Raw genomic sequence first — 56,857 nt, 5'->3', positions numbered from 1 at the left:
GCACCGAGGAGGTGGCGGTCGGCAGGAAGACCTTTCCCATGGTCACGGCGAGATAGCCGTAGACGCCGACGTCGTACCACTCCATGGTGTTGCCGACGATGGTGCCGCTGATCGCGCGACGCATCATCGACCGATCGACGACGTTCACGTCGCCGACGCGCAGCTTGCGCTGCCGGCGGGTGGGCTTGCCGCCGGCGGAGGCGCCGGCGGGCGCTTCTGACGACGGCGGCTGAGAATGGGCAGGACTGGCGGAACTCACGGTCGTTCTCCTCTTCGGCGGGCTCGTCATCGAGCGTCTGCCTGGTGTGGGCGTGCAGTGGTTGTTCGTCGTGCTGTGGTGCGGCGGTGCGGCGTCGGTCGTCTCTTCTCAGGGGAGGGTCGGGATGCGCGGCGAGGAAGAGACAAGAGACCCCACCGCGCACCCCGGGTCAGGTCAGCGCGCTCCGCTGTCGGCGGGCTCGCGCGTCGCGCGCTCGGCGTCGGCTTTGAGCCGAGCCTGGTGCGCCTCGTCGAGCTGCTCGAGGGGCATGGTGCTGAGGTCGAGGTAGGGGTTCTCGTCCTGGTGCTCGACCAGGTCGCGGGCCTCCTCCTCGGTCTCGACGGCGGGGAGGGCGCCCGGCAGCGGGCGCTTCGCCGACTCCTTCATGAGGATCGGCCCGATCGCGCCGACGACGCTGGCGCCCATCAGGAACCAGGCCGGGGCGAGGTCGTTCTTCGTGACCTCGATGAGGAACTGGATGATGAGCGGCGTCGTCCCGCCGAAGATCGCGATGGCGACGTTGAAGGCGATGCCCATCGCGCCGTAGCGCGCCGAGGTCGGGAACATGGCCGGCAAAGCGGACGCCTGGTTCGAGACCCACAGGGCGACCATGATCGCCAGCAGCGACAGGCCCGCGAGGGTCGTGGCGATGGTGCCGACGCCGATCAGCAGGAACGCCGGGATCGTCAGCACGATCGTGACGATCGCGCCGGTGAGCAGCACCGGGCGGCGGCCGACGCGATCCGAGATGCGGCCGACGAACGGCATGATCACCGCGAGGAAGATCAGCACCGGGATGGTCAGCAGCGTGCCGTGCAGCGGGTCGTAGCCGAGCGTGTCGGTCAGGTAGGTCGGCATGTAGCTGGTGAGCGCGTAGGCGACGATGTTCGACGCCGCCACGATCGCCATGGCCAGCAGCAGCGGGCGCCAGTGGCGCGCGATGAGCTGCCACACGCTGCGCGGGCGGCCCTGCAGGTCGGCGATCTCGCTGCTGGCCGACGCTGCGGCATCCTGAGTCGCCTGGAAGGCCGGCGACTCCTCGATGCGGAGTCGGAAGTAGATCGCGATCACGCCGACGGGTCCGGCGACGAGGAACGGGATGCGCCAGGCCCACTCGACCATGGCTTCCGAGCCGGCGAGCACCTGCAGCAGCGACACCACGGCGGCGCCGAGCGCGAAGCCGGTGTAGCTGCCCGCATCCAGGAAGCTGGCGAAGAAGCCGCGCTTGCGGTCGGGCGAGTACTCGCTGATGAAGGTCGTCGCGCCGGCGTACTCGCCGCCGGTCGAGAAGCCCTGCACGAGCTTGAGCAGCACGAGCAGGATCGGCCCGAGGGCGCCGACGAGGGCGTAGTCGGGCAGCACGCCGATGAGGAAGGTCGACGACGCCATCATGATGAGCGTCGTCGCGAGGATCTTCTGCCGACCCAGCTTGTCGCCGAGGCGGCCGAAGACGATGCCGCCGAGCGGGCGGGCGATGTAGGTCGCGGCGAAGACGCCGAGACTGAAGAGGATCTGGATGGTCGGGGCGGCCGTCGGCAGGAAGACCTTTCCCATGGTCACGGCCAGGTAGCCGTAGACGCCGACGTCGTACCACTCCATGGTGTTGCCGACGATGGTGCCGCTGATCGCGCGCCGCATCATCGACCGGTCGACGACGGTGATGTCGCCGACACGGAGCCGCCGTCCGCGGCGTCCGCGCGGAGCGCGTTCTGCCGAGGACGGCTGGGTATGACTGGGGTTGCTGGAGCTCACGTTCTTGTCTCTTTCCGGCGGTCCCTCGGGCTGTCGGATCGCCTTGGTGATGCCGGCGTCGGCGGGTTGTGCAGCCCGTCGACCCTCGACAAGCCAAGAACTGTACCCCCGGGGTACACGACGATTCACACGGCCTTGCCAGGGTTCGGCCTGCGGATTCCCTCGCTCGGACCGATGATTCGCAGTCGGATCCGGCATTTCTGCATCGCCTGCAGGCGCCGCGAATCCCCGTGTTCAGAGGGGCGTTCGGGGGACTCGGTACCATCGGGCCATGGCGAATGCGCGCACCGAGGTCGAGGCCTGGCTGACCGATATGGACGGCGTGCTCGTGCACGAGAATCATGCCCTGCCAGGCGCCCCCGAGCTCATCCAGCAGTGGCTCGACGCCGGCACCCCGTTCCTCGTGCTGACGAACAACTCGATCTTCACGCCGCGCGACCTCGCGGCCCGCCTGCGCTCGAGCGGACTCAACGTTCCCGAAGACCGCATCTGGACCAGCGCGCTCGCCACCGCCGACTTCTGCCGCTCGCAGATGCCGGGCGGCTCGGCATTCGTGATCGGCGAGGCCGGCATCACGACCGCGCTGCACGAGGCCGGCTTCGTGATGACCGAGACGAACCCCGACTACGTGGTCGTGGGCGAGACCCGCAACTACTCCTTCGAGGCGATCACCAAGGCCATCCGCCTCATCAACAACGGCGCCCGCTTCATCTCGACCAACCCGGATGCGACCGGCCCGAGCCAGGAGGGCGTGCTGCCCGCGACGGGCGCGATCTCGGCTCTCATCACGAAGGCGACCGGCCGCGAGCCCTACGTCGTCGGCAAGCCGAACCCGATGATGTTCCGCTCGGCGATGAACAAGATCGGCGCGCACAGCGAGAACACCGGCATGATCGGCGACCGCATGGACACCGACATCGTCGCCGGCATCGAGGCGGGGCTGCACACGGTGCTCGTGATGACCGGCATCAGCGACGAAGCGGAGATCGCGAAGTACCCCTTCCGCCCCGACGAGGTCATCGCGGGCGTGCACGAGCTGCTCGTCGGGCCGGCCGAGACCGAGCTCTGAGCTCTGAGCTCGCCGATCAGCCGTCGCTCTTCGGCGGTGCCGAGCTGACGGCCGCCTTCTGCGCGGCCCAGACGCCGGCCTGCGCGGCGCCCTGGAGGCTCTCGCCGATCGGCTTGCCGCTCGACCGGGTCACGAAGCAGAAGTAGTCGCGCGGGCCGCTCGACCACTGCGCCGAGGTCGCCGGGAAGGCGGCCGAGAGCTGCAGGTCGGTGTACTGCCCGGCGGCGGCGAGGTCGACGACGCCGGACGCCGCGCAGAGCTCGGTGAGCCGGCCCTGCAGGGCCTCGACGCCGGGGTAGCGCTTCGTCGCATCGGGCACGGGCGCGCGCAGCACGAGCTGGGCGTCGTGGTCGCGCGCGCAGCTGACCACCGTGAACGTCTCCGCCCACGGGTCGCTGAAGTCGGCCAGGCACTCGCCGCCGGCAAGAGCCGACCAGGGATGCGCGCCCGCCTTCACCGGTCCGCTCGGCACGGCGCTCGGGGCCGACTTCGCTCCCCCGCCGTCCGACTGCGCGGAGCCGCCCGAATCCGGGTCCGCTCCGGCGACCGGCAGGCGACTCCCGAGCAGGAAGAGCGACAGCAGTGCGAGCACGCTCACGACGGCGACAGCGACCGCGAGCAGGGAGCGCTGGGTGCGCGACATCGGGGCGTGGTCACCCGTGTCGAGGCCGGCGGGGGGGGCCGCTGGCGGCGCCGGACGCACCGGCCGCATGCCCCGGTTGACCCGTCCAGCCGAAGCGGGCGCCCCGCGCGAGCGCGCGCTCGTCGGCCTCCTGCGCCGCCGCGAGCGCGGCCTTCGTGCGCGCCCACGGGTCGTGCGCCGGCTGGGGTCCGGTCAGGCCCGAGGGGATGTGCCCCTGCGTCGGCGGGCCGGCGCGGTCAGGCGCGCGCGGGCTGGTGACGGCGCCGTCCTGCCACTCGACGAAGCGCTCGGGGGCGAAGAGCTCGTCGAGCAGCGCCGAGCTCTCGGCCTGCGGGACGGTTCCGGGCGGGCTCTCGAACGCGAGCGCCGACTGCAGGTGCAGCTCGGGCGGCAGCGTCGTGGGGTCGGTGTGCGCGAGGTCGGCGGCGGCGATCGGCGCGGTCCCGGGTAGCGCGCCGGTGTCGATCGAGGGCTCGGCGGCGGCGGCGGCGATCGGTTGGGTTCCGGGCAGGGCACCGGTATCGATGGGCAGCTCGGCGCGACGCCGACGCGGCTGCTCGACCGCGGCTATCGGCTCGGTGCCGGGCAACGCTCCGGTGTCGATCGACGGCTCGGCGGGATGCCGGGCCGGCTGCTCGACTGCGGCGATCGGCTCCGTGCCGGGCAGGGCACCCGTGTCGATCGGCGGCTCGGTGCGCCGCTCGATCGGCGGGGCCGCGGGAGCCGGCCGAGTGGGTCGAGCGGTCCGATCGGGTCGGGCGTCACCGGCGTCGGGCTCGACGAACTGCGGCGCGGCCCGCAGCGGCGGGGCCGGCGGCTCGACGAGGGGCGGCGGAACCGGTGGCGGCACGGGCCGCTCGACACCGTCGGGAGCGGCCGAGCCGGGCGACGGCGGCGGCGCGGCGCTCAGCCGCTTCCGCTGCTCATCGCTCAGCCCGCCGCCGGAGCTCACGGAGCCAGGCCCAGGTCTTCCAGGCCGATGGCCGAGTAGTAGGGGTAGCCGGCCGACTCGATGCGGGCCTTCGCCTCGGTCGCGCGGTCGACGACCACCGCGACGGCGGCGATCTCGGCGCCCACCTTCTCGAGCGCGGCGATGGCCTGCAGCGGCGAGCCGCCCGTGGTCGAGGTGTCTTCGAGCACGATCACGCGCTTGCCGGCGAGGTCGGGGCCCTCGACCTGACGGCCGCGGCCGTGGTCCTTGGGCTCCTTGCGCACGACGAACGCGTCATAGCTCAGACCGCGCGCGGCGCCCTGGTGCAGAACCGCGGCCGCGATCGGGTCGGCGCCCATGGTCAGGCCGCCCACCGCATCCACCTCGGGGATGTCGGCGATCAGGTCGACCATGACCTGGCCGATGAGCGGGGCGACGCGGTGGTCGAGGCTCACGCGACGCAGGTCGACGTAGTAGCTGGCCTTCTTGCCGCTGGTGAGCGTGAAGTCGCCGTGGAACACGGCGTCGGAGCGGATGTAGTCGATGAGCTGCTGGCGCGCGTCGGTCACGGCGGTCACTCTACTTTCTTCCACATGGCAGGGCGGTGCCATCATCCGAGTGGTACCGTTTCTGGTACAAGTGGAGGTCCACCCATGAGCATCACCGCCAGCGAAGCGCGCCGCGACCTGTTCGGCCTCATCGAGCGCGTCAACCTCGACCAGACCGAGGTCGTCGTCGTCTCCAAGCGCGGCAACGCCGTGATCCTGTCGCAGGACGAATACGACGCACTCGTGGAGACCAGCTACCTGCTCAAGTCGCCGGCCAACGCTCGCCGCCTGCTGTCGTCGCTCGAGCAGGCGCGAGCCGGTGATGCTCGCGAACGCGACCTGATCGACGAGTGACAGCCCGGCAGGTCAGCTTCACCGACGAGGCCTGGGAGGACTACCTCTACTGGCAGGGCCAGGACCGCAAGACCCTGAAGCGCATCAACAGCCTGATCCGGGATGTGCTCACCGACGACCCCTTCACCGGGATCGGCAAGCCGGAGGCGCTCAAGCACGCCCTCGCCGGGTGCTGGTCACGACGCATCGACGAGACCAACCGGCTCGTCTACCGGGTGACCGCGACCCACGTCGAGGTCCTGCAGGCGCGCTACCACTACGACGACTGAGCCCCACCGGTGGGCGGCGCCCGCGCCGCCCATCCGCCTCTGTCGCCCGCCGCCGCTAGCGTTGGGGCATGCGCATCGCCACCTGGAACGTCAACTCGGTCCGCGCGCGGGTCGGCCGCATCGTCGACTGGCTCGGCCGCGAAGAGGTCGACGTGCTGGCGATGCAGGAGATCAAGTGCAAAGACGCGCAGTTCCCGCACGCCGAGTTCGAGGCCGCCGGCTACGAGGTCGTGACGCACGGCCTCAACCAGTGGAACGGCGTCGCGATCGCGAGCCGCCTGGGGCTCGAGGATGTGGCGAACACCTTCGAGGGCATGCCCGGCTTCCTCAAGGGCAGCGAGGGTCCGGATCTGCCGCTCGAGCCGCGCGCGCTCGGCGCGACCGTGAACGGCGTGCGGGTGTGGAGCCTCTACGTTCCCAACGGCCGCGGCCTCACCGACCCGCACTACACCTACAAGCTCGAATGGCTCGAGGCGCTGCGCAGCTCGACCGCCGACTGGATGCGCGCCAACCCCGACGGCCCCATCGCCCTGACCGGCGACTTCAACATCGCCCCCACCGACGCCGACAACGGCGACCCGACGATCATCGAGGGCGTCTCGACGCACGTGTCGCCGCCGGAGCGCGCCGCCTTCCAGGCGCTGCTCGACAGCGGGCTGACGGATGTCGTGCGCCCGCTCGTGCCCGAGGGCTACACCTACTGGGACTACAAGCAGCTGCGCTTCCCGCGCAACGAGGGCCTGCGCATCGACTTCATCCTCGGCTCGAAGCCCTTCGCCGACCTGGTCGCGGGGGCGGGCATCCACCGGAACGAGCGCAAGGGCGACGCCCCGAGCGACCACGTGCCCGTCGTCGTCGACCTCGACCTGGGTGCCGACGACGAGGATGACGACGACCGCCCGATGATCTTCTGACGTCGGCGGCGGGAGGCGAACTGGTCTCGTCTTCGTGGAGTTCTTCCTGCCGACGATGTGGACCTACTACCCCGCCGAGCGAACTCTCGCCGGGCTGCCCGGCTACCGCTGGGCTCGCGATCCCCGCGACACCGCGATCTGGCTGATCACCGCGCTGCTCACCTTCGCCGTCGCAGCGCTGCTGGCGCTCGTGCCGAGCCTGCTCGGCGAGAACGCCGTCGTGGTGTGGCTGATCGTCGCACTGATCACGCTGTTCGGCATCGGCCGCGTCGTCATGGCGATCGTGCGCAGCAAGCGCATCGTGCGCTCGGCGACCGGCTCCCCGCTGCGACGTCGGCACTCGGTCGCCTACCCGGACGGCGGCTCCGCCGCCGTCGACGACGTCGTCGCGCGATTCCGCAGCGGCGACCCCGCGCAGCACGCGCCGATGCCCGACGGCCACCTCAATCGCGGGCAGCTGCGCGTGCAGATCTGGACCGCGGATGCCGACCGGCTCGGCCTGGTCGCGGTTCAGCGCGGCAACGAGGCTCCCGAGCTGATCGACGTCGACGGCCCCGCCTACGACCGGATGAGCGAGGCGCTCGAGCGCGGCATCGGCCGTTGGATCCGGGTGCGGTCGAACTCGACGGTCTGAACCTCCCACCCGGCGCGGCTCGGCAGCCGGCAGGGTTCGTCAGCCGGCGGGGTGCAGCAGCAGCGCGATCACGAGGATGACCGGCAGCGACGCGAGCGTCGAGAACAGCACCGCATCCCGCGCCAGCATCACGCCCTGGTTGTAGCGCACGGCGTAGGTGTTGATGTTCTGCGCCGCCGGCAGCGCGGCCACGACCGTCGCGGCGGCGACCTCGGCCGCGGGCAGGTGCAGCACGAGCGCGGCTATGACCCAGGTGATCGCGGGCATGGCGATCGTCTTGATCGCCGTGGCGACGAGCACCGCGCGCCGCGGCGAGCCGGCCGCGAACGGCCGTTGCCCGCGCAGCGACATGCCGAAGGCGATGAGCATCGCCGGGATCGCAAGGCCGCCGACGAGGTCGAACGGCGCCATCACGGGGTCGGGCAGCTCGACGCCGGTCGCCGCGACGATCACGCCGATGACGGAGGCGATGAGGATGGGATTGCGGATCGGCCCGAGCAGCACGCTCTTCAGCGAGACCGTGCCCCGCGCGGTCACATCGAGCAGCGTCAGCACGATCGGCGCGAACACCAGCAGCTGGAACAGCAGCACCGGGGCGACGTACTGGGTGCTGCCGATCACGTAGGTCGCGACCGGCAGGCCGATGTTGTTGGCGTTGACGTAGCCGGATGCCGCGGCGCCGACGACCGTGTCGCCGAAGCGCATCCGGAACAGCAGGCGCGACGCGAGCACGAACAGCAGCGCGGCGACGAGGGCGCCGACGAACGCGGCGACGAGGAACGGCGAGAACACCGTCGACAGGTCGGCGCGGGCGAGCACCGTGAACAGCAGCGCCGGGCTGCCGACGAAGAAGGCGGTGCGGTTGAGCACGAGCCCGGCGCCGTCGGGCAGCACCTCGAGCCGCGCGATGAGGTAGCCCACGGCGATGATGACCGCGATGATCGCGAATCCCGTCAGCGCCCCCAGCACAGGTCCAGTCTGGCATTGCTGAGCGCAAGGGATTGCTAGCTTTAGGCGTTTTTATCCAGATCGGCTAAAGCGCACTAAATCTCCTAAACTGAGCGCGTGGACGCCGTCGACAATCCCTACACGCCGAACGCAGGAGCTCGTCCCGAGATCCTGATCGGACGCGATGAGCAGACGCAGGCGTTCCGCACTCTGCTCCGCCGCCTCCGGCGTGGACGAACCGAGCAGTCGATGATCATCACCGGCCTCCGTGGCGTCGGCAAGACGGTGCTGCTCAACTCGTTCCGCACGATCGCGCAGGAAGAGGGGTGGGAGGTCATCGAGTTCGAAGCCGTCAAACACGGCGAGAACCGTTTCCGCCAGACCCTCGCCTCGCAGCTCAAGGCATCACTGCTCCGGATGTCGCCGCGGGCTCGATGGTCGGATCGAGCCCGTCGCGCCGCAGAGGCGCTCAGCGCTTTCTCCGCCTCGGTCGACTCGACCGGAACCTGGTCGATCGGATGGGACATCCCGCCAGCTGAGGGGATCGCCGACCATGGTGACCTCGCCATGGACCTGACCGACGTGCTGGTCGCCATCGGAGAGGCGGCGTCCGAACACGGACGAGGACTCGCGCTGCTCATCGACGAAGTGCAGTTCCTCGAGACTCCGCAGCTCGAATCGCTCATCCAGGCGATCCACAAGACCGTTCAGCGCAGCCTGCCCGTCACTTTCGTTGGGGCCGGCCTGCCGCAGATCGCCGAGCTCGCCGGCGATGCGAAGTCCTACGCCGAGCGGCTCTTCAAGTTCCCGAGCATCGGTTCGCTCGGCGACGAAGACGCCCGGCTGGCACTCGTCGAGCCGGCCGCCGCAGAGGGTGCGATCTACGAACCCGGCGCGGTCGAGGCAGCGATCGAGATCACTCACGGCTACCCGTACTTCATCCAGGAACTCGGCTATCAGGTCTGGACGGTCGCGGAGAACAACAGGATCTCGGCCGAGCACATCGAACTCGCGAAGGGGGCGTACGAAGCCAAGCTCGACGGCTCGTTCTTCCGCGTTCGACTCGATCGGGCTACGCCGCTGCAGACCGCGTACATGAGGGCGATGGCTGAACTCGGGTCGGCCCCGCAGAAGGCGTCGGATGTCGCCGCGTTGCTCGACCGAACATCGACCCAGCTCGGCCCCACGCGTGCCGAGCTCATCGAGATGGGACTCCTCTACACGCCCGAACACGGCTACGCCGCCTTCACGGTGCCCGACTTCGACGAATTCATGAAGCGGGCGGTGCCGATCCTGGAGGTCCCTCCGGTCGGACAGCGACGCCGCCGCCCCTGACCCGTCACTTCGTCTCGCGCGGCGCCGGACGCGACGGAGCCCCGGTGGGCGCATCCACCGGGGCTCCGTCGTTCTCGTCAGCGGATCAGCTGGCCGGGACGGCCTTCTCGATCAGCGGGACGAAGTTCTTCAGCAGGTAGTCCTGCGCGAGCGGGGTGCCGCTCGAGAACGCCGACTGGATGTCCTGGTCGGTGATCACGATGCTGTGGCCGGCCTCGACGGCGGCCACCTTGCTCCACAGCGGCTGCTCGGTGATCTTCGACGCCTCGATGAAGATCGGGAAGGCGACGACGAGGTCGGCGTTCAGCAGGTCCAGCTGCTCTGACGAGATCGACACCGAGAAGCTGTCGGCCTTCATCGCCGCGATCGTCGGGTTCTGCACGAAGCCGAGGCGCTGCAGGAAGGCGAGGCGGGCGTCGCCGTCGACGTAGGCGCCCCATCCCTCGCTCGTGTAGGCGGCGACGGTCGCGCTCTTGCCGGCCCACTCGGGGTGGGCGTCGGCGGCGGCCTTGGCGTTCTTCTCGACGGTGTCGAGCAGCTGCTTCGCCTTGTCGGGCTGGCCGAGGGCCTCGCCGATCATGGTCGTCTGCTGCTCGAGGGTCGTGAGGTAGTTCTCGCCGCCCTTCGGCACGCTGATCGTGGTGGCGATCGACTTGAGCTTGTTGTAGCGCTTCTCGTCGCCGAGACCGTGGGTGTCGAGGATGAGGTCGGGCTTGAGGTTCGCGATCTGCTCGTAGTCGGGCTCGAGCGTCTTGATGATCTCGGGCTTGACCGAGCCGTAGAGCTTCTCGGCCCAGGGGCCGACTCCCTTGCCGCCGAAGCCGAGCCAGTCGCTCGCGCCGACCGGCTTGACGCCGAAGCTCAGCGCGGTCTCGGCGTCGCCCCAGCCGAGCGCGACGACGCGCTTCGGCGCCTCCTTGACCTCGATGGTGCCGAACTTGGTGGCGACCTTCGCCGGGAACGAGCCGGCGGCGTCGGAGCCGGAGTCGGATCCGCCGGCCGAGCCGGAGCCGGTCGAGCAGGCGCTGAGCACGACCGCGATGACCGCGGCGGCGGCGAGCAGCAGAGGGGTTCTCTTCATGAGCGTGTGGTGTCTTCCGGGTATGACGAAGCGGCGTGAGCCGGGTGCAGGGGTGCGCGGCGGATGCTGTCGCGGCGCGGTGCGACGCCCTCAGCGGGCGGGGCGCGGACTTAGGTTAGCCTAAGCTCTCGTGACGTCAACCCGAGCCGTCGAGGAGACCGCCGAGCAGCGCCTCGCGGCTCGGCGCGCCCGGATGCGGCCCGCCACCGTGCGGCTGCTCGGGCTGCTCATCGGCATCGTCGCGCTGGCCGTCGCGATCGCACTGAGTCTCGCCGTCGGCTCGCGCGGCATCCCGCTCGACCACGTGCTCCAGGCGCTGCAGGACCTGTTCGACGGCAAGCCCCCGGCGGGAACCGAGGCGAGCGTCGTCGTCGAGTCGCGCCTGCCGCGCACCGCGATCGGCATCGCCGCCGGCATCGCGCTCGGGCTCTCCGGCGCCCTCGTGCAGGCGGTGACGCGCAACCCGCTCGCCGACCCCGGCATCCTCGGCGTCACCTACGGCTCGGGCTTCGCGATCGCGCTCGGCATCGCGGTGCTCGGCATCCAGGGCTCGGGCTCGTACGTCTGGTTCGCGCTCGGCGGCGCGCTGCTCACGACCGTCGCGGTGTACCTGATCGGCGCGGGCGGCCCCGGCGCGATCGATCCGGCCCGGCTGACGCTCGCCGGCGCGGCGCTCAGCGCGATCCTCATCGGCGTCATCACGGCGCTCTCGCTGCTCGACCCGAAGACATTCGACGTGCTGCGCGCCTGGAACGCCGGTTCGCTGCAGGACCGCGACTGGCCCGACCTGCTGCCCGTGCTGCCGTTCCTCGCGGTCGGCGCGATCCTCGCCCTCGCCCTCGGCGGCCCGCTCAACGCGGTCGCGCTCGGCGACGACCTCGCCCGCTCGCTCGGCGCCAACGTCGCCCTCGTGCGCGGCCTGTCGATCGCCGCCGTCACGCTGCTCGCCGGCGGCGCGACCGCGATCGCCGGGCCCATCGCCTTCGTCGGGCTCATGGTGCCGCACGCGGCGCGCTTCGTGACCGGCCCCGACCAGCGCTGGATCCTCGCCTACACGCTCGTGCTCGCCCCCGTGCTGCTGCTGGCGGCGGATGTTCTCGGCCGCGTCGCGCTCTACCCGGGCGAGCTGCCGGTCGGCATCGTCACCGCCGTCCTCGGCGCCCCCGTGCTCATCGGCATCGCCCGCTCGCGACGGATGAGCAGCCTGTGAGCGCGGCGACGACCGGTCGGCCCGGCCGCCCCACGACGCCGACCGCGCAGGAGCGCCCCGCTCGCCGCGCGGGAGCCCGCCTGCGCACGCGACGCCGCGCGATCATCCTCGTGCTCGCCGTCGTCGTGGTCGTCGGCTTCGTGCTCGCGATCTGCCTCGGCCGCTACCAGCTCACGCCGCTCGAGGTCATCCAGGCGTTCGGCGACCGCGAGAGCTTCGACCACCAGGTGGTCGTCGAGTGGAGGATGCCGCGCACGATCGCCGCGCTCGCGTTCGGGGCCGCGCTCGCGGTCTCGGGCGCGATCTTCCAGACCCTCAGCCGCAACCCGCTCGGCTCCCCCGACATCATCGGCTTCTCGACCGGCTCGTACACGGGTGCGCTGATCGTGACGATCGTGCTCGGCGGCCTCGTGCCGGTCGAGTTCGGCGCCCTCGCCGGCGGACTCGTCACCGCGCTCGTGGTCTACCTGCTGGCGTTCCGCCGCGGCATCGACGGCTTCCGGCTGATCATCGTCGGCATCGGCGTGACCGGAGTGCTCGCGGCGATCAACGTGTGGATCCGGCTGCGCGCGAAGGCCGAGGTCGCGATGGCCGCGTCGGTGTGGGGCGCCGGCTCGCTCTCGACCGTCGACTGGGCGCACCTCGTGCCGGCCGTCGTCATCCTCGCCCTGCTCGGCGTCGCCGTCGTCATGCTCGCGCCGCGCCTGCGCCAGCTCGAGCTCGGCGACGACTCGGCCCGCGCGCACGGCCTTCGCGTCGAGCCCTCCCGGCTCGCGCTCGTCGCGATCGGCGTCGCGCTCACCGCCGTCGCGACCGCCGTGACCGGCCCCATCGCCTTCATCTCCCTCGCCGCGCCGCAGATCGCCGCGCGTCTCACCCGCGGCCCCGGCATCCCCCTCGCCGCGAGCGCCCTGCTCGGCGCGGTGCTGCTGCTCGGCGCCGACCAGGTCGCACAGAACGCGCTGCCCGGGGTTCCGGTCGGCGTCGTCACGGTGTGCGTCGGCGGCGGGTACCTGATCTGGCTGCTCATCCGGGAGGCGCGACGCCGATGACCGACACCACCGCAACCTCCGCCGCCCGGCTGCAGGCGCGCGACGTGACCCTCGCCTACGACCGCCGCGTCATCGCCGAGAACCTGGCCGTCGACATCCCCGACCGCTCGTTCACCGTGATCGTCGGCCCGAACGCCTGCGGCAAGTCGACGCTGCTGCGCGCGCTGTCACGGCTGCTCACGCCGACCTCGGGCCAGGTCGTGCTCGACGGCAAGGCGATCGCGAGCTACGCGCCGAAGGAGGCCGCGCGCGTGGTCGGCCTGCTGCCGCAGAGCTCGACGGCGCCCGACGGCATCACCGTCAGCGACCTCGTGTCGCGCGGGCGCTACCCGCACCAGGGCCTGTTCCGGCAGTGGACGAGCGCCGACGAGCACGCCGTCGAGCAGGCGATGGTCGCGACCGAGGTGGATGCGCTCGCCGACCGGCAGGTCAGCGAGCTCTCCGGCGGTCAGCGGCAGCGCGTGTGGGCCGCGATGGCGCTCGCGCAGCAGACGCCGATCCTGCTGCTCGACGAGCCGACGACCTTCCTCGACATCGCGCACCAGGTCGAGCTGCTCGACCTGTTCGCGCGACTGCACCGCGACGGCACGACCGTGGTCGCCGTGCTGCACGAGCTCAACCAGGCGGCGCGCTACGCGACGCACCTCATCGCCATGAAGGACGGCCGGGTCGTCGCCGAGGGCGCCCCGCGCGAGATCGTGACGGCCGAGCTCGTCGAGGAGGTGTTCGGGCTGGCGTGCGTCGTCATCCCCGATCCCGAGACGGGCACGCCGCTCGTGATCCCGCGCGCCTCGCGCGACTGACCGGCAGGCTCGCGCGGCCGACATCGCGCGTGGGGGCGACTGGGGCGCGCTTTAACTGCGCCGGAGCCGAATCAGACGCAGGTTTTCAGCGCGCGACGCCCGACGCGATGGCGGCCTCTCTTCCTAGCCTGGAAGCGAGAGGAGGCGTCATCATGTCGATCGCCCATGCATCCACCCACAGCACCACTCCCGTCATCGGAGAGCCCGAGGTCGTCGAAGACGCCTCGATCGCCGAGACCTCCGCCGCCTGGCTCCAGCTCAAGGCCGCCGCCACCGAGCTGCAGCAGTGGCAGATCAAAGACGGCTCGATCCCCGAGGCCGGCGACCACCCCGCCGCCCGCGACGCCGTCGCCCGGCTGATCGCCGGCATCCGCGCACTCGCTCCCGCCTTCCCGCACGACGCCGCCTACCTCGACGCCGCGATCGTCGACTTCGAGCGCTGGGTCGACGGCGGTTTCGGCGTGCCCGACTTCCTGGATGCGCTGGTCGCCTTCCAGCCCGCCCAGCACCGCATCGACGGCCTGCGCCACCTCGTCGTGTTCCCGATGTATACGCAGAACGGCTCGAGCGAGCGCCACGTCGAGGCGCTGATCGTCGAGGTCATCTGGCCCGAGTTCATCGCGCGGCTCGAGCAGACGTACACGAACAAGCTGTTCCTGTCGCTGCGCCTGATCGACTTCACCGCCGGCTACGACACCAACTCGGCCGTGCTGTTCCCCGAGACCGTCGCGATGCGCGAGATCCCCGCGTTCACCTGGGGCGCGATCTTCCAGGACCGCGAGGCCGCCCGCTACCGCCGCGTCACTCGCGCCGCCGCCGACATCACCAAGCTCGAGCTCACCCCGCTCGACGCCGCGATGCTCGACGACCAGGCCGCGACCGAGAAGACCTTCGTCATGTGGGACCTCATCCACGATCGCTCGCACATGCGCGGCGACCTGCCGTTCGACCCGTTCATGATCAAGCAGCGCATGCCGTTCTTCCTCTACTCGCTCGAGGAGCTGCGCTGCGACCTGACCGCGTTCCGCGAGAGCGTGCGCCTCGGCGAGGCCGACGACGCCGAACTCGGTGAGGATGCCGCCGAGATCCGCGACCAGGCCGTGCGCGTGCAGCACGCGATCCTGTTCGACCGCATCTTCCGCTTCCCGCTGACCGGCTCGCGGGTGCGCAACTACGACGGACTCGGCGGGCAGCTGCTGTTCGCCTGGTTGCACCAGCGCGGCGTGCTGCACTGGACCGACACGCAGCTCGCGATCGACTGGGTCGCCCTGCCGGCCGCGGTCATCGCGCTGTCGGATGCGATCAACGAGCTCTACTGGCGCAGCATCGACCGCCCGAAGACGGTGCACTGGCTCGCCGCCTACGAGCTCGTGCGCGGCACGCTCACGCCGAACCCCGCATCCGCCTGGGCCCGCGGCCTGTCGGACGAGATCCTCGCCGGCGCGCCCAAGGGCTACACCGACGCCGTGCTCGACGACGAGTTCCCGCTCTCGATGTTCTACGAGGCGCTGAACAAGAAGATGACCGACGTGATCGAGTCGACCCGCGGCATCACGGCGACCACCGCCTGACGCGTCAGCCGGCCGCGCCCGTGGTGCGGCCGACGGCGTAGCGGTCGCGCGCGCGGTTGCCGCGCGGCGTGACCGCTACGTGCTCGGTCGCGGCGGGCAGCCCGGTCTTCGGCATGCCGACGTACATCGTCTCGGCGCGTTCCACGTGGAACGTCTCGTGCCAGATGCCGACCGCGGCCGGGGCCTTGCGCGCTTTCGCGTTGAAGGCGGTCCAGGCGGGGCGGTGCGCCGCATCCTGGTTCGAGGCGTAGGCGTAGAGCTTCTCGATGCTGCTCCAGTACTGCACGATGTAGGGCCCGTTGCGGCCGAACAGCGGCGTGAAGCCGAGCAGGCCCGAGTCGGGATCCTTCGACAGCTCGATCAGCATCGGCCCCATCGCGCGCAGCACGGGCAGCCAGAGGTCGGGGCGCCACAGCTTGTTGATGCGCATCCCGATGTGGAAGACGACGAGCTCGCCTTCGTGGTGGTGGGTCATGCGACCCGGGAAGATCTTCGGCATCTCGCGCCTCCTGGTCGAGCGATGACGGGTGGATGCGGCGAGTCACGCGGCGGTGCCTCGCGTGGCGTTGCGCAGTGTCGCGCGGTGCCGCGCGGCGCCGCATCCGATTGGATAGTTGAACTCTCCAATAATGGATAGTGCTACTCTCCAATGTCAAGACCCCCGGTTCCGTCCCGATCCCAGGAGCGTGGATGCGCATCTCGCAGCTCGCCGCCGCATCCGGCGTGCCCGTCGCGACCGTGAAGTACTACCTGCGCGAAGGGCTGCTGCACGAGGGCGAGCGCACGGCCGCGACGCAGGCGCTCTACGACGACAGTCACGTCGCACGGCTGCGGCTCGTGCGCGCGCTGCTCGGGGCGGGCGGCGTGAGCATCGCGCAGGCGCGCGCCATCCTCGCCGCCATCGACGAGCCGCCGGCCGCGATCGACCTGCTCGGAACGGCGCACAACGCGATCACTCCACCGCTGGATGCGTCCGCCGACGTCGACGAGGTGCGCGCGATCACGAGCGGATGGGGCTGGCACACCGAGAGCTGCGACCCGGCCGTGCTCGGCGCCGTCGCCGCGGGATTGCAAGGGCTGCGCGACGGCGGCTTCGACCTTGCACCGGGCGTGCTCGACGCCTACGGCCGCGCCGCCCGCGACATCGCGCAGGCGGAGATCGACGGCATCCCGACCGAATCGGCCGAGGCCGCCGTGCGCTACGTCGTGCTCGGCACCGTGCTGGTCGAGCCGCTGCTGCTCGCCCTGCGCCGCCTGGCCGAGCAGGTCGTCTCGGGCGAGCGCTTCGGCGAGACGGGGCCGCTGCGCGGCTGAGCGGTTGGGGGCTCAGGAGCTGAGCGGCTGAGGAGCTGAGCGGCTGAGGAGCTTCCGTGCTCGGGATGTGGGCCGGGCCCGGGAGACGGGAGACGGGAGCCCGGATTCGGGTGCAGGCAGTCGGGGCGCCGGATTCGGGCCCCGGCAGTCGGGGCGCCGGATTCGGCTGTGCGGGCGGTGCCGTCGTGGCCCCACTCACGCCGATGGCGGCTGTCGGGTGGCGCGGAGGTGGGCGTGCTGAGGATGGGGGATGCGCCACCACCGCTCCGCCCTTCTCGCCGCACCCGTGCTCGTTGCTCTGCTGGCGGGATGTGCGACGGCCGCGCCGGCGGATGCGACGCCGGCGGCGGACGCGAGTCGCGCATCCACGGCCGCCGCCGACTCGACGGGCTCGACCGAGCAGCACGGCCGCGCGACCGCACTCGACCTCGCGGCACTCGAGCAGCGGTACGGCGCCCGGCTCGGCGTGATCGCGACCGACACCGCCACCGGACGCTCCGTCACCTGGAACGCCGACGCCCGCTTCGCGCACGCCTCGACGCTCAAGGCGCTCGCGGCCGGACTCGTGCTGCGGCGCGAGGGTGTCGCGGCACTCGATGACCCGGTCGCGATCCCGTCCGCTCCGCTGATCGACTACTCCCCCGTCACCGAGCAGCACGCCGGCGGCACCATGACCCTCGGCGAGGTCGCGGCGGCGGCCGTCGAGCTGAGCGACAACACGGCCGGCAACCTGCTGTTCGAACGGCTCGGCGGAGTGGATGCGCTGCAGCGCGAGCTGCGGAAGCTCGGCGACCGCACGACGCGCGTCGACCGCACCGAGCCCGAGCTGAACACGGCGACGCCGGGAGATCCGCGCGACACGAGCACGCCGCGGGCGCTCGTGGCCGACCTGCGCGCGCTCACGCTCGGCGGACGCGGCGCCGCGCTGAAGCAGCCGGAGCGCGCGGCTCTGCTCGGCTGGCTCGACCGTTCGCAGACCGGATCGACGCTGATCCGCGCCGGGCTGCCGGCGGGATGGACGGCCGGCGACAAGTCCGGTGCCGCCGGCTACGGCACGCGCAACGACCTCGCGGTCGTGCATCCGCCGAACGGGGCCGCCCCGATCGTGATCGCGGTGCTCAGCTCGCGCGACGCGACCGGCGACCCCGACGCCGACTACGACGACGCGCTGATCGCCGCCGCGGCGAGCGCCGCCCTCGCGGCGCTGCGCACCTGACCGCCGTGCACACCCCCCGATCGATCGAGGCCCGGAATGCCACCGGCTCCGCCGCGAGAGGGAGGCGCCGCGCATCCGCCCTCCCTACCCTGGTGAGGTGAGCGACACTCCCGATCAGTCCGGCTGGCGGCGGCCCGCGCCGACACGCGCCGACCTGCGGATCGACGCCGCGGTCGCGCTGGGGCTGCTCGTCGCCTGCGCGCTCAGCGTCGGGCTCTACGCCGTCGCCGGCCTCTACCCCGAGCCCGCGCCCGGCTGGCTGTCGACGATCTGGATGGTCGTGGTGACGGTGCCGCTGGCGGCGCGGCGCAAGTGGCCCGTCCTCGTCGCGGTCGTGATCGCGGTCGCGTTCATCGGCGGGCAGCTGCTGCACGTGCCGGAGGCGCTGATCGGCAACATCGCGCTGTTCCTGGCGATCTGCTCGGTCGGCGCATGGTCGGCGAACCGGCGCGCGGCGATGCTGTCGCGGCTGGTGATCACGGCCGGGATGCTGATCTGGCTGGTCGTGTCGCTGTTCATCACGGCGACCGATCCGACGGCCCTGCCCGGCTTCTCACGGGTCGGCGCGCTGTCGCCGCTGGTGGCGTTCTCGCTGCTGCAGATCATCACGAACATCCTCTATTTCGGCGGCGCCTACCTCTTCGGCGAGCGCGCCTGGATCTCGGCCCGCGAGCGATCCGACCTCGAGCAGCGCACCGCCGAGCTGGAGCGCGAGCGCGAGCGCACGGCCGCGCAGGCGGTCGCGCTCGATCGGGTGCGCATCGCCCGCGAGCTGCACGACGTGGTGGCGCATCACGTGTCGGTCATGGGCATCCAGGCGGGGGCGGCGCGCGTGACGCTCGACGCCGATCCGACCGCGGCCCGCGCGGCGCTCGGCGTGGTCGAAGACACCTCGCGCACCGCGATCGACGAGCTGCGCAAGATGCTCACGACCCTGCGCGACAGCGACACCGGTCCGGTGGATGCGGTGGGCGGCGCGGTCGGCACCGCCCCCTCGGCGCTCGGCGTCGGCGGCATCCCCGCGCTCGTCGAGGAGTCGACGACGACCGGACTGCCGACCGTCTTCGAGGTCGTGGGCGCACCGCGGTCGCTGCCGGCGGTCGTGAGCCTGAACCTGTTCCGCATCGCGCAGGAGTCGCTGACGAACGTGCGCAAGCACGCCGGGCCCGAGGCGACCGCCGACGTGCGACTGCGCTACCTGCCCGAGACCATCGAGCTCGAGATCGGCAACACCGGCTCGGTCGCCGCTCGTCGGTCGACCGGCGGACTCGGCCAGATCGGGATGCGCGAGCGCGTCGCCGCGAGCGGCGGCTTCCTCGAGGCGGGGCCGCGGTCGCGCGGCGGGTATCTCGTGCGGGCGGTCGTGCCGGTCGCGAGCGGGGCGCCGGTCGTGGGAAGCCCTTCCGCCTCCCCGGTTGACGGCACCGCTCCATCCAGCGGCGAGGCCTCCGCCGCACCCACCGGGCCCAGCGCATCCACCCCCGAGCCGACGGAGAGCCGACCGTGAGCGACCCCGTGACCGCACCTGCCGCATCCACGCCGCCCGCCGCATCCGCCCCGCCCGCCTCGAGCGCCGTGCGCGTGCTGCTCGTCGATGATCAGGAGCTCGTGCGCACCGGATTCCGCGCGATCCTGTCGGCGCAGCCCGGCGTCGAGGTCATCGGCGAGGCCGGCGACGGGATCGCGGCCGTCAGCGCCGCCGCCGAGCTCGACCCCGACGTGATCTGCATGGACGTGCAGATGCCCGGAATCGACGGCCTCGAGGCGACCCGCCGCATCGTCGACGCCGGGTCGCGCGCCGCCATCCTCGTGCTCACGACCTTCGACAGCGACGACTACCTGTTCCGGGCCCTGGCCGCGGGCGCGAGCGGGTTCCTGCTCAAGACCGCGCGGCCCGAGCACCTGGCCGAGGCCGTGCGCGTGCTCGCGGCCGGGGATGCGCTGCTCTCGCCCGAGGTGACCCGGCGGGTGATCGAGCGCTTCGGCGCGGGCGTCCGCGCGGGCGGGGCGGATGCGGCGGGAGGTCGGTTCGGCGCCGGAGCGGCCGAGCTGGCCGGGTCGGGCGCGGCAGGGCCGGGCGCGGTAGGGCCGGACGCGGTCGCACCGGGCGACGGACGCGAGGCGACGCGGCCGAGCGCCGGACCCGACGCCGACGCCCACGCCGGCGCCGACGCGCCTCGCGCATCCACCGTCCTGCCGCCGGAGGCCGCCCTGCTCACCGAGCGCGAGGCGGAGGTGCTCGGGCACGTCGCCCGCGGACTCTCGAACGCCGAGATCGCGGCCGAGCTGGTGGTCGGCGAGGCGACCGTGAAGACGCACGTGTCGAACGTGCTGCTCAAGCTCCGCGTGCGCGACCGCGTGCAGGCTGTCGTCTGGGCCTACGACTCGGGCTTCGTCGCGCCGTCCGCCTGACCGCCCCCGCCCCGCGAGTCGCCTGACCAGCGTCCACCCTGACCCGCGAACATCTCCGACCTGGGTGGCCAGAAAGCACACGTGCGCCCGGCGTGTCGCGTGCACTTCGTGGCCACCCACGCCCGTCCCCGGCGCTGGGTGGCCAGAGAACACACGCCCGCCCGGCGTGTCGCGTGCACTTCATGGCCACCCACGCGATCGCCGCACTCATCCCCCACTCCCGCCCGCGCTCATCCCCACCCACCGGTGCCGGCGGCGGGGAGGCGCACCCGCGCGAACCGTGCCCCGCGCCTCCCCCCTGAGGGGGAGAGACCCCGGGGCGCGCTCGGGCGAGAGACCCGACCCAGGGCTGAGGCGCGAGGCACCCGACATCCGTAGCGTCGAAGCATGCTCGAAGTCAGAGGACTCCAGAAGAGGTACGGAAGCCGCACCGTGCTCGACGACGTCGGATTCGATGTGGTCGAGGGCCGCATGACCGGCTTCGTCGGCGGCAACGGCGCCGGCAAGACCACGACGATGCGCATCATCCTCGGTGTGCTGGATGCGGATGCCGGCACGGTCGCGCTCGACGGCGCCCGTCTCGGTGCGGGTGACCGCCGCCGCTTCGGCTACATGCCCGAAGAGCGCGGCCTCTACCCGAAGATGAAGCTCACCGAGCAGCTCGTCTACCTCGCACGGCTGCACGGCTTCGACCCCGCCGGCGCGAAGCACAACGCCGACGAGCTGATCGACCAGCTCGGGCTCGGCGAGCGCCGCGACGACGAGATCGAGAAGCTCAGCCTCGGCAACCAGCAGCGCGCGCAGATCGCCGCCGCGCTCGTGCACCGGCCCGAGGTGCTGATCCTCGACGAGCCGTTCTCGGGCCTCGACCCGCTCGCCGTCGACACCGTCGTGGGCGTGCTCAAGGATCGCGCGCAGGCCGGGGTTCCCGTGCTGTTCTCGAGCCACCAGCTCGACATCGTCGAGCGCCTCTGCGACGACCTGGTGATCATCGCCGGCGGCACGATCCGCGCCTCCGGCTCGACCGCCGAGCTGCGCCAGCAGCACTCCGGGCTGCGCTACGAGCTGCTCGGATCGGCCGACGCGGGCTGGCTGCGCGAGCAGCCCGGCATCCACGTCGTCGAGTTCGACGCCGGCTTCGCCGTGTTCGACGCCGACAGCGAGGCGGCCGTGCAGACCGTGCTGCGCGAGGCGGTCAGCCGCGGGGATGTCGTCACCTTCGCCCGCCAGCAGCGTTCCCTCGCGCAGATCTTCAAGGAGGTCATCCAGTGAGCACCGCCACCGCATCCCCCGCCCGCCCCGCAGCCGCCGGCCCCGGCCGGGCGCCCTCCTCCCCGAGCCTCGCGCAGGCCGCCGGCCTCGTCGCCGGCCGCGAGATCCGCGCCCGCCTGCGCAGCAAGGCGTTCCTGATCTCGACCGGCATCCTGCTGCTGCTCGTGCTCGGCGGCATCATCGCCAGCAACCTGATCGGCGCGAACGCCGGTCCGACCAAGGTCGCCGTCGTCGGCCAGGCGCAGCAGCTGCTCGACGGGCAGAAGGGCCTCGCCGTCACGGATGCCGCCGACCGCGCCGCCGCCGAGAAGCTCGTGGAGTCGGGCGAGGTGGATGCGGCGATCGTGCCTGACGCGACCTCGCCGACGAAACTGACCATCGTCGCGAACGACGAGGCGCCCGGCTCGCTCGTGCAGCAGCTCAGCGTGACGCCGAAGGTGACGCTGCTCGATCCCGATGCGAAGGACGGCAACCTGCGCTACCTCGTGGCGCTCGCCTTCGGCATCGTGTTCTTCTCCGCCGCGATGACCTTCGGGCAGACGATCGCCCAGTCGGTGGTCGAAGAGAAGTCGACGCGCGTGATCGAGATCCTCGTCGCCGCGGTGCCGGCTCGCGCCCTCATGGCGGGCAAGGTGCTCGGCTCGTCGGTGCTGGCCTTCGGGCAGATCGCGTTGATCGCCGCGGCGGGGGTGGTCGGGCTGACCGTGACGGGTCAGACCGAGATCCTGCAGCTGCTCGGCGCTCCGCTGGTGTGGTTCGTGGTGTTCTTCGTCTTCGGCTTCGTGCTGCTGGCATCCCTGTTCGCGGCGACCGGCGCGATGGTCTCCCGTCAGGAGGACATCGGCTCGACCACGACCCCGGTGACGATGCTCGTGATGCTGCCGTACTTCGCGATCGTCTTCTTCAACAGCAACGCGCTCGTCGTGAGCGTGATGTCGTACGTGCCGTTCTCGGCCGCGATCGGCATGCCGCTGCGGCTCTTCCTCGGCGACGCGCAGTGGTGGGAGCCGCTGATCGCCCTGGTCGTGCTGATCGCGTCGACGCTCGTGGTGCTCGCGATCGGATCGCGCATCTATGAGAACTCGCTGCTCAAGCTCGGCGCCCGCGTCGAGTGGAAGGACGCGCTGCGCAAGTAGGCGGTGTCCGTTCGTCGTGACGAACAGCGACGGAACATAGGCGGATGCGCGCTCGGCTTCGGGCGCGCATCCACCTATGTTCGTGGGGTGCCCGAATCCTCGCCGCTGCTGTCGCTCGCCTCGACCCCGTTCGTCGCGCTGACGACGTTCCGCAAGAACGGGGAGGGCGTGTCGACCCCGGTGTGGATCGCGCGCGACGAGGATGCGCTGGTCGTCATCACCCCGCTCGGCACCGGCAAGCTCAAGCGGCTGCGCAACGACGGCCGGGTGACGGTGCAGCCGTGCGGGCGCAGCGGCACGGTGAAGCCGGACGCCCCGCTGGTCGAGGCGCGCGCGACCGTCAGCTCGGAGCCGGGCGACGTCGAGCGAGCGACCGCCGCCGTGCGGGCGAAGTACGGCGCCGAATACCACGTCGTGATGTTCATCGAGCGGCTCTTCGCGCGCGGACTCGGCGCGAACAAGCCGCGCGCCGTCATCCGCATCACCGCCTGACCTCGCCGGCGAACCCGCCGCACCTGACCGCGCCGATCGGCCCGCCCACCTGACGCCGCCGACTGACCCCGTGCACGGAAGCGGCTCAGCGACCCCGCGAAGCGATATTGCGCCTCGACCCCCGCGCACAGCCGTTTCCGTGCACGCCGCACACGATGCCGCCGCGCCTCGCGATGCCAGGATGGATGCCGTGACCGAGCGCCTGCATGACCCCGACTACCGCGGATTCGCCAGCGACAACTACGCGGGCATCCACCCCGAGGTGCTGGTGGCCATCGCCGCCGCCAACGAGGGCCACCAGGTCGCCTACGGCGAAGACGTCTACACCGAGCGTCTCGGCGAGGTCATCCGCCGCGAGTTCGGCGACGACGCCGAGGTCTTCCCGGTGTTCAACGGCACCGGCGCGAACGTCGTGTCGCTGAAGTCGATCCTGCCGCCGTGGGGCGCCGTGATCGGCACCGCGAACGCGCACATCCACACCGACGAGGGCGGCGCGCCCGAGCGCATCGCCGGCGTGAAGATCTACCCGGTGCCGGTTCCGCACGGCAAGCTCACCCCCGAGCTCATCGCGACCGAGGCGTGGGGCTGGGGCGACGAGCACCGCGCGCAGCCGCTCGCCGTCAGCATCACCCAGTCGACCGAGCTCGGCACCGTCTACACGCCCGAGGAGGTGCGCGCGGTCGCCGACTACGCGCACGGCAACGGCATGGCCGTGCACATGGACGGCGCGCGGCTCTGGAACGCGGCCGCCGCCCTGGGCGTTCCGTTCCGCGAGTTCACGAGCGAGGCCGGCGTCGACATCCTCAGCCTCGGCGGCACCAAGAACGGACTGCTCGGCGTCGAGGCGATCGTGCTGATCGACCCGCAGGCCGGCACCGGCCTGAAGTACCTGCGCAAGCTGTCGATGCAGCTGAGCAGCAAGATGCGCTTCGCGAGCGCGCAGCTGCTGGCCCTGTTCGAGGATGCGGGCGACGGCTCGGGCGACTCGCTCGGCATCCGCTCGGCGAAGCACGCGAACGCGATGGCGGCGCTGCTGCGGTCGAAGCTGGATGCGGGCGTCGCCGACGGCTCGATCCGGGGCCTCGGCTTCAGCCAGGAGACGCAGGCGAACGCGGTGTTCGCCGAGCTCGCGCCGGAGTCGGCCGACCGCATCCGCGAGAAGGTGCGCTTCTACGACTGGGACCGCTCGCTCGGCCAGGTGCGCTGGATGACCGCGTGGGACACCACCGAGGCCGACATCGACCGCTTCGTCGCGGCGGTGCGCGAGGAGCTCGGGGCGTAGGTCGGGGGTTCGCCCGCGGGCGTCGCGTCGGGTCGCGCTGGTCGCCCGGTCGCGCTGGTCCACCGGTCGCGCCGGTCGTCGATCGAGCCCCGCTGGAGTACCGGACGCCGGATCATCCTCCGGGCGCGCCGCGTCATCCTGTGCGCTGACGCACACCGCGCACCGGTCCGCTGGAATCGGGGCATGACCTCGACGACTCGGCTTGCGGCCGCGGCACTCCGCGCATGACTCTCGAGATCCCGGCGATGCCGGTGCTCGTGCCGCTCGGCGCGATCGTGTTCGCGCTGCTGCTCGGGAGGCTTCGGCGCGGCGGTCGGATGACCGTCCCGCGCGCCGTGCTGGCGGCCGCGCTGGTCGTCTACGGCACCGGCGTGCTGCGCTCGACGCTGCTTCCGGCCGACATCGTCATCGGCTCGGCCCGCCACGACCTCCCGCCGATCGCGGTGCTCGTGAACCTCGTGCCGTTCGTCGACGTGCCGGCCGATCCGAGCGGGATGCTGCTCAACATCCTGATGTTCACGGCCGCCGGCGTGCTGCTGCCGCTCGTGCTGCGGCGCCCGACGGCGGCGCGCGTGATCCTCGTCGCCTTCGCGCTGAGCCTCGGCATCGAGCTGACCCAGCTGCTCGGCGACCTCACCATCAGCACCGGCCGCATCTTCGAGCTCGATGACCTCATCGGCAACACCGTGGGCGCGGCGCTCGGGCTCGGGGCGTTCCGCCTCGCGACGCGAGTGCCCGCGATCGGGCGGATGGCGGCGGCTCTGGCCTGGCCGGATACCGCCGCGGCTGCGGGTGCGACGACGAGCGCGCCCGCTGCGGCGGCCGCCGCATCCACATCCGCCGCCACCCGCACCGGCGCATGACGAGGGGCCCGGGTCGATCGATCCGGGCCCCCATCCGACTCCGCCGAGGCGGGCCGTCGAGCGTCAGCGCTTGTCGCGCGTGGCGTCGAAGTTGGGACGCTCGGCGCGCACCGAGAACGCACCCGTGTAGCCCTCACGGATACGCGCGGCCTCCAGGATGCGCTTGCGCTGCAGGAACCAGCCGAGGATCAGCAGCGGGATGAGCACCACGAGCGACGCGAGCACCCAGCGTCCGGACTCGCTGAACGCCTCGCTGACCAGCACGAAGGCGAGGAATGCGAGCGTCAGGTAGGCCGTGAACGGCGCCCCGAACAGCCGGAAGTGCGGCCGCGTCGCCTTGCCTTGCTTCGACCACCTCTGCAGCTGGATCTGACAGATCATGATCGTGGCCCATCCGCCGATGATGCCCAGCGCGGCGACGTCGAGCACGACCTTGAACGCCTCGCTCGCACCCAGCCAGGCGTTGAGGCCGATGCCGAGCAGCGCGATCCCCGCGGTCAGCAGGATGCCGCCGTAGGGCACGCCCGCCTTGTTCATCACTCCGGTGAACTTCGGTGCCGAGCCGTTGGCTGACATGGAGCGCAGGATGCGTCCGGTCGAGTAGAGCCCCGCGTTGAGGCTCGACAGAGCTGCCGTCAGCACGACGAAGTTCATGATCGAGGCGATCGTATTGCTGAGTTCCTTGCCGCCGACGTGCGAGAAGAACGTGACGAAGGGGGACTCGTTCGCGCCGTACTGCGTGTAGGGCAGGAGGAACGAGAGCAGCAGCACCGAGCCGACGTAGAAGATCGCGATGCGCACGATGACCGTGTTGACGGCCTTCGGCATGACCTTCGCCGGCTCCTTCGTCTCGCCCGCGGCGGTGCCGACGAGCTCGATCGCGGCGTAGGCGAAGACGACGCCGGTGATGGCGAGTACTCCCGGTATCGCTCCGAGCGGGAAGAACCCGCCGTTCTCGGAGATCACGCTGATACCGGTCGGGCCGACATCCGTCTTGCCGACGAAGATCAGGAACACGATGCCGACCACGAGGAAGGCGATGAGCGCGGTGACCTTGATGAGCGCGAACCAGAACTCCATCTCGCCGAAGACCTTCACCGAGACGAGGTTGAGGCCGAGCACCAGTGCGAGCGCTACGAGCGAGGTGATCCAGGTCGGGAAGTCGGCCAGCCACGGCAGGTAGATCTTCCAGAACTGCACATAGAGCGCGACCGCGGTCACGTCGACGATCGCGGTCGTCGCCCAGTTGAGGAAGTAGAGCCAGCCGGCGCCGTAGGCGACCTTCTCGCCGAAGAACTCGCGGGCGTAGCTGACGAACGAGCCCGACGAGGGGCGGTGCAGCACGAGCTCGCCGAGCGCGCGCAGGATGAGGAACGCGAAGAAGCCGCAGACCAGGTAGACGATCGCGAGCGCGGGGCCGGCGTCGTGCAGGCGTCCGCCGGCGCCGAGGAACAGGCCGGTGCCGATCGCGCCGCCGATGGCGATCATCTGGATCTGCCGGGGCTTGAGCGACTTGTGGTAACCCGCATCCTCGCTGTCGAACTCGTGCTCGGCGTGGCCGCGGTCGCCCGTCGTCTCGCGCTCGTTCTCGAGGCGGTCGGCGAGGTCGGCGACCTCCACGTCACGGTGCCGTTCGGGGCTGGGCGTGCTCGCCGGGCCGGAGGTGCCGCTGGGCACGCCACCGGGGGCGCCGTTCGCTCCGGCGCCGTTTCCGGGCACGCCAGAGCCTCTGTCTTCGTCGGTCACGCGGGGTCCTCTCTGCAGGGATGGGCCCGCCGGAGGGACGGGCCGTTCGGAGCTTCGGGTGAGCCGTGAAGACACGTTAGACCCGTGCATGCGCCGCGCGCGATTCCCGAGCACCCCGCGCACAGGCGACCCGAGGGTGAGCTCTCCGCCGCCCGCACGGCGCGCGGCGGCGCTTCGGTCAGGCGTCGGCGAGCAGCGCGTCGACCACGGGTGCCGCGAGCGACGGGTTGCGGGCGCCGCGCACCGTGACCGCGAGCGCCGCCGCCGCGGTCGCGCGGCGCGCGGCGGCGGTGAGCGCGGCGAGGTCGAGGGATGCGGCGTCCTGCCCGCGAGAGCCGGATGCGCCTGCGGCGAGCCCCGCCGCCAGCGCTCCTAGGAAGGCGTCGCCGGCGCCGACGGTGTCGACCGCATCCACCTCGAAGGCCGGCAGGTGCGCGGTCGCGCCGCCGGTGCGCAGCAGCACGCCGCCGGAGCCGAGCGTGACGATCACGTGCCGGGGAGCTCCGGCCGAGGATCCCCCCGGCGCTCCGAAGGCGGAGTCGGCGAGCGCCCGCTCGGCGGCGGCGCGGTCAGCGGGCTCGGGGATGCCGAGCAGCTCACCGAGCTCGAGCCGGTTCACGACGAGCACGTCGATCCGCGCGAGCAGCTCGGGTGCGACGGCACGCCACGGCGAGGGGTTCAGCACCACGAGTGACCGTCCGGCCCACCGCTCGACCGCCGCCGCGACAACCTCGGCCGGCACCTCGTGCTGCAGCGCGACGACCCTCGGCGCGGCGGCCGCGGGCTCGTCGAGGGCCCGCACGTGGTCCGCCGACAGCAGCGCGTTCGCGCCGGGTGCGATCACGATCGCGTTGTCGGCCGGGGTCACGAGCAGCACGGCCGTTCCGGTGAGGGCGTCGGGGATGCGAACGAGCGTCGCGAGGTCGACCCCGGCATCCACCAGGTCGGCCAGGGCTTCGTCGGCGTCGCGCCCGACAGCCGCGAGCAGCGCCGTGCGCGCCCCGAGCTGCGCCGCGGCGAGCGCCTGGTTCGCGCCCTTGCCGCCGCCGCTGCGCTGCGCATCGCGGCTCTCGATCGTCTCGCCGTCGCGCGGAAGCCGGTCGAGCACGAACCCGGTGTCGAGGTTGACCGAGCCGACCACGAGCACGTCGAGGGGGCCGGGTGCGTCGGGGTGCGTCGCGGCGGGGCGAGTCGCGGCGGGCTGAGCGGCAGCGGCGTCGGTCATGCGCTCACTGTCGCACGAGGCACGAGGTCGTCCACGAAGCGCGCTCAGCCGCGCGCCGGCACGCCCTCGACGATCGCGGCGAACAGGGCCTCGATGCGGGCGCGATGGTCGGCGGCGATCGTCTCCGTCTCGCGCTCCGTCGCGATGGCGAAGCCGTCGGGCCCGGTCTGCAGGTCCGCGGCGAGCAAGCGCTTCGCCGTGCCCACCATGACGCTCGCGTAGCCCTGCAGCAAGAAGGCGGCGAGCAGCACGGCGTCCCCCTCGAAGCGCGCGTCGGCGGCGAGCTCGGCCGCGAGCTGGGCCTGCAGCGACGCAGCGATCTCGAGGGCACGTGCCTGCAGCGCGGGCGACTCGGCGACCGTGCGATAGAAGCCGGGTGATCCGTGGGCCAGGCCCGAGAGCGGGGCGCGCGCGTCGGCGATCGCGAGCAGCGCATCCCGCAGCGCATCGACCGCGGCGACACCCTCGGCGCGGCCGCGCACCGCATCGCGCAGCAGCTCTTCGGCGTCGATCGTGCGGTCGAAGAACAGGTCCTCCTTGCGCGGGAAGTGCTTGAACACCGTCACGCTCGAGACCCCGGCCGCGCGGGCGATCTCGGCGACCGTCACGTCGTCGAAGCCGCGCTCGGCGAACAGCGGGGAGGCGGCTTCGGCGATCTTCACGCGCGTCTGCGGTCCGCCGCGGGGTGCGGTTCTGGGCATCCGGGACTCCTCGCTCTCCCCCGCCGCAACGGGATGCGTCGCCAGAGCGCGTCCCGCAGATCGGGACGAGCGAGCGGATACGCACGACGAGATCGTCGAACTTCTTGACTCACTATGCTTACTGACTTAACTTAGTGGCATGTCCTCCACTGAGACCACCGTAACCGGCGCCGTGGACGCCCCGGCCGACGCCGCCGCGGCGAGCGCCGCATCCATCTCCTCCCGCCGCGCCCCGCGCCGCCTGCGCGATGCCTGGATCGCCCTCGCCGGCCTCGCGGCGGTGTTCCTCTTCGAGATGCTCGACAACTCGATCCTCACCGTCGCGCTGCCCACGATCGGCCGCGAGCTGCACGCCTCGACCACCGCCCTGCAGTGGGTCACCGGCGCCTACGCCGTCGTCTTCGGCGGGCTCATGCTCGCCTTCGGCGCCGTCGCCGACCGTTTCGGCCGCCGTCGTCTCATGGTCATCGGCCTGGTGCTGCTCGCCCTCTCGAGCCTCGCCACCGTCTTCGTGCAGACGCCCGCCGAGCTCATCGCCGTGCGCCTCGCGATGGGCGTCGCCGCCGCGATGACCACGCCCGGATCGATGGCGCTCGCCTTCCGCCTCTTCGGCGACGACGCCCTGCGCGTGCGCGCCATCAACGTCATCTCGACCGTCGGACTCGTCGGCCTCGCCATCGGCCCCACCGCCGGTGGCCTCGTGCTCGGCGTCGCGCCGTGGCAGGTGCTGCTGCTCGTCAACGTGCCGGTCGCCGCGCTCGCGATCGTCGGCATCCTGCTCGGCGTCGAGCGCGACCGCGCGGCCGAGCTGCACCGCGACCCGATCGACGTGCTCGGCGCCCTGCTCGGCACCGCCACGATCACGCTCGCGCTCGTCGCGCCGACCCTGTTCGTCAGCGCCTTCGGTCCGGTGGATGCGGCGGGCGCGTCATCCGGTCACGGCTCGTCCGGCCACGCCGCTGCCGCCCACGCCGCCGCCTCATCCGTCGCCCCGTGGATGCCCTGGGCCGCGACAGCCGCCGCGCTCGCCTGCGCCGCGCTCTTCGTCGTGCGCCAGCGCACCGCCCGGCATCCGCTGCTCGACCTGAGCCTGCTCGCGCATCCCCTGGTGTCGAGCGGCCTCGCCTTCAAGGCCGCCGCGACCCTCGCCACCGCCGGCCTCGGCTATCTCGTCACCCTCCAGCTGCAGCTCGACTACGGGTGGCCGCCGGCCCTCGCCGCGCTCGGCATGCTGCCGCAGGTCGTGGTGCTGATCGCCGGCGGAGCCGCGATCCGTCCGCTCATGCAGCGTCTCGGACTCGACCGCATGGCGTGGATGAGCGCCGCAGCCGTCGTCGTCGGCCTCGCCGTCTACGCGCTGCTCGGTCACCTCGGCTACCCGTTCATCGCGCTCGCCCTCGTGCTCGTCGCGGCCGGGATGCGCGTGGTCGGCGTCGTCGCCGGCACGAACGTGATGCGCGGCCTGCCCGAGAGCCGCTCGACGATCGGCGCCGCCCTCGCCGACACCGCCGGCGAGGTCACGAACGGCGTCGGCATCGCGGTCGTCGGCACGATCCTCGCTGGCCTCTTCACCGGCTCGCTCACCGCCGGGCACTGGACGGCAGCGCAGACCGGGCAGTTCCACACGGCCGTGCAGCTCGGGGGCGGCGCGCTCGCGCTCATCGCCGGCCTGCTCGTCGCCGCCGGCTTCGTGCAGGCCAGCCGCGGCCGAGCGGCCGCCGCGACCGACGCATCCGCATCCGCATCCACATCCACCAACGGCACCGGCAACGGCACCGGCACCGACACCGGCACCGGCACCGACTGACCGGACCCCCGGCGACGATCGCCTCCTCGCAATTCAGGATCCGCGGCATCCCAATTCAGGACCGGGCCACGATCCCGCGCGATTCCGCCATCCGCCCGGCGTCCGATCCTGAATTGCGTCGGTTCGAGTCCTGAATTGTGAACAGACCACGAGCGGGATGCCGACGGCGGGGCGGCGGCAGAACACCGACGGGTCGCTGGCGGGTCACCGGCGGCAGGGTGGCGGGCGACTGGCGCGTTCCGATCCGCGACATGTTCGCGCCGACGCCCGCCCCGGGCGACGGCGGCGGCCGCGGAGCCGGTGCGGCCTCCGGAGCCACCGGTGCCGCCGGCGGCGACGCAGCCGACACCGGCGATGCCGCGCGCGGCGGTCTCAGCGAACGTCTCGGCGAGCGACTCGACTCGCTCGAGGCCCGCGCGGCCCGTCAGCAGGAGCAGCGCGACCGCGTGACCTCCGCGTGGCGCTGGCTCTACATCGGCGTCGGCGTGACCATCACCCTCGTCAGCATGCTGCTCGGCGGCGCGGGCACCGGCATCATGCTCGCCTACTGGTTCGGCGGCACGATCATCGCGATCGCGCTCATGCAGCTCGTGCTCGAACCCCGACTGGACGCGCGCTTCCCGCTCTCCCGCAGCCACGGCGAGCGCCGCCGCGCCGCCCGCGAGGCGAAGGCCGCCGCGAAGGATGACGCCGCGACCCGAGCGACCGCGAACCCGAGCGCCGCGAGCGTCCCCGCCGACGCCTCCTGACCTCTCCCTCGACCAGCCGTTTCCCGTTCTCTCGTAGGGTGAGCGGGTGAGCAACGACACGCCGCGACCCTGGCTCGACTCGTACGCCGAGGGCGTGCCGCACGAGATCGAGCACTCCGACGAGACGCTGGTGGAGCTGATCCGCTCCTCGGCGAAGGAGTTCCGCAACCGCACCGCCCTCGAGTTCTTCGGCGCCGAGACCACCTACGGCGAGCTGCGCGACCGCATCGACCGCGCCGCCGAGGGCCTGCGCAAGCTCGGCGTGCGCAAGGGCGACCCGGTCGCGATCGTGCTGCCGAACTGCCCGCAGCACGTGGTCGCGTTCTACGCGATCCTGCGGCTCGGCGCGATCGTCGTCGAGCACAACCCGCTCTACACGCCGCGCGAGCTGCGCCACCAGTTCGAGGATCACGAGGCGAAGGTCGTGATCGCCTGGGACAAGACGGTCGCGACCCTGCAGGACTTCCCGGTGGATGTCACGGCCGAGACGATCATCTCGGTCGACATCACGCGGGCGATGAAGGCGACCACCCGCGCCGCCCTGCGCCTGCCGATCGCGAAGGCGCGCAACGCCCGCGCCGACCTCACCACGAAGGTGCGCGGCACCGTCACGTGGGAGACCCTCGTCGACAACAAGCGCATCAAGAAGTCGGTGGCGGGTCCGACCGCCGAGGACACGGCCGTCATCCAGTACACCTCCGGCACGACCGGAACCCCGAAGGGCGCCGTGCTCACGCACCGCAACCTCACCGCGAACGCGGCCCAGTCGCGGGCGTGGGTTCCGCAGATCGAACGCGGAGACTGCGTCGTCTACGCGGTGCTGCCGCTGTTCCACGCCTACGGACTCACGCTCTGCCTCACCTTCGCGATGAGCATGGGCGCCCGCCTCGTGCTGTTCCCGAAGTTCGACCCCGACCTCGTGCTGCCGGTCATCAAGAAGCACCCGCCGACCTTCCTGCCGGCCGTGCCGCCGATCTACGAGCGTTTGACCGCCGCGGCCGCCGCCAAGAAGGTCGGGCTCGACGGCATCCAGATCTCCATCTCGGGCGCCATGCCGCTGTCGGAGAAGGTCGTCGAGCCCTGGGAGAAGGCCACGGGCGGCTACCTCGTCGAGGGCTACGGCCTCAGCGAGGCCTCGCCGGTCATCTCGGCCAACCCGGTCGCCGACAACCGCAAGGCCGCCACGATCGGGCTTCCGCTGCCGAGCACCGAGGTGCGCGTCGTCGACCGCGAAGACCCGACGCGCGAGGTCGGCGCGGGCGAAGACGGGGAGCTGCTCGTGCGCGGACCCCAGATCTTCCAGGGCTACTACCGCAAGCCCGAGCAGACGGCCGAGGTGTTCCTCGACGGCTGGTTCCGCACCGGCGACATCGTGCGCATCGACACCGAGGGCTTCATCAAGGTCGTCGACCGCGCCAAGGAGCTCATCATCACGGGCGGCTTCAACGTGTCGCCGAGCGAGGTCGAGGATGCGATCCGCAGCTTCGAGGGCGTCGCCGACGTCGCCGTGGTGGGCATCCCTGACGACCGCGACGGCGAGCACGTCGTCGCCGTCGTCGTGCCGAAGCCGGGCGAGACGGTCGACGAGGATGCGCTGCGCGCGCGGGCCCGCGAGCAGCTGACGCCCTACAAGGTGCCGCGCCAGGTCTTCATCTGGGACGAGCTGCCCAAGTCGCTCATCGGCAAGGTGCTGCGCAAGAAGGTGCGCGACGCGCTCGTCGAGGGCCGCGGCGGCGGCACCGCCTGACCCGCGTCGCGACGCGACCTCGAACGACCCCGGATGACGTCATCCGGGGTCGTTCTGCGTCATCCGCCGACCCCTCCCGTCACGGTGCGCCGCCGCCCGTCACCGTCGCTTCCGCTGGCGACGGACCCCTGCCTACGGTGCTGTCACGACTCGCGGGGGTCGGATGAGGTGCCGCTCCCAGCCCGGCCCCCGCGCACGTCGCTCCGGAGAGGCTGAGCCGACACCGGCCGGCAGGATGCGCGGAGTAGCGTGCGCCGCATGAGATTCGGCATCTTCATCCCCCAGGGCTGGCGTCACGACCTCATCGACATCGAGCCCGCCCAGCACTGGAACGTCATGAGCTCCCTCGCGTCCGCCGCCGACGCCGGGCCGTGGGAGTCGCTCTGGGTCTTCGACCACTTCCACCCGGTTCCGCAGCCGACCGACGAGGCCGTGCACGAGGCGTGGACGCTGATGGCGGCGTTCGCGGCATCCACCTCCCGCATCCGCCTCGGCCAGATGTGCACCTGCATGAGCTACCGCAACCCCGCCTACCTGGCGAAGGTCGCGGCGACGGTCGACATCGTCTCGGGCGGTCGCACCGAGATGGGCATCGGCGGCGGCTGGTACGAGCACGAGTGGCGCGCCTACGGCTACGGCTTCCCGTCGGCGGGCGAGCGCCTGGCGCGACTGGATGAGGGCGTGCAGATCTTCAAGCAGGCGTGGGAGACCGGCGAGGCGACCCTGAACGGCAAGCACTACCAGGTGGAGGGCGCGAAGGTGCGCCCGCAGCCGCTGCAGACGGTCGTCGACGGCCGACCCGGCATCCCGCTGTGGATCGCCGGCGGCGGCGAGAAGGTGACGCTGAAGATCGCCGCGAAGTACGCCCAGTACACGAATTTCGCCGGCGACGCGGAGACCTTCGAGCACAAGAGCAACCTGCTGCGCGAGCACTGCGCGAACGTCGGAACCGACTTCGACGCGATCACGCGCAGCTCGAACTTCCAGACCGTGATCGGCGCGAACGAGGCCGAGGTGAGCGAGCGCATCGACCGCATCGAGGCGCGCGTGAAGCCCTACCTGGGGGATGACGGCGCCGCCGCCTACGTCGCCGAGCTGCGGAACGGCGGGCAGCTGACGGGCACGCCCGAGCAGATCGTCGAGAAGCTGCAGGCGGCCTCCGCGCGCGGGCTCGGCTACGCGATCCACAACTTCCCCGAGTCGGCCTACGACCGCTCGGGCGTGGAGCTCTTCGAGCGCGAGGTCATCCCGGCGCTCGCCTGACCGGGACGACGCGCGGCGCGCCGGGCGTCGCGCGCCAGGCGCCGGGCGTCGGAAGCGGGGTCGCTCAACGGCCGGGCACTGCGGAGGCGCTCCGCTGTGCACAGAAGCCGCTCAGCGACCCGGCGGAGCCGTCATGCGGCTCGGCGGTGCTGCCGACCGGTTTCTGTGCACGGAAGCGTCTGAGAATCTCGATCGCCGCACAGTGATGCGCGATCCCGTCCCTCCGACGTCGCCGTGCGCGCGAGCGCTCGACTGCAAAGCTCCCGCATCCACCGATCGGGGGATGCGCGATCAACCGGCGCACGGCTGTTCGACGGGAGCGCGCGCGGCGACGCTGGGGGCATGAGCAGAGAGAGCAGCGCCAGCACCAGCACCTCCCGCGCCGCCGACCCGGTCGTGCGGGTGCGCGGACTCACGAAGCGCTACGCCGACCGCAACGCCGTCGACGGCATCGACTTCGACATCGAGCGCGGCGAGACCTTCGCCCTGCTGGGCCCGAACGGCGCCGGCAAGTCGACCACGATCGAGATCCTCGAGGGCTACCGCCGCCGCACCGGCGGCGAGGTCAGCGTGCTCGGTGTCGACCCGAGCCGGGGCCGCCTCGACTGGCGCTCGCGCCTCGGCATCGTGCTGCAGAGCTCGGGCGAGCCGGCCACCGGAACCGTGCGCCAGGAGCTGCGGCACCGCGCATCCTTCTATCCGAACCCGCGCGACGTCGACCAGACGATCGCCGCCGTCGGCCTCGACGAGAAGGCCGACACCCGCGTCGGGCGGCTCTCGGGTGGGCAGCAGCGTCGCCTGGATGTCGCGCTCGGCGTGATCGGACGCCCCGAGCTGCTCTTCCTCGACGAACCCACCACCGGCTTCGACCCCGAGGCGCGGCGGCAGTTCTGGCGGCTGATCCGCGAGCTGTCGGCCGAGGGCACGAGCATCCTGCTCACCACCCACTACCTCGACGAGGCAGCCCAGCTGGCGAGTCGGGCGGGCGTGATCGCGGGCGGGCGGATGCGCGCGCTCGGCCCGCTCGACGAGCTCGGCGGGGCGGCGGCGCGGGTTCCGATCGTGCGCTGGCGGGATGCCGCGGGCACCTTGCACGAGCAGCGCACCGAGCGCCCGGCCGGCCTGGTCGCGCACCTGCAGAGCGAGCTCGCGCGGGATGCGGCGGCCGGGTCGAGCGCCCGCGCCGCGACCGAGCTCGAGCCGCGCGGCCTCGAGGTCGTGCGCCCCAGCCTCGAAGACATCTACCTGCAGCTCATCGCCGAGGTCGAGCGCGAGGATGCGGCAGCGGTCTCCCCGGGTGCCCCGGGTGAGGCCGATACCGGCTCCGACGCCGATACCGATACCACCGACCCCGAGGAGGTGCTCGCATGAGCGCCGCGATCACTCCCGCGAACCGCACCCCGAACATCCCGAGCAGTCCGAGCGCCCCGGGAACCCCAGCCCGCCCCGGCGCCCTCGACCGCTCCCCCGCGCGCACCCTGCGCCTCGGCCTCGAGCGGGCGCGCTACGAGATCGCCAGCTACTTCCGGCGCCGTGACGCGCTCGTGTTCACGTTCCTGTTCCCGATCGTGATGATGTCGATCTTCTCGGCGGCGTTCGCGAACCTCAGCTTCGGGCCGGCGGGCTCGGAGATGAACGTCGCCCGCTACTACCTGCCGGCCATGCTGGCCGCGGGCATCCTGCTCAGCGGCGTGCAGAACCTCGGCGTCGACATCGCCGGGGAGCGCGGCGACGGCACCCTCAAGCGTCTCGCCGGAACCCCGCTGCCGGTCGCGAGCTACTTCATTGGCAAGCTCGGCCAGGCCCTGGTGACCGCGACCGCGCAGGCGGCGCTGCTCATCCTCGTCGCCCGTCTGGTGTTCGGCGTCGAGCTGCCGACCGAGCCGGGGCGCTGGCTGACCTTCGCGTGGGTGTTCCTGCTCGGCGTGCTGACGAGCGCGGTGCTCGGCATCGCGATCTCGCGACTGCCCCGCAGCGGGCGCAGCGCGACCGCGGTGATCGTGCCGGTGACGATCGTGCTGCAGTTCATCTCGGGCGTGTACCTGCAGTTCTCGCAGCTGCCGGAGTGGCTGCAGAACACGGCGAGCGTGTTCCCGCTGAAGTGGCTGGCGCAGGGGATGCGGTCGGTGTTCCTGCCCGACAGCTTCGAGTCGCTCGAGCAGGGCGGCAGCTGGCAGCTGCCCGAGGTCGCCCTCGTCTGCGGCATCTGGCTGGTCGCCGGTCTGGTGCTCTGCCGCCTCACCTTCCGCTGGATCCGCGAGGATGGCTGAATGAGGCACGTCGGGTGGACGATCGCGGTCGCGCTGATCGTCGGCGCCACCGCGGTCGTCTCCGCCCTGGTGCTCATCAGCTCGGGTGATCTCGCCGCCGGTGTCGGCGGCCTCGCACTGCGCGGACTCGTGAGCCTCGCCGCATCCCTTGTGCTGTTGACCTCGTGGTTCGCCTTCGGGCGCGACTGCGAGACGCGGCCGCGGCTGGCGCCGCTGCTGGTCGCCGTCGCGATCCTCTGGGCGGCCGCCGCGACGTGGATGAACCCCTCGCTCGCGAGCGTGCAGTGCCTCGCCTTCCCGCTGATCTGGATGGCGTCGCCCAGCCGCCGTCCCGCCATCGTCGCGAGCGCGGTGCTCGCGGTCGCGGTCGGGCTCGCGATGGCGTGGCCCGACTTCGTGGTCGGCGCGATCTCGATCCAGGCGATCTCGTTCGGCTTCGCCGTCGTCTTCGGACTCTGGATCTCGGGCATCGCCGACCAGAGCGAGCAGCGCCGGGTGCTGCTCGACGAGCTGCGGGCGACACAGGATGCGCTGGCCGCGGCGCACCGGGATGCCGGGGTCGCGAGCGAGCGCGAGCGGCTGGCCCGCGAGATCCACGACACAGTCGCGCAGGACCTGACCGGGCTCGTGCTGCTCGCCCAGCAGACCCGCCGTGAGCTGGAGCGCGGCACCGCCGGTCCGGATTCCGATGCCGCCGGTTCTGCCGGTTCCGCCGGTTCTGCCGGTTCTGCCAGCCCGGCGCCGGCTCTCGCCGCCGGGCTCGCCCGCCTCGACGCTCTCGAAGACGCCGCCCGCGCCGCGCTCGGCGAGGCCCGCGCGCTCGTCGCGAGCACCGCATCCCCGACACTCGAGGGCGGTCTCGCCCCGGCGATGCGCCGCCTCGCCGAGCGCTTCGAGCGCGAGACCGGGATCGCGGTCGAGGTGGATGTGCGGGTCGACGACGTCACGCTCGACCGCGACCGTGAGGTGGTGCTGATCCGCTGCGCGCAGGAGGCGCTCGCGAACGTGCGCAAGCACGCCGGCGCGACGCGGGTGCGTCTGACGCTGAGCACCCCGGCGGGCGATGCGACGACGACCCAAGCTGCCCCGTCACTCGCCCTCGAGGTGCACGACGACGGCGCCGGCTTCGACGCCGACGCACCGAGCCCGGGCTTCGGCCTCAGCGGCATGCGCGACCGGCTCGCCCTCGCCGGCGGCGCGCTCGCCGTCACGAGCGACGCCTCCGGAACCCGCCTGCGCGCGACCCTCCCGATCGGAGCCCCCGCATGACCCCGGACCCCGACCGCGCCCACGACAGCGCGACCCTCCCGATCGGAGCCCCCGCATGACCCCGGACCCCGACCGCGCCCACGACAGCGCGACCCTCCCGATCGGAGCCCCCGCATGACCCCGGACCCCGACCGCGCCCACGACAGCGCGACCCTCCCGATCGGAGCCCCCGCATGACCCCGCCCGCCGCTCCCGACGAGCGCGCAGCCCCGCGCATCCGCGTGCTCGTCGCCGACGACCACCCGATCGTGCGGGGCGGCATCGTCGCACTGCTCGACGCGGCCGACGATGTGGATGTGGTGGGCACCGCATCCACCGGACTCGAGGCGGTCGAGCGCGCCCTCGCCCTCACCCCCGATCTCGTGCTGATGGACCTGCGCATGCCCGGGATCGACGGCGACGAGGCGACGGCGCGCATCCGGTCGGCGCTGCCGGAGACGCGGGTGCTCGTGCTGACGACCTACGAGAGCGATGACGCGATCCTGCGGGCGATCGAGGCGGGCGCGACCGGCTATCTGCTCAAGGCGGCGCCCGAGGCGGAGGTGCTCGCCGGTGTGCGTGCGGTGGCCCGCGGCGAGGTCGCCCTGGCGCCGTCGATCGCGGCGGCGCTCGTCACGCGAGTCGCGCGGCCGCACGCATCCGCCGAGCCGACCGTGACGCTGAGCCCGCGCGAGAGCGAGGTGCTCGCGCTCGTCGCGCAGGGTTTCAGCAACCCGCGCATCGCCCGCGAGCTGCTGCTCGGCGAAGCCACGGTGAAGACGCACCTGCTGCACGTCTTCGAGAAGCTCGAGGTGAGCGACCGCACCCGCGCCGTGACCCGCGCGATGGAGCTCGGCCTGCTCTGAGCGGAGAATCGCCGCGCGATCCGGCCCTGCACTCGGGCTGGCGTGGGCGGAGTTGGGATGCAGGTCGCGCGGGCGGGCGTGTGGAGCCACATCCGCCCGCGCGAGTCGAAGTCGGTCCCGGAGAGCGCCGCGCGATCCTGCCCGGAACCGGAACTCAGGCGGCGGCGCGGCGGCGCGCGACGACCAGGCGGATGCCGGCGAGCAGAGCCAGCAGGGCGAGCGCGGCGGCGAGCATCCAGCCCTCGCCGACGCCCGTGGCCGCGAGGCCCGACGGCGAGCTCGAACCACCGGAGCCCGAGCCCGAGCCCGAGCCGCCCGACCCGCCGCCCGGCGTCGTGCCCCCGTCACCCGGGTCGACGTCGGCGGCCGAGACCGTCGTGGGCGCGCCGAGGTAGCGGGCCGTGCCGTCGGCGCCGATGCCCGCGGCGACGACCGTGTGGTCGCCGACCGCGAAGTCGTTCGGAACCGTCAGCGTCGCCGTGAACGCGCCCGCGTCATCCGCCTCGACGGTCGCGAGCCTGGTCGGGGTCGAGTACAGCCCGAGCGTGATCGGCGCGTGCGGCGCGAAGCCGGATCCTCTGACGGTGAAGGTCTGCCCCTGCTCGAGGTGGTCAGGAACGCCGGTGAGCGATCCGGTGAACGTCGGCAGGATGAGCGGCAGCGGCACGACGGCGGGCTCGGCGACGACGAGGGTCACGTCGGCCGAGGTGGCGCCGGTGTCGTTCGTCGCGGTGACCGTGATGACGCTCGAACCCGCGGCGGCGACGGCGCCCGAGAGGGTCGCGGTGCCGTCGCCGTTGTCGACGAAGTCGACGCCCGCGGGCAGGGTCCCGGTGGTCAGCGTCACGACCGACGGGTAGCCGGCCGAGGTGGTGACGGTCGCGCTGAACGGCACGCCGGCGGTCGCATCGACGCGGTCGGGTCCGGTGATCTCGGCCGTCTCGCCGATCGTGATCGTCAGGGTCTGGCGCGTGACGTGGCCGGGTGCGGTGGTCGCGACGACATCCACGGTGCTGACCCCGCCGGTTCCGGACTCGGGGGTTCCGAACAGCGTCGCGGTCCCGTCGCCGTTGTCGACGAAGCTCAGCCCGTCGGGCAGGTCGCCGTCGAGCTCGAGCGCCGCGGGGGTCGGGTAGCCGCCGTCGGTGGTGACGGTGAACGACCCGGCGTCGCCGGCCGTGAACGCGGCATCCGACGGCGAGGTGATCGCGGTCTTCTGCTGCACGGTCACGACGAGCGTCTGCGTGCCGGTGCCGTGCTCGTTCGCGGCGCTGAGCTGCAGGGTGAACACCCCGGATGCGGTGGGCACGCCGGTCAGCGTCGCGGTTCCGGCATCCGCGCCCGATCCGGCGGCGAAGGTCAGTCCGGGCACGGATCCGTCGGTCAGCGCGACGGTCGGCGTCGGCTTGCCTGTGGTCGTGATCGTGATGGTCTGCGCCGCTCCGTCGCCGGAGATGGTGACCGCGGCGTCACTCGTGATCGCGGGCCCGGTTCCGACGGCGAGGTCGGCGACGGTCGTCGTCGCGGTTCCGGCGCCGTTCGTGAAGACGGCACGGTAGGCCGATCCGTCGAGCTGGGCGGTGGCGGTCAGGGTCAGCGTTCCGCTCGTGGCGTCCGCGATGTCGGCGAACGCGGTCGCGCCCGCGGCGCGCTGCTGCCACTGGATGCTCGGCGCCGGGTACCCGGTGGCGCTCGCGGTGAAGGCGACCTGCGATCCGACCGTGGTCGACTGCGACGCCGGGTTCGCGGTCACCGCGGGAGCCTGGTTCACGGTGAGCGTGAGCTGCTGCGCGGCAGAGCCGACGCCGTTGCCGGCGCTGATCTGCAGCACGTAGACGCCGCCGCTCAGCGCGCCCGGTGTGCCGGCGAGCGTCGCCGTGCCGTCGCCGTTGTCGGTGAAGGTGAGACCGGCGGGCAGCGCGCCGCTCTCGGTGATCGTGGTCGCCGTCGGGTAGCCGGCGGTCGTCGTGATCGTGCGCGAGAAGGCGGTGCCGGTCGCGGCGGTCGCGGTCGCCGTGGCGCCGCCGCCGAGGGTCGGCGGCGCGTTCACGGTCAGCGTGAACGGCTGCACCGCGTTCGCGCCGACGCCGTTCGACGCGGTGATGGTGAGCTGGTACTGCCCACCGGTTCCGGCGGCCGGCGTGCCGGCGAGCGTCGCGGTGCCGTCGCCGTTGTCGACGAAGGTGACGCCCGAGGGAAGCGCGCCCGACTCGGTCAGCACGGGCGTCGGCGATCCGGTGGTCGTGACGGTGAACGATCCCGCGGCGCCCGTGGCGAAGGTCGCGGCCGCCGCGCTCGTGATCGTCGCGGCCTTCCGCACGGTCACGGCGAGCTGCTGCGCCGCCGGGCTCGCCGAGCCGTTGTCGGCCGTGAGCGACAGCGTCACGCTGCCCGATGCGGTCGGGGTGCCGGCGAGGGTCGCGGTGCCGTCGCCGTTGTCGGTGAACGTGAGGCCGGCCGGCAGGGCGCCGGCGGTGCGGGTGATCGCCGCGGCCGGGTATCCGGTGGTCGTGATCGTGAAGCTGCCCGCGGTGCCGGCCGTGAAGGCGACCGACGACGCGCTCGTGAAGGCGGGCGCCTGGGGTGCGGTGACGACCGCCTGCTTCGCAAGACCGCCGTAGGTCACGGTGACCGTCGAGCGCCCGGGCGTCGTCGGCGTCGTGAGCTGAGCCGACGCGGCGCCGCGCGAGAGCGGAACCGAGGTCGAGTCGAGGGTTCCGCTGTCGGTGCTGAAGGTCGCCGCCTCGCTGAAGGCGCCGAGCAGGTTCGGGTCGATCGCGGTGCCGGCGGAGTCGGTGGCGAAGCTCGCGAGGATCGTCGAGCGCGCGCCGGGAGCCGACACGGTCGCGGGGGTGGCGGTCGCCGCGAAGACCAGCGACGGCGTGACCGGGATGCCGGCCGTGACCGTGGGGCAGCCCGTCCCGCCGGGCGCGGTCGGGCATCCCCACCAGTTCTGCGTCGCGTCGACCGCGGACGCCGGGCTCGCCGTGACGACCGGAGCCGTGTCGGCGGCAGCGGGGCGGATGTCGTTGTAGTGCAGCGCGGTCGTCGTCGTGTCGACCGCGACCTGGCTGCCCGCGCCGGCGGTCGCGCGGTTGCCGATCAGCCGGTTCGAGTTGACGGTCGCGGCGCCCGCGCCCGACGAGGTGCCTGCCGGGGCGAGGCGGATGGCGCCGCCCGAGGCCCCGCCGGCGCCCGTCGCGCTGCCGATGTTGCCCGTGAACGTCGACCCGGTGATGGATGCGGTCGAACCGGTCACGCCGGCGACGGAGATGCCCGCGCCGCCCGAGGGGTAGGTGCTCGCGTTCGCGACAGTGTTGCTCGAGAAGGTCGAGTTCGTGACCGTCAGGCTCTCGCCCGAGCGACCTGGTGCGGCTTCGTAGTAGACGCCGCCGCCCGGGCCGGCGTTGGAGCTGTTGCCCGAGATGGTCGAGCCGGTGATCGTGAGCGAGCCGCCGATGAACTGCACGCCGCCTCCGCCCGAGTTGACGGTCGGCGAGGCGTGCGCCTTCACGGTGTTGCCGGTGACGTTCACGTAGAGCAGCGTCAGGCTGTCGCCCGCGACCGACGCGTCGGCGCCCGACCCGGCGATGATGCCGGCGCCGCCGAAGCCGCCCGATCCCTGCGATCCCGGCTGCGCGAGGTCATCCACGCCGCCGCGCACGGTCAGGTCGTGCAGGGTGACCGAGATGCCGCCGACGAGGTTCGGGTCGATGTCGAGCACGCGGTGCTGTCCGTCGCCGACGATCTCGGTCGTGCCGCCGCCGGAACGCTCGAGCGTGATGTTCGCACCCGACTTCTGGCCGAACGCGATCTCGCCCTGAGTGAGCTGGTAGACGCCGCTGCCGATGCGGATGGTCGTGGCCGACGCCGTGTTACCGGCGACGCAGAGCGCGTTGCGCAGCGTGACCGGCGTCGCGACGGAGGTCACGGTCGAGTTCGTGCAGGCGCTGTTCGCGTCGCCGTCGGCGGTGGTGCTGACGTCGATCGTCGTCGCGGCCAGGGCGGCGTCGGCCGGCAGCGCGACGACACCGGCGGCGGCGAGCAGCACAGCGAGGCCGGCGGCGAGGAGAGGGGTGCGGCGCACCCGCGGCGAGCGCGCAGCGGGGCGGAGATCCGGGTGATCCGCCGCCGGAGCGGAGGCGCGGAGCGCGGCAGAGACCGGGGTCGGCGTGCTGGTCGTCATGGCCGTCGCGGCCCTCTCGTCGATGCACGGGTCGGGGCTCGGGCGCGCGCGGAGGATGTCGAGAACTCCGCGCACGGTGACACGCGCGAAGCGAAAAGTACCGCGCGCTCGACGCCGCCGACTACGCGGCGCGGGTGCCCAGTTCGGGGGGTCAGGCGAGGGGGTCCGCCCGGGCGCATGCGCACCTATGCTGAGCGCGCGGCACGCACGAGCGGACGCGGTGAACCCTAACCGCCCGGATGCCGCATCCTCGACACCGGATGCCCGGCCGCCCGAACCCCGGGACCGTCCGCCGCATCCACCCGACAGCGCAGCCTCCGTCAGCGGATGCCGCCCCGCACCCGGAGCATCCATGCAGCTCACCCGCCGCACCGCCGTCGTCAGCGCCGGCGCCGTCGCGCTCGCTGCGGTCGGCGCAGCCGCGGCCGCGAGCGCCGCCCAGGCCGCACCCGCCGCCGCATCGTCGACCGCGAAGACCGCCGCGACCGCTGTCGGAACCCACGCCGCCGCGCTCGTCGAGCTGCGCGCCGCCGTGCGCAGCGACTTCGCGCCGCTCGTCGGCCAGGCGATCACCGCATCCGCCCCCGACGGCGTCACCGGCTCGCTCGTGCTCGACGCGATCGCGGATGTCGCCGGCGCCACCGCCGGCGACGAGAACCGCTTCACGCTGCTGTTCCACGCGCCCGACGACTTCGCCGAGGGCATCTGGCAGCTCGGCCACTACGGCGTGCCGACCAGCGACTTCCTGCTCACCCCCATCGGCCCCGCCGGCGACCGCCGCGCCCAGGCCCTCGTGAACCGGATCTGAGAGGGGACGCCGTGCCCGACAACCCCTACATCGGCGACATCATGATGTTCGCCGGCACCTTCGCTCCCGTCGGCTGGCTCGACTGCGACGGCCGTCAGGTCGCGATCTCCGACTACGAGACGCTCTACGCCGTGATCGGCACGACCTACGGCGGCGACGGCGTGACCACCTTCGGCCTGCCCGACCTGCGCGGTCGGATGCCGATCGGCCAGGGCACCTCCTCGCAGGGCGTATCGAACGTGCTCGGCCAGCAGGTCGGCATCGAGGCGGTCACCGTCACGACGCCCCAGCTGCCCTCGCACACGCACCCCGCCATCGCGACCGAGGGGACTCCGAGCTCGGCGACGCCCGCCGCCCGACGGTGGTCGAGCCGCGCCGAGACCCCCTTCAGCTCGCAGCCGCCGACGACCGCGATGTCGGCCTCGGCCCTGTCGCCGTCGGGCGGCAACCAGCCACACGACAACATGCCGCCCTACCTCGGGGTGCGGTTCTGCATCGCCGTCTACGGCATCTACCCGACCCAGGCCTGACGGGACGCGACCATGGACCAGCCCTTCATCGGCCAGATCACGCTCTTCGCGGGCCCATTCGCGCCCAAGAACTGGGCGTTCTGCAACGGCCAGCTCCTGCCGATCAACCAGAATCAGGCGCTGTTCTCCCTGCTGGGAACCACTTACGGCGGCAACGGCGTGCAGACGTTCGGGCTGCCCGACCTGCGCGGACGCATCGCGCTGCACTGGGGCCAGCGCCCCGGCGGCGCGAGCCGCACCTGGGGCGAGTCGGGCGGCGAGGTCGGCCACACCCTGACCGTCCCGGAGCTGCCCGGCCACACCCACGTCGCGGCCGCATCGAGCGCCGCCGGAACCGCCGCCTCTCCCGCCGACGCAGTGTGGGCCGCCGGGGCGAAGCCCGCCTACGCCACCTCGGCCGGCGCTGCGCAGCTCTCCGGCGCCGCGGTGAGCGCGACCGGCGGCAACCAGCCGCACGAGAACCGTCCGCCCGAACTCGCGCTGTCGTACATCATCGCGATCAACGGCATCTTCCCGAGCCGGCAGTAGGAGACGACATGGAACCCTTCGTCGGCGAGATCATCGCGGTCGGCTTCAACTTCGCTCCGCGCGGGTGGGCTCTCTGCAACGGCCAGCTGCTTCCGATCTCCCAGAACACGGCGCTCTTCTCCCTTCTCGGGGTGAACTACGGCGGCGACGGCAAGTCGACCTTCGGCCTCCCTGACCTGCGCGGCGTCTCGCCGATCGGCGTCGGTCAGGGGCCCGGCCTGAGCCCCTACTACTCGGGGCAGGCCGGTGGGGCCGAGAGCGTCACGCTGCTGACCTCCCAGATGCCCGCGCACACGCACACGCCGGTCGCCGTCGCGGCAGCCGGTGACGTGTCGTCGGCGGCCGGGGCGACCTGGGCCGAAGCACGCAGCGGCCGCGCGATCGAGCGGGGCTACGCGCCGCGCGCCGCCGCGGATGCGAACCTCGACCCGTCGGCGATCGGCATCACCGGCGGCAGCCAGCCGCACAACAACATGCCGCCGTTCCTGACGGTCAGCTTCATCATCGCCCTGCAGGGCATCTTCCCCCAGCGCCCCTAGGCAGCGATCCCGCCGAGCGCGGGGTCCCGTTCCGACGGCGGGCCGCCGACAGCCCGCGCTCGGAACGGCACCCCACGCGCCCGCGCCCGCCCGCGCTCACGCGAACGACGCCGCGACCCCGTTGCGGTGGTAGTCGAACACGAGGCTCGTGCGGGTGGATGCGACGCTCTGCTGCGCCGAGAGGTGCTCGACCACGAAGGCGCGCACGTCCGAGCTGTCGGCGACGGCGATGTGCACCATGAAGTCGTCGGACCCGCCGAGGAAGAAGAGCTGCAGCACCTGCGGCAGCCGACGCACCTCCTCGGCGAAGGCGGTGATGCTCTCCTGCCGCGAGCCGGGGCGCAGGGTGACGCCGATCATCGCCTGCAGTCCACGGCCGAGGCGACGCTGGTCGACGCTGGCGTGGAACCCGGTCACGACTCCGCGCTCGACGAGCGCGCGCAGCCGCGCGTGCGTGGTCGAGGGCGCCACCCCCAGCGCGGCGGCGAGCTCGGCGTTCGTGATGCGGCCGTCGGCAGTGAGGACGCGCACCATCTCCAGGTCGGTGTCGTCCAGTTCCGCAGGGCGAAGATCCTTCGGCGTAGGGTCACCCTTGGTGCTCGTCATGCATCCGAATCTAGCGACGAAACCGTCGCATCCGAATCTTCTGCGCTGTTCACGCGGTTGAAACGAATCGCTGTCACGCTGGTGCGCACATCGTCCGCGCCCCCACAGCGTCGTCAGGAGCAGCCATGCGCATCGGCATCCCCACCGAGATCAAGAACAACGAGAACCGCGTCGCCATCACCCCGGCGGGCGTGGATGCGCTCGTGCACCGCGGCCACACCGTGCGCATCCAGTCGGGCGCGGGGCTCGGCTCGGGCATCACCGACGAGGCCTTCGCGGCCGCGGGGGCCGAGCTGATCGCCACGGCCGAGGAGCTGTGGTCGGGCTCCGAGCTCGTCGTCAAGGTCAAGGAGCCGATCGCCGCCGAGTACGGCTTCCTGCGCAGCGATCTCGTGCTCTTCACCTACCTGCACCTCGCCGCCGACCAGCCGCTCACCGATGCGCTGCTCGCCGCCGGCACCACCGCGATCGCCTACGAGACGGTGCAGCTGCCCGACCGCAGCCTGCCGCTGCTCTCGCCCATGAGCGAGGTCGCCGGGCGCCTGTCGATCGTCGTCGGCGCCGCGACGCTGCTCAAGGCCGCCGGCGGTCGCGGAACCCTGCTGGGCGGCGTTCCCGGAACCCCGAAGGCGAAGGTCGTCGTGATCGGCGGCGGCGTCGCCGGCGAGCACGCGGCCGCGAACGCGCTCGGACTCGGCGCCGACGTCACCGTCATCGACCTCTCGCTGCCGCGCCTGCGCCAGCTCGAGAAGCAGTACCCGAAGCTGCAGACCCGCGCATCCAGCCGCCTCGAGATCGCGGAGCAGGTCGCCGCCGCCGATCTCGTGATCGGCTCGGTGCTCATCCCCGGCGCGGCCGCGCCGAAGCTGGTGACGGATGCGATGGTCTCGACGATGAAGCCGGGTGCCGTGCTCGTCGACATCGCGATCGACCAGGGTGGATGCTTCGAGGGCTCGCACCCGACGACGCACGACGACCCCACCTTCCCGGTGCACGACGCGCTGTACTACTGCGTCGCGAACATGCCCGGCGCGGTGCCCGAGACCTCGACCCGCGCGCTCACCAACGCCACCCTGCCGTACCTCACGGCCCTCGCCGAGCGCGGCGTCGACGCCGCCCTGGATGCCGACCCGGCCCTCGCGCTCGGCCTCAACACCCGCACCGGCCAGGTCACGAACGCGGGCGTCGCCGCCGCCTTCGGCTACTCCCTCGCGGGCTGACGGGTGACGACCCTCGCCAGGTTCTTCGGCTGAGGGTTCGCGTTACGCCCGGTGACGGGTGGCATTACGCCGGGTGACGGGGGCTGTTCCGGGATGCGCGCCACGCGGATACCGTCTCCCGCATGTCGCCCGTGGTCGTCGTCGCCGTGCTCGTGGGCGTGGTCGCGCTCGCGACCGCGCTCGGCCTCGCGCTGCGATCGCAGCAGGGCCGCCTCCGCCCGGTCCGTGTCGGAACGCACGCCCTCGTCGGCATCGCCGCCGCGACCCAGGGAACTCCCCCGCTCGCGATCCCGCTCGTGCCGTCGCACGCCGACGCCATCGCAGCGGAGCCCGATGACGTGATCTCCGCCGGCGAGCTGCCCGAGCCGCTCGGCGCCGACGCGACCGTCGTGCAGTTCTCGAGCGAGTGGTGCACCTCGTGCGCCGCGACCGCACGCCTCGTCGACGGACTGCAGGTCGAGCTGCCCGGGCTGCGCCGCATCGAGCTGGATGTGGATGCGCACCCCGAGCTCGTGCGTCGCTTCCGGGTGCTGCAGACGCCGACGCTGCTGCTGCTCGACCGCGCCGGCGCCGTGCGATCGCGCATCGGTGGAGCCCCGCGCCTCGCCCCGCTGCGCACCGAACTCGACCGCATCATCGGGAGCCCCGGATGACCTCGACCCCGAACGCCGATCCCGTCGCCGGCTCCGCAGCCGCGTCCGCCGGCACCGGTCCGACCGGCCCCGCCGACGGCATCGACCCGCGCGGACCCCGCTTCGGCGCCGCGATCACGGGCGTGCTGCTGCTGGTCGTGCTCGCCGCCGCGCTGCTCGGCGCGAACGTCGTCGCGACGCTGCTGCTGACCGCGATCGCACTCGTATTCGCCTGGGGCGTGTTCGCCGGCATCCGCCGTCACCCCTATGGCCGTCTCTACGCTGCGCTCGTGCGCCCGCGCCTCGCGCCGCCGACCGAGCTCGAAGATCCGCGTCCGCCGACCTTCGCGCAGGGCATCGGCTTCGTCATCACCGCGGTCGGCGCGGTGCTCGGACTCGTCGCCCTCGCAACCGGCGCCCCCGCGCTCGGCGGCCTCAGCCTGGTCGTGCCGATCGCCGCGGCGCTCGCCTTCGTGGCCGCGTTCCTCAACTCGGTGTTCGGCGTCTGCCTCGGCTGCCTGCTCTACCTTCAGCTCGCGCGCCGGCGCCGCCCGGCTGCTCCCTCGGCCTGAACAGCTGGGGCCGGCGTCAGGCCGCGCCCGGCTGGTCGGCCTCCGGCGCACCCTCCATGCGGGTGACCGCGAGGGCGTCGCCCGTCGCATCCACGTCGACCTTCACCGTGTCGCCGTCGCCGATCTGGCCGGAGAGCAGCGCGCGGGCGAGCTTGTCGTCGATCTCGTGCTGCATGAGCCGCCGCAGCGGACGCGCGCCGTAGATCGGGTCGAAGCCCTGCTCGGCGAGCCACCCGCGCGCCGAGGGCGTGACCGCGAGCTGCAGTCGGCGCTCCGAGAGCCGCCGCTCGAGGCGGTCGACGTAGAGCGACACGATCTGCCCGAGGTCGCCGGTGGTGAGCGGCGCGAACACGACGATGTCGTCGAGGCGGTTCACGAACTCCGGCTTGAACGAGCGCTGCACGAGGTCGCGCACGGCGCCCTGCTTCTGCTCCCAGTCGAGCGTCTGGTCGACGAGGAAGTTCGAGCCGAGGTTCGACGTCAGGATCAGGATCGTGTTGCGGAAGTCGACCGTGCGCCCCTGCCCGTCGGTCAGCCGTCCGTCATCCAGCACCTGCAGCAGCAGGTCGAAGACCTCGGGGTGCGCCTTCTCGACCTCGTCGAGCAGCACTACCGAGTAGGGCCGGCGACGCACGAGCTCGGTCAGCTGTCCGCCCTGCTCGTACCCGATGTATCCGGGAGGGGCGCCGACGAGCCGCGAGACGGCGAACTTCTCGCCGTACTCCGACATGTCGATGCGCACGAGCGCCTTCTCGTCGTCGAAGAGGTACTCGGCGAGCGCCTTCGCGAGCTCGGTCTTGCCGACGCCGGTCGGGCCGAGGAACAGGAACGATCCGGTCGGCCGGTCGGGGTCGGCGATGCCGGCACGCGTGCGGCGCACGGCCTCGCTGACGGCCCGCACCGCATCCTTCTGGCCGATGAGGCGCTTGCCGAGCTCCTGCTCGAGGTGCAGCAGCTTCTCGGTCTCGCCCTGCTTGAGCTTGGCGACGGGGATGCCCGTCCAGGCGGCGACGACCGACGCGATGTCCTCATCGGTCACCTGGTCGCCGACCATGCGCGGCCCGGTCTGCTCGACCGACTCGGCCTCGACGAGGGCCTTCTCGATCGCGGGGATCACCTCGTAGTTGAGCTTCGACGCGTTCGTCCAGTTCTGCTCGCGCATGGCCCGGTCGAGGTCGATGCGCGCGTCGTTGAGCTTCGCGCGCAGGTCGCCGACGCTGTGCAGCGAGTTCTTCTCGGTCAGCCAGCGCGCCTGCAGCGCATCGAGCTGCTTCTGGCGCGCATCCAGCTCCTCGCGCAGCTTCGCGAGGCGGGCCTTGGATGCGTCGTCCTTCTCGCGCTTGAGCGCGAGCTCTTCGATGCGCATGCGGTCGACGCCGCGCTTGAGCTCGTCGATCTCGACGGGCGAGCTGTCGATCTCCATCTTGAGCCGACTCGCGGCCTCGTCGATCAGGTCGATCGCCTTGTCGGGCAGCTGGCGGGCGGTGATGTACCGGTTCGAGAGGGATGCGGCGGCGACGAGCGCGCTGTCGGCGATCGAGACCTTGTGGTGCGCCTCGTAGCGCTCCTTGAGGCCGCGCAGGATCGCGACCGTGTCCTCGACGGTCGGCTCGCCGACGTAGACCTGCTGGAAGCGGCGCTCGAGCGCGGCGTCCTTCTCGATGTATTCGCGGTACTCGTTGAGCGTGGTGGCGCCGATGAGGCGCAGCTCGCCGCGGGCGAGCATGGGCTTGAGCATGTTGGCGGCCGCGACGGATCCCTCGCCGCCGCCGGCGCCCATGAGCGTGTGCAGCTCGTCGATGAAGGTGATCACGCGTCCGTCCGACTCGTTGATCTCCTTGAGCACGGCCTTGAGCCGCTCCTCGAACTCGCCGCGGTACTTCGCGCCGGCCACGAGCGCGGCCAGGTCGAGCGAGACGAGCTGCTTGTCCTTCAGCGAGTCGGCGACGTCGCCGGCGATGATGCGCTGAGCGAGCCCCTCGACGACGGCGGTCTTGCCGACGCCGGGTTCGCCGATGAGCACGGGGTTGTTCTTGGTGCGGCGGGTCAGCACCTGGCTGATGCGCCGGATCTCGGCGTCGCGGCCGATCACCGGATCGAGCTTGCCCGAACGGGCGATCTCGGTGAGGTTGACGCCGTACTGCTCGAGGGCGGTCTTCTGCTCCTCCTGGCTGGAGGGCGCCCCCTGCATGTTGGCCATCTGGTTGCTCTGTCCTCTCTGTCGCGGCGGGTGCGCCGCGGTCGCGATGGGTCGTGCTGCTGGTGGATGCGCGCCACAGAAGGCGCGTCGCTGAAACTTGAGTCTACTTGGCTCAACCCTCAGCGGCCAGGATTCATTCCTGTCCACCGCCCGTGAACAGCGGCGACATCGCCAGCTGGAAGCCGAGCCCGATCGCGACCATGAGCACGGCGATCGAGGTCGTCACGATCGCGCCGCGCACCGCCGAGATCGCGGACGGGTCGTGGCCGTCGCACCGCCGGGCGCGGATGCCCAGGTACAGGATCGGCGAGATCAGCGCCAGCACCGGCGGCGCCTGGTCGACGAAGCCGCGTTCGCCAAGCACGCGCGCATCGCGCCGCGCGACGAAGAACTGCACGACGGCGACGAACGCGATGAGCACCCCGAGCAGAGTCGTGTCCCAGCCGCGGGCGAAAACCACCGACGCCATGCTGAGCAGCACGGGCAGCAGCGGCAGCAGGATGAGCGTGTTCGCCTGCGAGGTGTCGGCGCGCGGGCGCATCACGACCCGGCCGACGACCCGATTGATCGGACGATCCCAGACCGGGCGATCGTCGCCATCGGGCTCCACGCCCGGCGCATCCACCTCGGCGCGCGGCACATCGTCGGGATGCGCACCCAGCTGCCAGCTCATGACGCCGATGCTAGGGACGAACCCGCATCCACCTCACGTCCCCGTCAGGGTGACCCGGCCTCGTGACGACACGTCCGCGCGAAGCGGAGCCGACCGTGAGCGGGTCAGTACCCGGTCGACGACTCGCGCTTCACCGGCGGATCCCAGGGTCCGCGCTCGGGCGCGAGACCCGGCAGCAGCGGGCCGGCCGGCTGCGGAGGCGGCGGCGCCTCGGGGCGCATGGCGTGCGCCATCCACCACCAGCAGAGCCAGCCGACGACCACCGAGATCGCGACCACGATCAGCACGTAGATGCCGAGCGTGAGCAGGCCGCGACCGACGAAGCCGGGATCGAGCGACGAGGATGCGGCGCCCGAGTCGATGGCGGAGTACGGGATCGCCGCGACCGCCTGCACGATGCCCCAGATCGTCGGCTGGATGACGATAACGCTCGCCCCCACGCCGAGCCCGATGCCCGCCCAGGTGATGCCGCCGGGTCGGGGGAAGCCCGCGCGCTTGAGCAGCAGCCGGCTCACGACCACGCCGCCGACCCAGAGGATCAGGCCGACGACGACGAAGGCGATCGACAGCGGCATCAGCATGCCGCCGGTCTGGCGGTCGAAGTAGTGCGCGAGGGTCGTGAAGGTGCTGACGTCGCCCGACGACGTCGCTGCCCAGTAGATGAGACCCAGCAGCATGAGCGCGACGGCGCCGACGCTGAGCAGGTTCCAGCCGAGGGTGATCGCGCCGAAGCCGAGCATGCCCGCGTGCCGGGCGGCGCGCTTGCGCTCGCGCGTGAGCGGCGGCTTGGGCGGCGGGCGGAAGACGACCGGCGCGGGGTACATCATCGGCGCCGGGTACATCGCCGGCGCGGCGCCGTACTGCTGCGGGAACGGCTGCTGCGGATAGGGCTGGCCGAACTGCGGCTGGCCGAACTGCGGGTAGGGCCGCATCGGCGGCTGGCCGTACTGCGCCGGGTAGGGCTGCACGGGCGGCTGGCCGTACTGAGCGGGGTGCTGCTGCTGGCCGTACTGAGCGGGCGGATACGGCGAGGGCCAGGCTTGCGGCTGCGGCTGCGGCTGCGGCTGCGGTTGCGACGCAGATGCGCCAGCTCCGGGCTGGGCCGAGCCCTGCTGAGCCGATCCGGTCGGCGCCGACGCCGACGCCGACGGCGCACCGCCCGGCGCGACCCACTCGGGAGCGGGCTGCGCCGCCGCCGGACGCGCCGCATCGCGGTCGCCGTAGGCGCTCTCCGGCTGCCAGCTCATGTCAGTGCTCCCCGATCACGCGGACGTCGGGCATCCGCACCGTTCGGAGCGTACCCGCCGTGAGCGACGCGCCCTATGGGGGTGCGCCCGGATCGCCGCCCCCAGAGCGGGCGTCGCCCGATCGGGCGACGCGGCATCCCGGTCGGTCGAGGCGACACAGCACGCAGCCGAGTCGGCGGCCCGAGCGACCTCGCAGCCCTGCCGGCGCGGCCGGCGGATCAGTCGCGCGCGCTCCACGGCCGCCAGACGACGACCTGATTCGACTTCTTCGCGCGGGTTCCGGCGCGCAGCGACACGACGTCGCCCGACTCGCCGGCGGCGAAGACGCGCCGGCCGGGGCGGGCGAGCATCTCGTCGGCGAGCGCCGCCTCGAGCTCGCGCACGCGCGCGCTCAGCGACGACACCTGGTTCTCGAGCTCGAGGATGCGCCGGATGCCCTCGAGGTTCAGCCCCTCGGCGCTCATGCGGGCGATCTCACGCAGCTGCACGACGTCGCGCATCGAGTAGCGGCGCGATTGGCCGGCGGTGCGCCGGGGCACGACGAGCCCGAGCCGGTCGTACTGCCGCAGCGTCTGCGGGTGCATGCCCGCGAGCTCGGCGGCGACCGCGATCGGGAAGACGGGACTCAGCTCGTCCATGCGATCCTCCTTCGTCGGTCGGTTCTTCTCGGTGCCGGGAGCCGCGGCCTTCGCCCCTGCGCTCTCAGTGTGGATGATGCCGGGCGCCCCGCGACAGGGCCGCCCGGCATCCATCTGGAAACGGTCGCGGCTCGGCTCAGTCGGCCGCTCGCGCGAGCAGATCCTCGCGCGGGTTCTCGGCCGGCATCGCCTCGGCGAAGGCCTCGAGCTTCTCGCGGGCGTCGCCCGAGAGGTGGCTCGGCACCGCGATCTGCACGGTGGCGAGCAGGTCGCCGGTGCCTTTCGCGGTGGTGACACCGCGGCCCTTGACCCGCAGCACGCGTCCGCTCGGGGTTCCCGCGGCGACCTTGAGCTTCACCGGGCTGCCGCCCAGCGTCGGCACCTCGACGGTCGCGCCGAGCGCCGCCTCGGCGAAGGTCACCGGCAGGTCGACGCGCAGGTCGAGCCCGTCGCGCTTGAACACCGAGTGCGGGCGCACGTGCACCGTGATGACGAGGTCACCGGCGCTGCCGCCGTCGGGCGAGGGCTCGCCCTTGCCGCGCAGGCGGATCTTCTGCCCGTCGGCGACGCCTTCGGGAATGCGCACCTTGACGGTGCGACCCCGGGCCCCGCCGACCTGCAGCTCCACGGTCTCGCCGTGGATCGCCGTCGTGAAGTCGAGCGAGGTCGAGGCGCTGAGGTCGCGCCCCGGCGTCGGCCCGCCGTAGCCGCGGAATCCGCCGCTCGGCTGGAAGCCGGCCTGGCCTCCGCCGCCGAACAGTCCGCCGAACAGGTCCTGGTACTGGCCGGCGCTGTACTGCTGGCGCCCGCCGCCCTGCCCGAACATCCCGCCGAACACGTCGTCGAATCCGCCCCCGCCGCCCGGGCCGCCCGCCGTGAAGCGAGCGCCCGAGCCCATGGCGCGGATCTGGTCGTACTCCTGACGCTGCTCCTTGTCGGAGAGCACCGAGTAGGCCTCGCTGATCTCCTTGAAGCGAGCCTCCGCCTTCGCGTCCCCGGGGTTCGAGTCGGGGTGGAACTGGCGAGCCAGCTTGCGGTAGGTCTTCTTCAGCTCAGCGTCGGAGGCATCCTTCTTCACGCCGAGGACGGCGTAGAAGTCCTTGTCGAACCAGTCCTGACTGGCCATCGATCACCTCACTCCGGCGAGTGCACGGCGACCTTGGCGGCGCGGATGAGGCGCTCGCCCAGCAGGTAGCCGGTCTCGATGACGTCGGCGACGGTGTTGACCGTCACGTCGGCCGAGGGGATCTGCACGAGAGCCTCGTGCAGCTTGGGGTCGAAGGGCTCGCCGACCTCGCCGACCTTCTTGAGGCCGTAGCGGTCGAAGCCGCCGCGCAGCTTCTGCGCGACGATCTCGAGCGGGCTGCCCTCGGTGAGGTCGCCGTGCTTCTCGGCGCGGTCGAGGTCGTCGATCGCCGGCAGCAGCGAGCGGATCACCTCGGCGATCACAGCCTCGCGGTTGGCGGCGCGGTCGCGCTCCACACGGGTGCGGAAGTTGACCAGCTCGGCTTCGGCGCGGGCGGCGCGGTCGCGGTACTCCGCGACGAGGTCGCGCTCGCCCTCGGCGAGCAGGGCGGCCAGCTCGTCGTCGGTGGCGTCGGTGGCTCCGGCGCCCGCCGGGGCGGCATCCGGGTTCTCACCGGATGCCGCGCCCGCCTGACCGCGAGGCTCGCCCGTCTCCGGGTCGATCTTGCGCTTGTCGTTGACGCGGTCCGCGTTCGACTCCTGCTCGTCGCGCCCGTCGTTCTCGGGGTTCTGCTCGTCGGTCATGGTTACTTCTTGGGCTCCTCGTCGTCGACGATCTCGGCGTCGACGATGTCCTCGTCGGCCTTCTCGTCAGCGGGGCGGGGGCCGTCGGTCGACGCGTCCGTCTGGGCCTGGTCGGCCTGGCCGGAGGCGTAGATGGCCTCGCCGATCTTGGTCTGGCTGGTCGACAGGTTCTCGAACGCGGTCTTGACCGCATCCTCGTCATCGCCCGCCAGGGCCGTCTTGAGGGCGTCGACGTCGGCCTGCACGCTGGTCTTCACGTCGTCGCCGATCTTGTCGGCGTTGTCGGTGAGCAGCTTCTCGACCGAGTAGGCGAGCTGCTCGGCGTTGTTGCGCAGCTCGGCGCTCTCGCGACGGGCCTTGTCCTCGGCGGCGTGCTCCTCGGCCTCGCGAACCATGCGCTCGATGTCCTCCTTGGGCAGCGACGAGCCGCCCGTGATGGTCATCGACTGCTCGGTGCCGGTTCCCTTGTCCTTCGCCGAGACGTGCACGATGCCGTTCGCGTCGATGTCGAAGGTGACCTCGACCTGCGGCACGCCGCGCGGGGCCGGCGCGATGCCGGTCAGCTCGAAGGTGCCGAGGTTCTTGTTGTCGCGGGTGAACTCGCGCTCGCCCTGGAAGACCTGGATCGCGACCGACGGCTGGTTGTCGTCGGCGGTCGTGAAGGTCTCGCTGCGCTTGGTCGGGATGGCCGTGTTGCGCTCGATGAGCTTGGTCATGATGCCGCCCTTGGTCTCGATTCCGAGGCTCAGGGGGGTGACGTCGATGAGCAGCACGTCCTTGCGCTCGCCCTTGAGGACGCCGGCCTGCAGCGCGGCGCCGACGGCGACGACCTCATCCGGGTTGACGCCCTTGTTGGGGTCCTTGCCGCCGGTGAGCTTCTTCACGAGCTCGGCGACGGCGGGCATGCGGGTCGATCCGCCGACGAGCACCACGTGGGCGATGTCGTCGACCTTGACGCCGGCCTCGCGGATGACGTCTTCGAAGGGCTTGCGGGTGCGGTCGATGAGGTCGCTGGTCAGCTGCTCGAACTGCGCGCGCGTGATGGTCTCGTCGAGGTTCGCCGGGCCGCTCTGCGTGAGCGAGAGGTAGGGCAGCTGGATGCTGGCGCTCATCGAGCTCGAGAGCTCCTTCTTCGCCTGCTCCGCGGCCTCCTTGAGACGCTGCAGGGCGATCTTGTCGCCCGAGACGTCGACGCCGGTGGTCTCCTTGAACTTCTTGACCAGGTGGTCGACGATGCGCTGGTCCCAGTCGTCGCCGCCGAGGCGGTTGTCACCGGAGGTGGCGCGCACCTGGATGGTCGAGAAGTCGTCGTCCTTGCCCACCTCGAGCAGCGAGACGTCGAAGGTGCCGCCACCGAGGTCGAAGACGAGGATGAGCTCGTCCTCCTTGCCGCGGTCGAGGCCGTAGGCCAGCGCGGCGGCGGTGGGCTCGTTGATGATGCGCAGCACGTTGAGGCCGCTGATCTCGCCGGCCTCCTTGGTGGCCTGGCGCTCGGCGTCGTTGAAGTACGCGGGCACGGTGATGACGGCGTCGGTGACGGTCTCGCCGAGGTACTGCTCGGCGTCGCGCTTCAGCTTGCCGAGGATGCGGGCGCTGATCTCCTGCGGCGTGTACTTCTTGCCGTCGATCTCGGTCGTCCACGGGGTGCCGATGTGGCGCTTGACCGACGAGATGGTGCGGTCGACGTTGGTGACGGCCTGGCGCTTCGCGGTCTCGCCGACGAGCA

54 protein-coding genes (2 of these 54 running past the window's edge) are annotated in these 56,857 nt (G+C 72.1%); 34 read left to right on the top strand and 20 right to left on the bottom strand.

Features of this window, described 5'->3' with window-relative positions:
* Both BJ979_RS04375 and BJ979_RS04370 read right to left on the bottom strand, forming a co-directional pair.
* Positions 1–289: the start of an MFS transporter gene (locus BJ979_RS04375; RefSeq protein ID WP_179565560.1), read on the bottom strand. 1,337 nt of this gene lie to the left of the window's left edge; the window shows 289 of its 1,626 coding nt (coding positions 1–289); its start codon is at positions 287–289; the stop codon falls past the left edge of the window.
* Between the two features lie 144 nt (positions 290–433).
* Positions 434–2,011: an MFS transporter gene (locus BJ979_RS04370; RefSeq protein WP_343046594.1), complete on the bottom strand. Its 1,578-nt coding sequence runs from the start codon at positions 2,009–2,011 to the stop codon at positions 434–436.
* 271 nt (positions 2,012–2,282) lie between these two features.
* On the opposite strand from BJ979_RS04370, the gene BJ979_RS04365 reads away from it, so the two are divergent.
* Positions 2,283–3,080 carry an HAD-IIA family hydrolase gene (locus BJ979_RS04365; protein WP_179565556.1) on the top strand — a complete coding sequence of 266 codons (798 nt, stop codon included), beginning with the start codon at positions 2,283–2,285 and terminating at the stop codon, positions 3,078–3,080.
* Positions 3,081–3,096: 16 nt separating this feature from the next.
* On the opposite strand, the gene BJ979_RS04360 is transcribed toward BJ979_RS04365, so the two are convergent.
* From BJ979_RS04360 to pyrE, 3 genes are read right to left on the bottom strand one after another with little or no spacing between them, the layout of a single operon-like run.
* On the bottom strand, positions 3,097–3,723 hold the full coding sequence (locus BJ979_RS04360) for a hypothetical protein (RefSeq protein WP_179565554.1): 627 nt from the start codon (positions 3,721–3,723) through the stop codon (positions 3,097–3,099).
* Between the two features lie 10 nt (positions 3,724–3,733).
* Positions 3,734–4,675 (bottom strand): hypothetical protein, encoded by a 942-nt coding sequence (locus BJ979_RS04355; protein WP_179565552.1) that lies wholly within the window; start codon positions 4,673–4,675, stop codon positions 3,734–3,736.
* Positions 4,672–5,223 (bottom strand): orotate phosphoribosyltransferase, encoded by a 552-nt coding sequence (gene pyrE / locus BJ979_RS04350; RefSeq protein WP_343046593.1) that lies wholly within the window; start codon positions 5,221–5,223, stop codon positions 4,672–4,674. The genes BJ979_RS04355 and pyrE overlap by 4 nt, the downstream gene beginning before the upstream one ends.
* Before the next feature lie 84 nt (positions 5,224–5,307).
* Between pyrE and BJ979_RS04345 the strand changes: the two genes are divergently transcribed.
* The 4 genes from BJ979_RS04345 (at position 5,308) to BJ979_RS04330 (ending at position 7,373) form a co-directional block, all read left to right on the top strand.
* Positions 5,308–5,556 carry a type II toxin-antitoxin system Phd/YefM family antitoxin gene (locus BJ979_RS04345; protein WP_179565550.1) on the top strand — a complete coding sequence of 83 codons (249 nt, stop codon included), beginning with the start codon at positions 5,308–5,310 and terminating at the stop codon, positions 5,554–5,556.
* Entirely contained in the window at positions 5,553–5,825 is a 273-nt protein-coding gene (locus BJ979_RS04340) for a Txe/YoeB family addiction module toxin (RefSeq protein ID WP_179565548.1), read from the top strand. The genes BJ979_RS04345 and BJ979_RS04340 overlap by 4 nt, the downstream gene beginning before the upstream one ends.
* 68 nt (positions 5,826–5,893) lie before the next feature.
* Positions 5,894–6,739, top strand: a complete 846-nt coding sequence (locus BJ979_RS04335; protein ID WP_179565546.1) for an exodeoxyribonuclease III — start codon at positions 5,894–5,896, stop codon at positions 6,737–6,739.
* A 34-nt stretch (positions 6,740–6,773) separates the two neighbouring features.
* Positions 6,774–7,373, top strand: coding sequence for a hypothetical protein (locus BJ979_RS04330; RefSeq protein WP_179565544.1), 600 nt, complete (start codon positions 6,774–6,776; stop codon positions 7,371–7,373).
* A 39-nt stretch (positions 7,374–7,412) separates the two neighbouring features.
* Here BJ979_RS04330 and BJ979_RS04325 read toward each other — a convergent pair whose 3' ends face one another.
* Positions 7,413–8,342 (bottom strand): AEC family transporter, encoded by a 930-nt coding sequence (locus tag BJ979_RS04325; protein ID WP_179565542.1) that lies wholly within the window; start codon positions 8,340–8,342, stop codon positions 7,413–7,415.
* A gap of 96 nt (positions 8,343–8,438) precedes the next feature.
* Here BJ979_RS04325 and BJ979_RS04320 point away from each other — a divergent pair, with 96 nt between their 5' ends.
* Complete coding sequence (locus BJ979_RS04320; RefSeq protein WP_179565540.1) at positions 8,439–9,656, top strand: ATP-binding protein; 1,218 nt, start codon at positions 8,439–8,441, stop codon at positions 9,654–9,656.
* A gap of 85 nt (positions 9,657–9,741) precedes the next feature.
* On the opposite strand, the gene BJ979_RS04315 is transcribed toward BJ979_RS04320, so the two are convergent.
* Positions 9,742–10,737, bottom strand: a complete 996-nt coding sequence (locus tag BJ979_RS04315) for an iron-siderophore ABC transporter substrate-binding protein (protein WP_179565538.1) — start codon at positions 10,735–10,737, stop codon at positions 9,742–9,744.
* Between the two features lie 130 nt (positions 10,738–10,867).
* Here BJ979_RS04315 and BJ979_RS04310 point away from each other — a divergent pair, with 130 nt between their 5' ends.
* From BJ979_RS04310 to BJ979_RS04295, 4 genes are all read left to right on the top strand, one after another.
* Positions 10,868–11,947: a FecCD family ABC transporter permease gene (locus BJ979_RS04310; protein ID WP_343046592.1), complete on the top strand. Its 1,080-nt coding sequence runs from the start codon at positions 10,868–10,870 to the stop codon at positions 11,945–11,947.
* On the top strand, positions 11,944–12,999 hold the full coding sequence (locus BJ979_RS04305) for a FecCD family ABC transporter permease (protein ID WP_179565536.1): 1,056 nt from the start codon (positions 11,944–11,946) through the stop codon (positions 12,997–12,999). The genes BJ979_RS04310 and BJ979_RS04305 overlap by 4 nt, the downstream gene beginning before the upstream one ends.
* Positions 12,996–13,802: an ABC transporter ATP-binding protein gene (locus tag BJ979_RS04300; RefSeq protein WP_179565534.1), complete on the top strand. Its 807-nt coding sequence runs from the start codon at positions 12,996–12,998 to the stop codon at positions 13,800–13,802. The genes BJ979_RS04305 and BJ979_RS04300 overlap by 4 nt, the downstream gene beginning before the upstream one ends.
* Before the next feature lie 152 nt (positions 13,803–13,954).
* Positions 13,955–15,373, top strand: a complete 1,419-nt coding sequence (locus tag BJ979_RS04295; protein WP_179565532.1) for a DUF6421 family protein — start codon at positions 13,955–13,957, stop codon at positions 15,371–15,373.
* A gap of 4 nt (positions 15,374–15,377) precedes the next feature.
* Here the strand turns inward: BJ979_RS04295 and BJ979_RS04290 are convergent, their stop codons facing one another.
* Positions 15,378–15,872, bottom strand: a complete 495-nt coding sequence (locus tag BJ979_RS04290; protein WP_179565530.1) for a DUF4188 domain-containing protein — start codon at positions 15,870–15,872, stop codon at positions 15,378–15,380.
* Positions 15,873–16,063: 191 nt separating this feature from the next.
* Here BJ979_RS04290 and BJ979_RS04285 point away from each other — a divergent pair, with 191 nt between their 5' ends.
* The 9 genes from BJ979_RS04285 to BJ979_RS04245 all read left to right on the top strand — a co-directional run bounded on the left by BJ979_RS04285 (position 16,064) and on the right by BJ979_RS04245 (position 25,360).
* The gene (locus BJ979_RS04285) at positions 16,064–16,687 is read left to right on the top strand and encodes a MerR family transcriptional regulator (protein WP_179565528.1); all 624 of its coding nucleotides are present in this window, start codon (positions 16,064–16,066) and stop codon (positions 16,685–16,687) included.
* Between the two features lie 250 nt (positions 16,688–16,937).
* On the top strand, positions 16,938–17,903 hold the full coding sequence (gene bla, locus BJ979_RS04280; protein WP_179565527.1) for a class A beta-lactamase: 966 nt from the start codon (positions 16,938–16,940) through the stop codon (positions 17,901–17,903).
* A gap of 97 nt (positions 17,904–18,000) precedes the next feature.
* A complete protein-coding gene (locus BJ979_RS04275) occupies positions 18,001–19,410 on the top strand; it encodes a sensor histidine kinase (protein ID WP_179565525.1) in 1,410 nt (469 codons plus the stop codon).
* Positions 19,407–20,315, top strand: a complete 909-nt coding sequence (locus BJ979_RS04270; RefSeq protein WP_425502457.1) for a response regulator — start codon at positions 19,407–19,409, stop codon at positions 20,313–20,315. The genes BJ979_RS04275 and BJ979_RS04270 overlap by 4 nt, the downstream gene beginning before the upstream one ends.
* Before the next feature lie 387 nt (positions 20,316–20,702).
* Positions 20,703–21,587, top strand: coding sequence for an ABC transporter ATP-binding protein (locus BJ979_RS04265; protein WP_179565523.1), 885 nt, complete (start codon positions 20,703–20,705; stop codon positions 21,585–21,587).
* A complete protein-coding gene (locus tag BJ979_RS04260) occupies positions 21,584–22,723 on the top strand; it encodes an ABC transporter permease (protein WP_179565521.1) in 1,140 nt (379 codons plus the stop codon). The genes BJ979_RS04265 and BJ979_RS04260 overlap by 4 nt, the downstream gene beginning before the upstream one ends.
* A gap of 87 nt (positions 22,724–22,810) precedes the next feature.
* The gene (locus BJ979_RS04255) at positions 22,811–23,215 is read left to right on the top strand and encodes a PPOX class F420-dependent oxidoreductase (RefSeq protein ID WP_343046591.1); all 405 of its coding nucleotides are present in this window, start codon (positions 22,811–22,813) and stop codon (positions 23,213–23,215) included.
* 181 nt (positions 23,216–23,396) lie between these two features.
* Positions 23,397–24,497, top strand: a complete 1,101-nt coding sequence (locus BJ979_RS04250; RefSeq protein WP_179565519.1) for a threonine aldolase family protein — start codon at positions 23,397–23,399, stop codon at positions 24,495–24,497.
* 224 nt (positions 24,498–24,721) lie between these two features.
* A complete protein-coding gene (locus tag BJ979_RS04245; RefSeq protein ID WP_179565517.1) occupies positions 24,722–25,360 on the top strand; it encodes a VanZ family protein in 639 nt (212 codons plus the stop codon).
* Positions 25,361–25,423: 63 nt separating this feature from the next.
* Here BJ979_RS04245 and BJ979_RS04240 read toward each other — a convergent pair whose 3' ends face one another.
* From BJ979_RS04240 to BJ979_RS04230, 3 genes are all read right to left on the bottom strand, one after another.
* Positions 25,424–26,980, bottom strand: a complete 1,557-nt coding sequence (locus BJ979_RS04240) for an amino acid permease (RefSeq protein WP_425502503.1) — start codon at positions 26,978–26,980, stop codon at positions 25,424–25,426.
* Between the two features lie 304 nt (positions 26,981–27,284).
* Positions 27,285–28,331 carry a PfkB family carbohydrate kinase gene (locus BJ979_RS04235; protein WP_179565513.1) on the bottom strand — a complete coding sequence of 349 codons (1,047 nt, stop codon included), beginning with the start codon at positions 28,329–28,331 and terminating at the stop codon, positions 27,285–27,287.
* A 44-nt stretch (positions 28,332–28,375) separates the two neighbouring features.
* Positions 28,376–29,032, bottom strand: coding sequence for a TetR/AcrR family transcriptional regulator (locus tag BJ979_RS04230; RefSeq protein WP_179565511.1), 657 nt, complete (start codon positions 29,030–29,032; stop codon positions 28,376–28,378).
* Between the two features lie 139 nt (positions 29,033–29,171).
* Between BJ979_RS04230 and BJ979_RS04225 the strand changes: the two genes are divergently transcribed.
* The 8 genes from BJ979_RS04225 (at position 29,172) to BJ979_RS04190 (ending at position 38,982) form a co-directional block, all read left to right on the top strand.
* Complete coding sequence (locus BJ979_RS04225) at positions 29,172–30,839, top strand: MFS transporter (protein WP_179565509.1); 1,668 nt, start codon at positions 29,172–29,174, stop codon at positions 30,837–30,839.
* Positions 30,840–31,090: 251 nt separating this feature from the next.
* Positions 31,091–31,588: a hypothetical protein gene (locus BJ979_RS04220; RefSeq protein WP_179565507.1), complete on the top strand. Its 498-nt coding sequence runs from the start codon at positions 31,091–31,093 to the stop codon at positions 31,586–31,588.
* A 46-nt stretch (positions 31,589–31,634) separates the two neighbouring features.
* The gene (locus BJ979_RS04215; RefSeq protein ID WP_179565505.1) at positions 31,635–33,335 is read left to right on the top strand and encodes a long-chain-fatty-acid--CoA ligase; all 1,701 of its coding nucleotides are present in this window, start codon (positions 31,635–31,637) and stop codon (positions 33,333–33,335) included.
* A gap of 258 nt (positions 33,336–33,593) precedes the next feature.
* On the top strand, positions 33,594–34,598 hold the full coding sequence (locus tag BJ979_RS04210; RefSeq protein WP_179565503.1) for an LLM class F420-dependent oxidoreductase: 1,005 nt from the start codon (positions 33,594–33,596) through the stop codon (positions 34,596–34,598).
* 342 nt (positions 34,599–34,940) lie between these two features.
* Entirely contained in the window at positions 34,941–35,969 is a 1,029-nt protein-coding gene (locus BJ979_RS04205) for an ABC transporter ATP-binding protein (RefSeq protein ID WP_179565501.1), read from the top strand.
* Positions 35,966–36,868 carry an ABC transporter permease gene (locus tag BJ979_RS04200; protein WP_179565499.1) on the top strand — a complete coding sequence of 301 codons (903 nt, stop codon included), beginning with the start codon at positions 35,966–35,968 and terminating at the stop codon, positions 36,866–36,868. The genes BJ979_RS04205 and BJ979_RS04200 overlap by 4 nt, the downstream gene beginning before the upstream one ends.
* Positions 36,869–38,137, top strand: a complete 1,269-nt coding sequence (locus BJ979_RS04195; protein ID WP_179565497.1) for a sensor histidine kinase — start codon at positions 36,869–36,871, stop codon at positions 38,135–38,137.
* 173 nt (positions 38,138–38,310) lie between these two features.
* Positions 38,311–38,982, top strand: a complete 672-nt coding sequence (locus BJ979_RS04190; protein ID WP_179565495.1) for a response regulator — start codon at positions 38,311–38,313, stop codon at positions 38,980–38,982.
* Positions 38,983–39,136: 154 nt separating this feature from the next.
* Here BJ979_RS04190 and BJ979_RS17505 read toward each other — a convergent pair whose 3' ends face one another.
* Positions 39,137–43,168 (bottom strand): beta strand repeat-containing protein, encoded by a 4,032-nt coding sequence (locus BJ979_RS17505; RefSeq protein ID WP_179565493.1) that lies wholly within the window; start codon positions 43,166–43,168, stop codon positions 39,137–39,139.
* Positions 43,169–43,520: 352 nt separating this feature from the next.
* Here BJ979_RS17505 and BJ979_RS04180 point away from each other — a divergent pair, with 352 nt between their 5' ends.
* Genes BJ979_RS04180 through BJ979_RS04165 form a run of 4 tightly spaced genes read left to right on the top strand, consistent with a single transcriptional unit; the run spans position 43,521 to position 45,573 of the window.
* Entirely contained in the window at positions 43,521–43,976 is a 456-nt protein-coding gene (locus BJ979_RS04180; RefSeq protein WP_179565491.1) for a DUF6916 family protein, read from the top strand.
* An 11-nt stretch (positions 43,977–43,987) separates the two neighbouring features.
* A complete protein-coding gene (locus BJ979_RS04175) occupies positions 43,988–44,506 on the top strand; it encodes a phage tail protein (RefSeq protein WP_343046589.1) in 519 nt (172 codons plus the stop codon).
* 12 nt (positions 44,507–44,518) lie between these two features.
* Positions 44,519–45,034 carry a phage tail protein gene (locus BJ979_RS04170; RefSeq protein ID WP_179565489.1) on the top strand — a complete coding sequence of 172 codons (516 nt, stop codon included), beginning with the start codon at positions 44,519–44,521 and terminating at the stop codon, positions 45,032–45,034.
* Between the two features lie 8 nt (positions 45,035–45,042).
* Entirely contained in the window at positions 45,043–45,573 is a 531-nt protein-coding gene (locus BJ979_RS04165) for a phage tail protein (protein ID WP_179565487.1), read from the top strand.
* A 96-nt stretch (positions 45,574–45,669) separates the two neighbouring features.
* Here the strand turns inward: BJ979_RS04165 and BJ979_RS04160 are convergent, their stop codons facing one another.
* Positions 45,670–46,179, bottom strand: coding sequence for an Lrp/AsnC family transcriptional regulator (locus BJ979_RS04160; RefSeq protein ID WP_179565485.1), 510 nt, complete (start codon positions 46,177–46,179; stop codon positions 45,670–45,672).
* A gap of 125 nt (positions 46,180–46,304) precedes the next feature.
* On the opposite strand from BJ979_RS04160, the gene ald reads away from it, so the two are divergent.
* The 3 genes from ald to BJ979_RS04145 all read left to right on the top strand — a co-directional run bounded on the left by ald (position 46,305) and on the right by BJ979_RS04145 (position 48,603).
* A complete protein-coding gene (gene ald, locus BJ979_RS04155; RefSeq protein ID WP_179565483.1) occupies positions 46,305–47,399 on the top strand; it encodes an alanine dehydrogenase in 1,095 nt (364 codons plus the stop codon).
* Positions 47,400–47,521: 122 nt separating this feature from the next.
* On the top strand, positions 47,522–48,052 hold the full coding sequence (locus BJ979_RS04150; RefSeq protein ID WP_179565481.1) for a thioredoxin family protein: 531 nt from the start codon (positions 47,522–47,524) through the stop codon (positions 48,050–48,052).
* On the top strand, positions 48,049–48,603 hold the full coding sequence (locus BJ979_RS04145) for a DUF4395 domain-containing protein (RefSeq protein WP_179565479.1): 555 nt from the start codon (positions 48,049–48,051) through the stop codon (positions 48,601–48,603). The genes BJ979_RS04150 and BJ979_RS04145 overlap by 4 nt, the downstream gene beginning before the upstream one ends.
* Before the next feature lie 16 nt (positions 48,604–48,619).
* On the opposite strand, the gene BJ979_RS04140 is transcribed toward BJ979_RS04145, so the two are convergent.
* The 7 genes from BJ979_RS04140 to dnaK all read right to left on the bottom strand — a co-directional run.
* Positions 48,620–50,803, bottom strand: a complete 2,184-nt coding sequence (locus BJ979_RS04140; RefSeq protein ID WP_179565477.1) for an ATP-dependent Clp protease ATP-binding subunit — start codon at positions 50,801–50,803, stop codon at positions 48,620–48,622.
* Positions 50,804–50,936: 133 nt separating this feature from the next.
* Complete coding sequence (locus tag BJ979_RS04135) at positions 50,937–51,476, bottom strand: hypothetical protein (RefSeq protein WP_179565468.1); 540 nt, start codon at positions 51,474–51,476, stop codon at positions 50,937–50,939.
* Between the two features lie 104 nt (positions 51,477–51,580).
* Entirely contained in the window at positions 51,581–52,723 is a 1,143-nt protein-coding gene (locus BJ979_RS17870; protein ID WP_179565466.1) for a hypothetical protein, read from the bottom strand.
* Between the two features lie 218 nt (positions 52,724–52,941).
* Positions 52,942–53,361, bottom strand: coding sequence for a heat shock protein transcriptional repressor HspR (locus BJ979_RS04125; protein WP_179565464.1), 420 nt, complete (start codon positions 53,359–53,361; stop codon positions 52,942–52,944).
* 136 nt (positions 53,362–53,497) lie between these two features.
* A complete protein-coding gene (locus BJ979_RS04120; RefSeq protein ID WP_179565462.1) occupies positions 53,498–54,487 on the bottom strand; it encodes a DnaJ C-terminal domain-containing protein in 990 nt (329 codons plus the stop codon).
* An 8-nt stretch (positions 54,488–54,495) separates the two neighbouring features.
* Positions 54,496–55,131, bottom strand: a complete 636-nt coding sequence (locus BJ979_RS04115) for a nucleotide exchange factor GrpE (protein WP_179565460.1) — start codon at positions 55,129–55,131, stop codon at positions 54,496–54,498.
* A 2-nt stretch (positions 55,132–55,133) separates the two neighbouring features.
* A protein-coding gene (gene dnaK, locus BJ979_RS04110) for a molecular chaperone DnaK (protein WP_179565458.1) crosses the window boundary here: on the bottom strand, positions 55,134–56,857 show its 3' portion. The gene runs 142 nt beyond the window's last position; 1,724 of the gene's 1,866 nt are visible here — the last part of the coding sequence; the start codon falls outside the window, past its right edge; it ends in the stop codon at positions 55,134–55,136.

The organism is Schumannella luteola (assembly GCF_013408685.1).
GTDB classification, from domain to species: Bacteria; Actinomycetota; Actinomycetes; order Actinomycetales; family Microbacteriaceae; genus Schumannella; species Schumannella luteola.
This window is presented reverse-complemented; position numbering and strand designations above follow the sequence as displayed.

Coding starts and splice junctions, on each gene's coding strand:
- BJ979_RS04365 (WP_179565556.1), top strand. CDS start 2,283: ATGGCGAATGCGCGCACCGAGGTCGAGGCCTGGCTGACCGATATGGAC.
- BJ979_RS04360 (WP_179565554.1), bottom strand. CDS start 3,723: ATGTCGCGCACCCAGCGCTCCCTGCTCGCGGTCGCTGTCGCCGTCGTG.
- BJ979_RS04345 (WP_179565550.1), top strand. CDS start 5,308: ATGAGCATCACCGCCAGCGAAGCGCGCCGCGACCTGTTCGGCCTCATC.
- BJ979_RS04335 (WP_179565546.1), top strand. CDS start 5,894: ATGCGCATCGCCACCTGGAACGTCAACTCGGTCCGCGCGCGGGTCGGC.
- BJ979_RS04315 (WP_179565538.1), bottom strand. CDS start 10,737: ATGAAGAGAACCCCTCTGCTGCTCGCCGCCGCCGCGGTCATCGCGGTC.
- BJ979_RS04300 (WP_179565534.1), top strand. CDS start 12,996: ATGACCGACACCACCGCAACCTCCGCCGCCCGGCTGCAGGCGCGCGAC.
- BJ979_RS04295 (WP_179565532.1), top strand. CDS start 13,955: ATGTCGATCGCCCATGCATCCACCCACAGCACCACTCCCGTCATCGGA.
- BJ979_RS04290 (WP_179565530.1), bottom strand. CDS start 15,872: ATGCCGAAGATCTTCCCGGGTCGCATGACCCACCACCACGAAGGCGAG.
- BJ979_RS04285 (WP_179565528.1), top strand. CDS start 16,064: ATGCGCATCTCGCAGCTCGCCGCCGCATCCGGCGTGCCCGTCGCGACC.
- bla (WP_179565527.1), top strand. CDS start 16,938: ATGCGCCACCACCGCTCCGCCCTTCTCGCCGCACCCGTGCTCGTTGCT.
- BJ979_RS04265 (WP_179565523.1), top strand. CDS start 20,703: ATGCTCGAAGTCAGAGGACTCCAGAAGAGGTACGGAAGCCGCACCGTG.
- BJ979_RS04250 (WP_179565519.1), top strand. CDS start 23,397: ATGGATGCCGTGACCGAGCGCCTGCATGACCCCGACTACCGCGGATTC.
- BJ979_RS04245 (WP_179565517.1), top strand. CDS start 24,722: ATGACTCTCGAGATCCCGGCGATGCCGGTGCTCGTGCCGCTCGGCGCG.
- BJ979_RS04235 (WP_179565513.1), bottom strand. CDS start 28,331: ATGACCGACGCCGCTGCCGCTCAGCCCGCCGCGACTCGCCCCGCCGCG.
- BJ979_RS04230 (WP_179565511.1), bottom strand. CDS start 29,032: ATGCCCAGAACCGCACCCCGCGGCGGACCGCAGACGCGCGTGAAGATC.
- BJ979_RS04225 (WP_179565509.1), top strand. CDS start 29,172: ATGTCCTCCACTGAGACCACCGTAACCGGCGCCGTGGACGCCCCGGCC.
- BJ979_RS04220 (WP_179565507.1), top strand. CDS start 31,091: ATGTTCGCGCCGACGCCCGCCCCGGGCGACGGCGGCGGCCGCGGAGCC.
- BJ979_RS04210 (WP_179565503.1), top strand. CDS start 33,594: ATGAGATTCGGCATCTTCATCCCCCAGGGCTGGCGTCACGACCTCATC.
- BJ979_RS04205 (WP_179565501.1), top strand. CDS start 34,941: ATGAGCAGAGAGAGCAGCGCCAGCACCAGCACCTCCCGCGCCGCCGAC.
- BJ979_RS04200 (WP_179565499.1), top strand. CDS start 35,966: ATGAGCGCCGCGATCACTCCCGCGAACCGCACCCCGAACATCCCGAGC.
- BJ979_RS04195 (WP_179565497.1), top strand. CDS start 36,869: ATGAGGCACGTCGGGTGGACGATCGCGGTCGCGCTGATCGTCGGCGCC.
- BJ979_RS04190 (WP_179565495.1), top strand. CDS start 38,311: ATGACCCCGCCCGCCGCTCCCGACGAGCGCGCAGCCCCGCGCATCCGC.
- BJ979_RS17505 (WP_179565493.1), bottom strand. CDS start 43,168: ATGACGACCAGCACGCCGACCCCGGTCTCTGCCGCGCTCCGCGCCTCC.
- BJ979_RS04180 (WP_179565491.1), top strand. CDS start 43,521: ATGCAGCTCACCCGCCGCACCGCCGTCGTCAGCGCCGGCGCCGTCGCG.
- BJ979_RS04170 (WP_179565489.1), top strand. CDS start 44,519: ATGGACCAGCCCTTCATCGGCCAGATCACGCTCTTCGCGGGCCCATTC.
- BJ979_RS04165 (WP_179565487.1), top strand. CDS start 45,043: ATGGAACCCTTCGTCGGCGAGATCATCGCGGTCGGCTTCAACTTCGCT.
- BJ979_RS04160 (WP_179565485.1), bottom strand. CDS start 46,179: ATGACGAGCACCAAGGGTGACCCTACGCCGAAGGATCTTCGCCCTGCG.
- ald (WP_179565483.1), top strand. CDS start 46,305: ATGCGCATCGGCATCCCCACCGAGATCAAGAACAACGAGAACCGCGTC.
- BJ979_RS04150 (WP_179565481.1), top strand. CDS start 47,522: ATGTCGCCCGTGGTCGTCGTCGCCGTGCTCGTGGGCGTGGTCGCGCTC.
- BJ979_RS04145 (WP_179565479.1), top strand. CDS start 48,049: ATGACCTCGACCCCGAACGCCGATCCCGTCGCCGGCTCCGCAGCCGCG.
- BJ979_RS04140 (WP_179565477.1), bottom strand. CDS start 50,803: ATGGCCAACATGCAGGGGGCGCCCTCCAGCCAGGAGGAGCAGAAGACC.
- BJ979_RS04135 (WP_179565468.1), bottom strand. CDS start 51,476: ATGAGCTGGCAGCTGGGTGCGCATCCCGACGATGTGCCGCGCGCCGAG.
- BJ979_RS17870 (WP_179565466.1), bottom strand. CDS start 52,723: ATGAGCTGGCAGCCGGAGAGCGCCTACGGCGACCGCGATGCGGCGCGT.
- BJ979_RS04125 (WP_179565464.1), bottom strand. CDS start 53,361: ATGGACGAGCTGAGTCCCGTCTTCCCGATCGCGGTCGCCGCCGAGCTC.
- BJ979_RS04120 (WP_179565462.1), bottom strand. CDS start 54,487: ATGGCCAGTCAGGACTGGTTCGACAAGGACTTCTACGCCGTCCTCGGC.
- BJ979_RS04115 (WP_179565460.1), bottom strand. CDS start 55,131: ATGACCGACGAGCAGAACCCCGAGAACGACGGGCGCGACGAGCAGGAG.